Annotated in this window: 57 protein-coding genes, 1 other RNA gene, 1 pseudogene and 1 riboswitch (2 of these 60 only partly in view); of the genes and pseudogenes, 45 read left to right on the top strand and 14 right to left on the bottom strand. The window is 71.6% G+C overall.

All coding sequences use genetic code 11. The features are described from left to right. The 3 genes and pseudogenes from QQZ14_RS11130 to QQZ14_RS11120 all read left to right on the top strand — a co-directional run. Nucleotides 1–147: the final stretch of a hypothetical protein gene (locus QQZ14_RS11130; RefSeq protein ID WP_284534342.1), read on the top strand. 894 nt of this gene lie to the left of the window's left edge; 147 of the gene's 1,041 nt are visible here — the last part of the coding sequence; its start codon lies off the left edge, out of view; the stop codon is at nt 145–147. Nucleotides 148–276: 129 nt separating this feature from the next. After that, nucleotides 277–1,686, top strand: coding sequence for an amidase (locus tag QQZ14_RS11125; protein ID WP_284534341.1), 1,410 nt, complete (start codon nt 277–279; stop codon nt 1,684–1,686). Then, nucleotides 1,686–2,288 (top strand): annotated as a pseudogene (locus tag QQZ14_RS11120) (SDR family NAD(P)-dependent oxidoreductase); the annotation flags it as partial. The gene QQZ14_RS11125 and the pseudogene QQZ14_RS11120, both read left to right, overlap by 1 nt. A gap of 254 nt (nt 2,289–2,542) precedes the next feature. On the opposite strand, the gene QQZ14_RS11115 reads toward QQZ14_RS11120, so the two are convergent. From QQZ14_RS11115 to QQZ14_RS11085, 7 genes are all read right to left on the bottom strand, one after another. Beyond that, nucleotides 2,543–3,301, bottom strand: coding sequence for a VOC family protein (locus tag QQZ14_RS11115; protein WP_284534340.1), 759 nt, complete (start codon nt 3,299–3,301; stop codon nt 2,543–2,545). Continuing rightward, entirely contained in the window at nt 3,298–4,611 is a 1,314-nt protein-coding gene (locus QQZ14_RS11110; protein WP_284534339.1) for an RNA polymerase sigma factor, read from the bottom strand. Before QQZ14_RS11110 ends, QQZ14_RS11115 begins: the two co-directional genes overlap by 4 nt. A gap of 7 nt (nt 4,612–4,618) precedes the next feature. After that, nucleotides 4,619–4,981 (bottom strand): YciI family protein, encoded by a 363-nt coding sequence (locus tag QQZ14_RS11105; protein WP_284534338.1) that lies wholly within the window; start codon nt 4,979–4,981, stop codon nt 4,619–4,621. Nucleotides 4,982–5,063: 82 nt separating this feature from the next. Next, the gene (gene ku, locus QQZ14_RS11100) at nt 5,064–6,026 is read right to left on the bottom strand and encodes a non-homologous end joining protein Ku (protein ID WP_284534337.1); all 963 of its coding nucleotides are present in this window, start codon (nt 6,024–6,026) and stop codon (nt 5,064–5,066) included. Nucleotides 6,027–6,114: 88 nt separating this feature from the next. After that, nucleotides 6,115–7,095: an SDR family oxidoreductase gene (locus QQZ14_RS11095; RefSeq protein WP_284534336.1), complete on the bottom strand. Its 981-nt coding sequence runs from the start codon at nt 7,093–7,095 to the stop codon at nt 6,115–6,117. Further along, the gene (locus QQZ14_RS11090; protein WP_284534335.1) at nt 7,092–8,060 is read right to left on the bottom strand and encodes a bile acid:sodium symporter family protein; all 969 of its coding nucleotides are present in this window, start codon (nt 8,058–8,060) and stop codon (nt 7,092–7,094) included. Before QQZ14_RS11090 ends, QQZ14_RS11095 begins: the two co-directional genes overlap by 4 nt. Then, a complete protein-coding gene (locus QQZ14_RS11085; protein ID WP_284534334.1) occupies nt 8,057–9,382 on the bottom strand; it encodes a flavin-containing monooxygenase in 1,326 nt (441 codons plus the stop codon). The genes QQZ14_RS11090 and QQZ14_RS11085 overlap by 4 nt, the downstream gene beginning before the upstream one ends. A 17-nt stretch (nt 9,383–9,399) precedes the next feature. On the opposite strand from QQZ14_RS11085, the gene QQZ14_RS11080 reads away from it, so the two are divergent. The 20 genes from QQZ14_RS11080 to QQZ14_RS10985 all read left to right on the top strand — a co-directional run bounded on the left by QQZ14_RS11080 (nt 9,400) and on the right by QQZ14_RS10985 (nt 31,767). Beyond that, nucleotides 9,400–10,317 carry an ATP-dependent DNA ligase gene (locus QQZ14_RS11080; RefSeq protein ID WP_284534333.1) on the top strand — a complete coding sequence of 306 codons (918 nt, stop codon included), beginning with the start codon at nt 9,400–9,402 and terminating at the stop codon, nt 10,315–10,317. Beyond that, entirely contained in the window at nt 10,314–11,024 is a 711-nt protein-coding gene (locus tag QQZ14_RS11075; RefSeq protein WP_284534332.1) for a L,D-transpeptidase family protein, read from the top strand. Before QQZ14_RS11080 ends, QQZ14_RS11075 begins: the two co-directional genes overlap by 4 nt. Then, on the top strand, nt 11,024–11,935 hold the full coding sequence (gene ligD, locus QQZ14_RS11070; RefSeq protein ID WP_284534330.1) for a non-homologous end-joining DNA ligase: 912 nt from the start codon (nt 11,024–11,026) through the stop codon (nt 11,933–11,935). Before QQZ14_RS11075 ends, ligD begins: the two co-directional genes overlap by 1 nt. 119 nt (nt 11,936–12,054) lie before the next feature. Continuing rightward, on the top strand, nt 12,055–12,576 hold the full coding sequence (locus QQZ14_RS11065) for a hypothetical protein (protein ID WP_284534329.1): 522 nt from the start codon (nt 12,055–12,057) through the stop codon (nt 12,574–12,576). Nucleotides 12,577–12,800: 224 nt separating this feature from the next. Next, entirely contained in the window at nt 12,801–13,412 is a 612-nt protein-coding gene (locus tag QQZ14_RS11060) for a hypothetical protein (protein ID WP_284534328.1), read from the top strand. A 44-nt stretch (nt 13,413–13,456) separates the two neighbouring features. Further along, complete coding sequence (locus QQZ14_RS11055; RefSeq protein ID WP_284534327.1) at nt 13,457–14,149, top strand: response regulator transcription factor; 693 nt, start codon at nt 13,457–13,459, stop codon at nt 14,147–14,149. After that, a complete protein-coding gene (locus QQZ14_RS11050; RefSeq protein ID WP_284534326.1) occupies nt 14,142–15,353 on the top strand; it encodes a hypothetical protein in 1,212 nt (403 codons plus the stop codon). Before QQZ14_RS11055 ends, QQZ14_RS11050 begins: the two co-directional genes overlap by 8 nt. A 26-nt stretch (nt 15,354–15,379) precedes the next feature. After that, nucleotides 15,380–16,174: an HAD-IIA family hydrolase gene (locus QQZ14_RS11045; RefSeq protein ID WP_446740487.1), complete on the top strand. Its 795-nt coding sequence runs from the start codon at nt 15,380–15,382 to the stop codon at nt 16,172–16,174. A gap of 84 nt (nt 16,175–16,258) precedes the next feature. Next, complete coding sequence (locus tag QQZ14_RS11040; RefSeq protein ID WP_284534323.1) at nt 16,259–18,994, top strand: hypothetical protein; 2,736 nt, start codon at nt 16,259–16,261, stop codon at nt 18,992–18,994. Beyond that, on the top strand, nt 18,981–19,817 hold the full coding sequence (locus tag QQZ14_RS11035) for an ABC transporter ATP-binding protein (RefSeq protein WP_284534322.1): 837 nt from the start codon (nt 18,981–18,983) through the stop codon (nt 19,815–19,817). Before QQZ14_RS11040 ends, QQZ14_RS11035 begins: the two co-directional genes overlap by 14 nt. After that, on the top strand, nt 19,814–20,455 hold the full coding sequence (locus tag QQZ14_RS11030) for an ABC transporter ATP-binding protein (protein ID WP_284534321.1): 642 nt from the start codon (nt 19,814–19,816) through the stop codon (nt 20,453–20,455). The genes QQZ14_RS11035 and QQZ14_RS11030 overlap by 4 nt, the downstream gene beginning before the upstream one ends. Nucleotides 20,456–20,594: 139 nt before the next feature. Next, a riboswitch (cyclic di-AMP (ydaO/yuaA leader) is annotated at nt 20,595–20,766 on the top strand. A 10-nt stretch (nt 20,767–20,776) separates the two neighbouring features. Then, a complete protein-coding gene (locus QQZ14_RS11025; protein ID WP_284534320.1) occupies nt 20,777–21,298 on the top strand; it encodes a C40 family peptidase in 522 nt (173 codons plus the stop codon). 148 nt (nt 21,299–21,446) lie between these two features. Continuing rightward, nucleotides 21,447–23,003: a methylmalonyl-CoA carboxytransferase subunit 5S gene (locus QQZ14_RS11020; RefSeq protein WP_284534319.1), complete on the top strand. Its 1,557-nt coding sequence runs from the start codon at nt 21,447–21,449 to the stop codon at nt 23,001–23,003. 10 nt (nt 23,004–23,013) lie between these two features. Next, nucleotides 23,014–24,582, top strand: coding sequence for an acyl-CoA carboxylase subunit beta (locus QQZ14_RS11015; RefSeq protein WP_284534318.1), 1,569 nt, complete (start codon nt 23,014–23,016; stop codon nt 24,580–24,582). Next, nucleotides 24,579–24,842 carry a hypothetical protein gene (locus tag QQZ14_RS11010; RefSeq protein ID WP_284534317.1) on the top strand — a complete coding sequence of 88 codons (264 nt, stop codon included), beginning with the start codon at nt 24,579–24,581 and terminating at the stop codon, nt 24,840–24,842. The genes QQZ14_RS11015 and QQZ14_RS11010 overlap by 4 nt, the downstream gene beginning before the upstream one ends. A gap of 28 nt (nt 24,843–24,870) precedes the next feature. Continuing rightward, nucleotides 24,871–25,239 (top strand): biotin/lipoyl-containing protein, encoded by a 369-nt coding sequence (locus QQZ14_RS11005; protein WP_284534316.1) that lies wholly within the window; start codon nt 24,871–24,873, stop codon nt 25,237–25,239. A gap of 380 nt (nt 25,240–25,619) precedes the next feature. Continuing rightward, entirely contained in the window at nt 25,620–26,939 is a 1,320-nt protein-coding gene (locus QQZ14_RS11000) for a CpaF family protein (protein WP_284534315.1), read from the top strand. Continuing rightward, nucleotides 26,939–27,793 (top strand): type II secretion system F family protein, encoded by an 855-nt coding sequence (locus QQZ14_RS10995; protein WP_284534314.1) that lies wholly within the window; start codon nt 26,939–26,941, stop codon nt 27,791–27,793. Before QQZ14_RS11000 ends, QQZ14_RS10995 begins: the two co-directional genes overlap by 1 nt. After that, the gene (locus QQZ14_RS10990; protein WP_284534313.1) at nt 27,790–28,719 is read left to right on the top strand and encodes a type II secretion system F family protein; all 930 of its coding nucleotides are present in this window, start codon (nt 27,790–27,792) and stop codon (nt 28,717–28,719) included. The genes QQZ14_RS10995 and QQZ14_RS10990 overlap by 4 nt, the downstream gene beginning before the upstream one ends. Before the next feature lie 381 nt (nt 28,720–29,100). Next, nucleotides 29,101–31,767 (top strand): tetratricopeptide repeat protein, encoded by a 2,667-nt coding sequence (locus tag QQZ14_RS10985; protein ID WP_284534312.1) that lies wholly within the window; start codon nt 29,101–29,103, stop codon nt 31,765–31,767. A 520-nt stretch (nt 31,768–32,287) separates the two neighbouring features. Here the strand turns inward: QQZ14_RS10985 and QQZ14_RS10980 are convergent. Continuing rightward, nucleotides 32,288–32,686: a helix-turn-helix domain-containing protein gene (locus tag QQZ14_RS10980; protein ID WP_284534311.1), complete on the bottom strand. Its 399-nt coding sequence runs from the start codon at nt 32,684–32,686 to the stop codon at nt 32,288–32,290. A 3-nt stretch (nt 32,687–32,689) separates the two neighbouring features. Next, nucleotides 32,690–34,207: a recombinase family protein gene (locus tag QQZ14_RS10975; protein WP_284534310.1), complete on the bottom strand. Its 1,518-nt coding sequence runs from the start codon at nt 34,205–34,207 to the stop codon at nt 32,690–32,692. Nucleotides 34,208–34,316: 109 nt separating this feature from the next. On the opposite strand from QQZ14_RS10975, the gene QQZ14_RS10970 reads away from it, so the two are divergent. From QQZ14_RS10970 to QQZ14_RS10955, 4 genes are read left to right on the top strand one after another with little or no spacing between them, the layout of a single operon-like run. Continuing rightward, a complete protein-coding gene (locus QQZ14_RS10970) occupies nt 34,317–34,511 on the top strand; it encodes a hypothetical protein (protein WP_284534309.1) in 195 nt (64 codons plus the stop codon). Between the two features lie 4 nt (nt 34,512–34,515). Continuing rightward, complete coding sequence (locus QQZ14_RS10965) at nt 34,516–34,905, top strand: TadE/TadG family type IV pilus assembly protein (protein WP_284534308.1); 390 nt, start codon at nt 34,516–34,518, stop codon at nt 34,903–34,905. Further along, nucleotides 34,902–35,366 (top strand): hypothetical protein, encoded by a 465-nt coding sequence (locus QQZ14_RS10960; RefSeq protein ID WP_284534307.1) that lies wholly within the window; start codon nt 34,902–34,904, stop codon nt 35,364–35,366. The genes QQZ14_RS10965 and QQZ14_RS10960 overlap by 4 nt, the downstream gene beginning before the upstream one ends. Next, nucleotides 35,353–35,814: a pilus assembly protein TadG-related protein gene (locus QQZ14_RS10955; protein WP_284534306.1), complete on the top strand. Its 462-nt coding sequence runs from the start codon at nt 35,353–35,355 to the stop codon at nt 35,812–35,814. Before QQZ14_RS10960 ends, QQZ14_RS10955 begins: the two co-directional genes overlap by 14 nt. 62 nt (nt 35,815–35,876) lie before the next feature. Here QQZ14_RS10955 and QQZ14_RS10950 read toward each other — a convergent pair whose 3' ends face one another. Next, on the bottom strand, nt 35,877–38,084 hold the full coding sequence (locus QQZ14_RS10950) for an outer membrane protein assembly factor BamB family protein (protein WP_284534305.1): 2,208 nt from the start codon (nt 38,082–38,084) through the stop codon (nt 35,877–35,879). Between the two features lie 240 nt (nt 38,085–38,324). Between QQZ14_RS10950 and QQZ14_RS10945 the strand changes: the two genes are divergently transcribed. Further along, the gene (locus QQZ14_RS10945) at nt 38,325–38,852 is read left to right on the top strand and encodes a CAP domain-containing protein (protein WP_284534304.1); all 528 of its coding nucleotides are present in this window, start codon (nt 38,325–38,327) and stop codon (nt 38,850–38,852) included. Nucleotides 38,853–38,877: 25 nt separating this feature from the next. On the opposite strand, the gene QQZ14_RS10940 is transcribed toward QQZ14_RS10945, so the two are convergent. Then, on the bottom strand, nt 38,878–39,093 hold the full coding sequence (locus QQZ14_RS10940) for a hypothetical protein (RefSeq protein WP_284534303.1): 216 nt from the start codon (nt 39,091–39,093) through the stop codon (nt 38,878–38,880). A 154-nt stretch (nt 39,094–39,247) separates the two neighbouring features. Here QQZ14_RS10940 and QQZ14_RS10935 point away from each other — a divergent pair, with 154 nt between their 5' ends. From QQZ14_RS10935 to QQZ14_RS10920, 4 genes are all read left to right on the top strand, one after another. Beyond that, a complete protein-coding gene (locus QQZ14_RS10935; RefSeq protein ID WP_284534302.1) occupies nt 39,248–41,206 on the top strand; it encodes a PAS domain S-box protein in 1,959 nt (652 codons plus the stop codon). A gap of 61 nt (nt 41,207–41,267) precedes the next feature. Further along, nucleotides 41,268–42,020 carry a response regulator gene (locus tag QQZ14_RS10930; RefSeq protein WP_284534301.1) on the top strand — a complete coding sequence of 251 codons (753 nt, stop codon included), beginning with the start codon at nt 41,268–41,270 and terminating at the stop codon, nt 42,018–42,020. Between the two features lie 57 nt (nt 42,021–42,077). After that, the gene (gene prfB, locus QQZ14_RS10925) at nt 42,078–43,196 is read left to right on the top strand and encodes a peptide chain release factor 2 (protein WP_284534300.1); all 1,119 of its coding nucleotides are present in this window, start codon (nt 42,078–42,080) and stop codon (nt 43,194–43,196) included. A 23-nt stretch (nt 43,197–43,219) separates the two neighbouring features. Beyond that, nucleotides 43,220–44,116, top strand: a complete 897-nt coding sequence (locus tag QQZ14_RS10920; protein ID WP_284534299.1) for an oxygenase MpaB family protein — start codon at nt 43,220–43,222, stop codon at nt 44,114–44,116. A 5-nt stretch (nt 44,117–44,121) separates the two neighbouring features. On the opposite strand, the gene QQZ14_RS10915 is transcribed toward QQZ14_RS10920, so the two are convergent. Next, on the bottom strand, nt 44,122–44,754 hold the full coding sequence (locus tag QQZ14_RS10915) for a hypothetical protein (protein ID WP_284534298.1): 633 nt from the start codon (nt 44,752–44,754) through the stop codon (nt 44,122–44,124). Between the two features lie 62 nt (nt 44,755–44,816). Between QQZ14_RS10915 and ftsE the strand changes: the two genes are divergently transcribed. From ftsE to smpB, 5 genes are all read left to right on the top strand, one after another. Next, a complete protein-coding gene (gene ftsE, locus QQZ14_RS10910) occupies nt 44,817–45,506 on the top strand; it encodes a cell division ATP-binding protein FtsE (protein ID WP_284534297.1) in 690 nt (229 codons plus the stop codon). 55 nt (nt 45,507–45,561) lie between these two features. Then, the gene (gene ftsX / locus QQZ14_RS10905; protein ID WP_284534296.1) at nt 45,562–46,473 is read left to right on the top strand and encodes a permease-like cell division protein FtsX; all 912 of its coding nucleotides are present in this window, start codon (nt 45,562–45,564) and stop codon (nt 46,471–46,473) included. Nucleotides 46,474–46,528: 55 nt separating this feature from the next. Continuing rightward, the gene (locus QQZ14_RS10900; RefSeq protein WP_284534295.1) at nt 46,529–47,788 is read left to right on the top strand and encodes a peptidoglycan DD-metalloendopeptidase family protein; all 1,260 of its coding nucleotides are present in this window, start codon (nt 46,529–46,531) and stop codon (nt 47,786–47,788) included. An 87-nt stretch (nt 47,789–47,875) separates the two neighbouring features. Beyond that, complete coding sequence (locus QQZ14_RS10895) at nt 47,876–48,718, top strand: trypsin-like serine protease (RefSeq protein WP_284534294.1); 843 nt, start codon at nt 47,876–47,878, stop codon at nt 48,716–48,718. 98 nt (nt 48,719–48,816) lie between these two features. After that, nucleotides 48,817–49,293, top strand: a complete 477-nt coding sequence (smpB, locus tag QQZ14_RS10890) for an SsrA-binding protein SmpB (protein ID WP_284534293.1) — start codon at nt 48,817–48,819, stop codon at nt 49,291–49,293. 21 nt (nt 49,294–49,314) lie between these two features. Here smpB and QQZ14_RS10885 read toward each other — a convergent pair whose 3' ends face one another. Then, on the bottom strand, nt 49,315–49,722 hold the full coding sequence (locus QQZ14_RS10885) for a MarR family winged helix-turn-helix transcriptional regulator (protein WP_284534292.1): 408 nt from the start codon (nt 49,720–49,722) through the stop codon (nt 49,315–49,317). Nucleotides 49,723–49,808: 86 nt separating this feature from the next. Here QQZ14_RS10885 and QQZ14_RS10880 point away from each other — a divergent pair, with 86 nt between their 5' ends. The 4 genes from QQZ14_RS10880 (at nt 49,809) to ssrA (ending at nt 53,174) form a co-directional block, all read left to right on the top strand. Continuing rightward, nucleotides 49,809–51,338 (top strand): MFS transporter, encoded by a 1,530-nt coding sequence (locus QQZ14_RS10880; RefSeq protein WP_284534291.1) that lies wholly within the window; start codon nt 49,809–49,811, stop codon nt 51,336–51,338. 43 nt (nt 51,339–51,381) lie between these two features. Then, nucleotides 51,382–52,293 (top strand): amidohydrolase family protein, encoded by a 912-nt coding sequence (locus QQZ14_RS10875; RefSeq protein ID WP_284534289.1) that lies wholly within the window; start codon nt 51,382–51,384, stop codon nt 52,291–52,293. Between the two features lie 2 nt (nt 52,294–52,295). Beyond that, nucleotides 52,296–52,601, top strand: coding sequence for a hypothetical protein (locus QQZ14_RS10870; protein ID WP_284534288.1), 306 nt, complete (start codon nt 52,296–52,298; stop codon nt 52,599–52,601). A gap of 202 nt (nt 52,602–52,803) precedes the next feature. After that, nucleotides 52,804–53,174: a transfer-messenger RNA gene (gene ssrA, locus QQZ14_RS10865) on the top strand. A gap of 138 nt (nt 53,175–53,312) precedes the next feature. Here the strand turns inward: ssrA and QQZ14_RS10860 are convergent. Then, nucleotides 53,313–53,702, bottom strand: coding sequence for a hypothetical protein (locus tag QQZ14_RS10860; RefSeq protein ID WP_284534287.1), 390 nt, complete (start codon nt 53,700–53,702; stop codon nt 53,313–53,315). 247 nt (nt 53,703–53,949) lie between these two features. Here QQZ14_RS10860 and QQZ14_RS10855 point away from each other — a divergent pair, with 247 nt between their 5' ends. The 4 genes in view from QQZ14_RS10855 to QQZ14_RS10840 are tightly spaced (at most 9 nt apart) and all read left to right on the top strand, a layout consistent with a single transcriptional unit that may run on beyond the window. Beyond that, the gene (locus QQZ14_RS10855) at nt 53,950–54,720 is read left to right on the top strand and encodes an alpha/beta hydrolase (RefSeq protein WP_284534286.1); all 771 of its coding nucleotides are present in this window, start codon (nt 53,950–53,952) and stop codon (nt 54,718–54,720) included. Nucleotides 54,721–54,724: 4 nt separating this feature from the next. Beyond that, nucleotides 54,725–55,063, top strand: coding sequence for an ArsR/SmtB family transcription factor (locus tag QQZ14_RS10850; protein WP_284534285.1), 339 nt, complete (start codon nt 54,725–54,727; stop codon nt 55,061–55,063). A gap of 1 nt (nt 55,064) precedes the next feature. Continuing rightward, nucleotides 55,065–55,709, top strand: a complete 645-nt coding sequence (locus QQZ14_RS10845; RefSeq protein WP_284534284.1) for a dihydrofolate reductase family protein — start codon at nt 55,065–55,067, stop codon at nt 55,707–55,709. Between the two features lie 9 nt (nt 55,710–55,718). Continuing rightward, on the top strand, nt 55,719–55,873 hold the beginning of the coding sequence (locus QQZ14_RS10840) for an SRPBCC domain-containing protein (RefSeq protein ID WP_284534283.1). It continues 307 nt past the right edge of the window; only the first 155 of its 462 coding nucleotides appear in the window; the start codon lies at nt 55,719–55,721; the stop codon falls past the right edge of the window.

Below are 55,873 nucleotides of genomic sequence, written 5' to 3'. Positions count from 1 at the left end.
ATCGACACCGACGGCTCGGTCCTGGCGGCCGTCTACGGGCACCCCGCCCGGGTGTACGACTGCGAGGTGCCCTCCGGGCACTGCGCGCTGCTGGGTCCGCTGACCACGAAGGGCGGCGACCCGGTGTTCATCGGCGTCGACATGTAGCCGATCGCGCTGACCCGTCGCCGGGTGCCGGCAGGCCGGGGATGGCGCACCGGCCCACGACGTCAGACGGACGGTGTGTCCGCTTGCTCCCACCGCCTCGCGTCCCGGGAGCCGCTAGCCTCCGGTGCTGTGACGGACCTTGCGCGCGCCGGAGTGGCCGAGACAGCACGACTGGTGACCGAGGGAGAGATCTCCGCCCGGGGCGTGGTCGAGCAGGCGCTGGGCCGCATCGACCAGCGCGACCGCGCGCTCAACGCGATCTCCCGGCTGCTCGTCGACGAGGCGATCGCCGAGGCGCAGGAGCGCGACGCGGCGCTCGCGGCCGGCGAACCCGCCGGGCCGCTGCACGGCGTACCCCTCGTGATCAAGGAGGAGATCGACGTCGCCGGCACGGTCACGACGTTCGGTGGCGACGCCAACTCGACCCCGGCCGCCGCCGACGCCGAGGTCGTACGCCGCCTCCGCGCGGCCGGTGCGGTGATCGTCGCGAAGACGACCATGCCGGAGTTCGGCGCGTTCCCGTTCACCGAGTCCTCCTCGCGCGGCGTGACCCGCAACCCCTGGGACCCGTCCCGCACGCCCGGCGGCTCCAGTGGTGGCACCGCGGCCGCGGTCGCGGCCGGGATGGTCCCGGCCGGCCTGGGCGGCGACGGCGGCGGCTCGATCCGGATCCCGAGCGCGAGCTGCGGGCTCTTCGGGCTCAAGCCGCAGCGAGGCCGGGTGACCACGGCGCCGCACCCGCACCTGTGGTGGGCGCTCGGCACCGCCGGACCGCTCACCCGCAGCGTGGTGGACAGCGCGCTGGTGTACGACGCGATCCGCGGCAACGTCGAGGGCGACCTCTACACCGCCGGCGGCGACGAGCCGTTCGTGGCCGCCGCCCGGCGCGAGCCGGGGCGCCTGCGCCTCGGCTGGTCGACCAAGCCGGTGACCCTCGGGGTGCGCCCAGACCCGGTGCACGTGCGCGCGGTCGAGGACACCGCCCGGCTGCTCGCCGACCTCGGCCACGACGTCCGCGAGGTCGACCCGCGCTACCCCGATCCGACGGCGGCGTTCGTGCCCCAGTTCTTCGCCGGCATCCGCGCCGAGGCCGACCAGGTCGAGCACTTCGAGCGGCTCGAGCGGCGCACCCGCGAGACCTACCGGCTCGGCTCCTGGGTGACGCCCAAGGTCATCGACCGGGCCCTGCGCGTCACCGAGCAGGTCTCCGCCAAGGCCAACCGGGTCTTCCAGGGCCCCCAAGGACTCGACGTGCTGCTCACCCCCGCGATCGCGCACCGGCCGCCACCGGTCGGCCGGCTCGATGGCGTCGGCACCGTGCGGGCGTCGCTGCGCTCGATGCCGGCGATCAGCTACGCCGCGATCTGGAACGTCGCGGGCAACCCCGCCGCGTCGGTGCCCTGCGGTGTCGCGGCCGACGGGCTGCCGGTCGCGGTGCAGCTGGTCGGGCGGACCGACGACGAGGTCACGCTGTTCTCGCTGTCCGCCCAGCTCGAGGCGGCCCGGCCCTGGCCGCTGCTCGCCGGGGACGCACGCTGATGGCCCTGCTCCTCCAGTCACCCGTCGCGCGGATACGCCGGATCGTCGGCCGCCCGCTCGGCCTGCCCAGCCCGCTGGCCGGCCGGACCGTGCTGGTCACCGGCGCGTCCTCGGGCATCGGCGAGGCCACGGCGCTCGCGGTCGGCCGTGCCGGCGCGACCGTGCTGCTGGTCGCGCGCCGCGCCGACGAGCTCGACCGGGTCCGTCGCGCGATCGAGGACGCGGGCGGCCGTGCGGCGGCGTACTCCTGCGACCTGACCGACGGCGACGCCGTCGACGCGCTCGTCGCCCGGGCGCTCGAGGAGCACGGTGCGGTCGACTACCTGGTCAACAACGCGGGCCGGTCGATCCGCCGCTCGTTGGAGCTGACCCAGGACCGGTTCCACGACTTCGAGCGCACGATGGCGATCAACTACTTCGGCCCGGTGCGGCTGACGATGGGCCTGCTGCCCGCGATGCGCGCGCAGGGCTTCGGGCACGTCGTCAACGTGCTGAGCTGGGGCGTGCAGATGAAGGCGCCGAAGTTCAGCGCCTACCTCGCCTCCAAGTCCGCGCTGGACACGTGGAGCCGGATCGCCGGCCGCGAGACCTACGGCGACGGCGTCACGTTCACCAACATCCGGTTCTCGCTGATCCGCACCGCGATGTCGGCGCCGACCGAGGCGTACGCCGGTCGCGGCGCCAGCCCGGAGCGGGCGGCCGCCCGCGTGCTGCGCGCGCTCGAGGACCGCCCGGTGACCGTCAAACACCCGCGCCGGCGACGTCGGCGAGCTGGTCAACATCCTGGCGCCGCGCGTCAGCGACTGGCTGTTCCACCGCTTCGACAAGATGTTCCCCGACTCCGAGGCGGCCCGGGTCAGCTCGACCTCGGACCCATCACGAGGAACGTGATCCCGCTCGGGTCGGCGATCGAGGCCAGCCGCCCGAAGGGCGAGTCGTCGGCGGGGATCACCTGCGAGCCGCCGAGCTCGACCGCGGTCGCGATCGCGGCGTCGGTGTCGGGGACCTGGACGTAGAACTGCCAGTGGGAGGGACTGCCGGCGAGCAGCTCACGGGCGTCCATGACCCCGGCGCGGGCGCCGTCGTCCTTGCCGAGCGTGGTGTAGCGGAAGCCGGGGGTGTCGCTCATCGTGTGGGTGGTCCAGCCGAAGACGTTCTCGTAGAACGGGATCACCGCGTCGTAGTCGTCGCTGAGCACCTCGAACCACGCGGGCGCCCCGACCTCGCCACGCACCGCGAAGCCGGGCATGTCGAGCGGCTGCCAGACCCCGACCGGCGCGCCGGCCGGGTCGGTCACCATCGCCATGTGGCCGAGGTCGCCGACCTGCATGGCGTCCACGAGCACCTGTCCGCCGTTGGCCCGGGCCATCGCGACGGTGTCGGCGGCGTCGTTGCTCTCGAGGTAGACGTTCCAGGCGCTGACGCCGCCGCGGTCGTTGCGCATGCACCCGGCGACCTGCTCGCCGTCGCGCTCGAACGTCACGTAGCCGCCGTACTCGGGGCCGGAGTCGCGGGCGGTCCAGCCGAACAGGCCGGGGTAGAACGCCTTCGCGCCCTCGACGTCGGGGGTGAAGAGCTCGATCCAGATCGGCTCGCCGGGGATGTGCTGGCTCATCGGGCTGCTCCTTCGGTGGGGGACGGTGTCGGGTCGGATCGGTGGGCGTTCTCATCGGCGCGGCGGCGCAGCAGCCGCCGCTCGTCGGCGTTGTGGCTGCGCGTCGCGGCCTCGCGGAAGGCCGCCGCGGCGGCGTCGTGCCGGCCGGCCAGCTCGAGGAGGTCACCCCGGACGGCGCCGGGCACGGGTGAGCCGGCGAACGCCGGAGCGTCCGCCACCGCGTCGAGCACGGCGAGCCCGACGTCGGGCCCGAAGGCGCGCCCGTGGGCGACCGCGCGGTTCACCTCGACCACGGGGCCGGGTGCGGCGTAGGCGAGCACGTCGTACAGCCGCGCGATCTCGGTCCAGTCGGTGTCCTCGGCCCGGGACGCGCGGGCGTGGCAGGCCGCGATCGACGCCTGCAGGACGTAGCCGCCGACCGGCCGCCCGCCCCGTGCGAGCGTCTCGGCCCGGTCGAGCGCCCGGAGCCCGCGGCGGACCAGCAGTCGGTCCCAGCGGCTCCGGTCCTGGGCCTCGAGCAGCACCGTGGTGCCGTCGTCGGCCCGGCGGGCGGCCAACCGCGACCCCTGGAGCTCCAGCAGCGCCTGCAGCCCGAGCACCTCCGGGTCGTCGGGCACCAGCGCGCTGAGCATCCGGGCCAGCCGCATCGCCTCCAGGCACAGCTCCGGGCGGGTCCAGTCCGCGCCCGCGGTGGCGACGTACCCCTCGTTGAAGATCAGGTAGACGACCGCCATCACGTCGGCCAGCCGCTCCTCGCGCTCGCGTCCGGTCGGCGGGTCCATCGACGCCCCGCTCTGCGCGAGCAGCCGCTTGGCCCGCGAGATCCGCTGACCCATGGTCGTCTCCCTGACCAGGTAGGCGCGGGCGATCTCGGCGGTCGTGAGGCCACCGACCAGCCGCAGCGTCAGCGCCGTCCGCGACTCCGGCGGCAGCGCCGAGTGGCAGCAGAGGAACGCCAGCCGCAGCACGTCGTCCTCGATGTGGTCGACGGCGCCGTCGAGGTCGGGCATCACCGTCTCCTCGAGTCCGTGCGCGAGCTCGGCGGTACGCCGGCGCAGGGTGTCGTTGCGCCGGAACTGGTCGATCGCCCGGCGCTTCGCGACCGCCGTCAGCCAGGCGCCGGGGTTGCCGGGGACGCCCCGGTCGGGCCACTGCTCGAGGGCCGCGACCAGGGCGTCCTGGGCGAGGTCCTCGGCCAGGTCGACGTCGCGTGTCATCCGGGCCAGGGCCGCCACGAGCCGCACGGACTCCTGCCGCCAGACGGCGGTGATCGCCGCGCTGGTGGGAGGGTCCGCCGGCGGACGGGTCACTGGCCCGTCACTGGCCCGGTGCGGTGAACATCTGCCGGATCTCGACCGAGCCCTCCCAGCCGGGCCAGTACTGCTGGTGCAGCTCGAGCACCCGGCGGGCTCCCTCGACGGCCTCGTCGTGGCTGCGCACCTCGGTGATCGCGTAGCCGCCGGCGACCTCCTTGCCCTCCGCGTAGGGCCCGTCGACCTGGGTGATGGAGCCACCGCGGAGGTGGATCTCGGTGCTGTCGCGCATGCCCGACAGGCCGCCGGCCTCGAGCAGGGTGCCGGCGGCGAGGGCCTGGCCCATCTCCTTGCCCATCGCCTCGGCGAGCTCGGGCGGCGGGTCGCCGATGTCCTCGGCCATCTTCACGAACGTGATGTAGCGCATCGTCGTCTCCTGTGATCGGGTGGTGTGGTCACCCGGACGTCGGACGAGCGCCCCCGATCTCGACACGACGGCCGAGATCCGTTCAGCTGGCCTTGCGGGCCGCGGTCTTCTTGCTCGCGGTCTTCTTCGCGGCGGCCTTCTTCGCGGGTGCCTTCTTGGCCGGGGTCTTCTTGGCCGTGGTGCTCTTGCGCGCCGCCTTCTTGGCGGGCGCCTTCTTCGCGGGCTCGGCCTCGTCCTCACCCTCGTCGGCCGGTGCCTCGCCGCGCGCGGACTTCGCGGCGTCGACGGAGCGCTGGAGCGCGGCGAGCAGGTCGACGACCTCGCCGGAGGACTTGGTCGACGTGGCGGTGCGCTTGACCTCGCCGCCCTCGATCTTGGCCTTGACCACGGCCTCGACGGCCTCGGCGTAGTCGTCGGCGAAGTCCGACGGCTCGAAGTCGCCGGCCAGCGTCTCGACCAGCATGTTGGCCATCTTGACCTCGGCCGGCTTGACCTCGCCGGTCTCGACGGAGAAGTCGGGGGTGCGGATCTCGTCGGGCCACATCATCGTCTGCAGCACGATCACCTGGCCGTTTGCGGAGTCGCGCACGCGCAGCACCGCCACCGTGGTGCGCTGGCGCAGCGCCACGGTCACGACCGCCATCCGGTCGGCGTCGAGCAGCGCCTGGCGCAGCAGGGCGTAGGGCTTGGCGCCGGACTTCTCGGGCTCGAGGTAGTAGGACTTCTCGAACAGCATCGGGTCGATCTGGTCGGAGGGGACGAACTTCTCCACCGCGATCTCGCGCGAGGACGTCGAGGGCAGCTCAGCGAGGTCGTCGTCGGTGAGGATCACCATCTCGCCGTCCTCGGTCTCGTAGCCCTTGGCGATGTCGGCGTACGGCACCTCCTCGCCGTCGAGCGAGCACACCCGCTGGTACTTGATCCGCCCGCCGTCCTTCGCGTGCACCTGCCGGAACGACACGTCGTGGGACTCGGTGGCGGCGTACAGCTTCACGGGCACACTGACCAGCCCGAAGGACACCGCGCCCTTCCAGATCGCACGCATGGGGGCTCCTCTCCTGGCGCGAGCGTGTCGCCTACGGCGCCACGCTGCCGCGCGCTCTCTGGTTGCACCGACAACAGTCCAGTAACGGTCAGTATGACCGGCGAGCGCCCCGCCAATCATCGAACGCCTGGCGGGACGTACGGGTGGGGATGTACCCGAAAACGGTCTTCAGACGCGTGTTGTCGAGCACCGGGCGGTACTGCAGGAACCTCGTCTGCTCCGGTCCGTACGCCGTCAGACCGAGCCGCGAGCCGATCGCCAGGGCGGCCCGCAGCACGGGCTCGGGGACCGTCAGCACCGGCTTCTCCAGCAGCGCCGCGACCTCATCGATCGTGACGGCGCCGTCGCCGGCCACGTTGAACACGCCGGTCACGGGGCCGGTCACCGCCTGCTCGATGATCGCGACGACGTCGGTGTCCCAGATGAACACGAACGGCGACTCCGAGCCGCGGATCCGCAGCAGGCGCTTGCGCTCGAACAGTGCGGTGATCTGGTTGTCCACGGTCGCGCCGAGGATCGTGCCGATCCGCAGCACCACCTGCTCGAGCTCGGGGTACGCCCCTCTGAGCTCGGTCAGCATCTCCTCGACCAGCCGCTTGTGGTGGCTGTAGGCGAACTCCTCGTTGCCGCGCAGCGGCTGGTCCTCGGTGATCCAGGCGGGGTTGTCGGGGTGGTAGCCGTACGCCGCTCCGCTCGACGACACGACCACGCGGCGCACGCCGTGCTCGATGCAGGCGTCGAGCACGTGCCGCGACCCGTCGACGTCGACGGCCCGCTGGAGCTCGCGGGTCGAGCCGGGTCCGGGCGTGACGATCGAGGCGAGGTGCACGACGACCTCGGGCCGCGCCTCGCCGATCACCTCGCCGACCCTGGCCGCGTCGGTGACGTCCATGACCACGTGTCGGACGCCGGGCGTCGGGGCGGCCGGCTCGCGCAGGTCCGCGCTGACGACGTCGTGTCCGGCGGCGGCGAGGCCGGCGACCACGGAGCGGCCGAGGAAGCCGCTGCCCCCGGTGACCAGGACCCTTCGAGACGGTTGCTGCGCAACCTCCTCAGGGACCGCCCTCATGCCACCACCCGCTCCCGGTCCCGGTCGGCGGTACGCCGCCGCCACAGCTGCGCGACGACCAGCCCGACGATGATGTCGTAGATGCCCCACCACGCGGCAACGAGCGCCATGCCGCCCAGCCCGTCGAAGTAGTCGAACACGAGCAGCAGGCCCAGGCCGGTGTTCCGCACGCCCACCTCGAACGTCATCGCCTTGCGGCTGCGCGACGGCAGCCGGGCGCCGCGCGCGACGGCGTACCCGAGCGCGAGCGCCATCGCGTTCTGCAGGAACACGGCGAGCAGGATCAGCGTGATGTAGCCCTTGAAGACGTCGACGTTGGCGCTGAAGCCGAGCGCGATGATCGCGAATAGCAGCACGAAAGACACCGGCCCGACCACCCGGTGGGCCCGGTCGCCGACCCGCGGCCAGAGCCGGGTGATCGCCAGCCCCGCGACGAACGGCAGCCCGATCACGAGGGCGACCTCGGCGAACGTCTTCAGCGGGTCGAGGTCGACCGAGTGCAGCAGGTCGTCGCCGGCGGGGGACAGCCCGCCCCAGAACGCCACGCTCAGCGGCAGCATCACGATCGTCAGCACGTTGCTGACCGCGGTGATCGACACCGAGAGCGCGACGTCGCCGCCGGCGCGGTGGGTGAGGATGTTGGAGATGTTGCCGGGCGGGCAGCAGGCGACCAGGATCATGCCGAGCGCCACCGAGCCGCGCACGTCGAGGACGATCGTCAGCAGCAGCGTGAGCGCCGGGAGGCAGACGAACTGGGCGACCACGCCGATCAGCACCGGTACCGGCCGGCGGCCGACCGCGACGAAGTCGTCGACCTTCGTGTCGAGCGCGACGCCGAACAGGATCAGCGCGATCACGATCTTGAGGAACGTCAGCGAGCTCGCGTCGAAGTCGAGGTGGATGTCGTCGAGGTCGGCGGCGAGCGGGGTGACCAGTGCGGTCACGCCGGCGAGGAGCGTGGTCACGAGGGGCCTCCCGGGGTCTGCCCGAGGCGCTCGATCTCGGTCCGCACAGCATGCCGGTAGGCGTCCTTGTTGACGTAGTACGACATGCGCTCGAGCCCGAGGTAGTGGTAGCCGCCGGTGAGGTCCGGCCGCGGACCCGCGACCCGCTCCTCCAGCGCGCGGGCGGCGTCCGGTGCGGTCGTGCGCGCCCGGAGGTACGCCGCCACCAGCTCGGCCTGCTCGTAGCGGCCCTGCCAGCCGATGCCGGACGCCTCGATCATGCCGAGCACGAACAGGTTCGGGTCCTCCTGGGTGAACACGTTGAGGTAGAGGTCCGGCGCGCTGCCGCGCCCGGCCCACCGCAGCAGCGCCGGGTCGAGGAACGGGTAGTGCAGGTGGTAGCCGGTGGCCAGCACCACGACGTCGTACGGCGAGCGCGAGCCGTCCCGGAACACCACGCCGTCCCCGTCCAGCCGCGCGACGTCCGGCCGGACCGCGAGGTCGCCGTGGCCGAGGTGGTGCAGGACCAGCGAGTTCACGATCGGGTGCGACTCGTAGATCCTGTAGTCGGGCTTCGGGAACCCGAACCGCACCGGGTCGCCGGTGAACAGCCGCAGGACCCGTGAGTCGATCGCCTGCTTGATCCGGGGCGGCAGCGGCCGGCCCTGGTCGAGGGTGTCGGCGGGCTTGCCGAACAGGTACTTCGGGACGAAGTAGTAGCCGCGGCGCACGGAGATGTCGACGGACGCGGCGTGGTGCACGGCGTCGACCGCGATGTCGCAGCCGGAGTTGCCGGCACCGATGATCAGCACCCGCTTGCCGGCGAACACCGTCGGCGACTTGTAGGCACTGGTGTGGAACAGCTCGCCGTCGAAGCCGCCCTCGAACGACGGCACCGACGGCTCGCTCAGCGTGCCGTTGGCGACCAGGACGCCGGCGTGCCGCTGCTCGCGCAGCCCGGCCGGGCCCTGGCTGACGACGACCCACCCGCCGGCACCCGACGGGCGGGCCTCGACGACCTCGGTGCCGAAGGAGTACCCCGAGGCCAGGTCGTGCGCGGCCGCGAAGTCGCGGAAGTAGGCGAGCAGCTCGCGGTGGGAGGGGTAGTCGGCGACGTCCTCGCGCATCGGGAACTCCGCGAACTCCGTGGTCCGCTTCGACGAGATCAGGTGCGCGGACTCGTACACGGTGCTCCGCGGGCCGTCGATGTCCCACAGGCCGCCGACCCCGGACGCCAGCTCGTAGCCGGCCCAGGGGAGGCCGAAGCGCTGGAGGTTGCGGGCCGCGGCGAGCCCGGAGGGCCCCGCTCCGATCACGGCGTAGGTCTCGGGTGGCGACAGCATCCGGGCATGATGTCGGCATGCGCCCCATGCTCGCCACCCCCGGCCGGCACGTGCCGACCGGTGAGGCCTGGACGCACGAGGTGAAGTGGGACGGCGTCCGGGCCCTGACCGAGGTCGCCGACGGGGTGCTGCGGATGACCAGCCGCAACGAGAACGCGATCACGATCGCCTGGCCGGAGCTCTCGACCAGCCCGCTCGGCGGCCGGGACCTGCTGGTCGACGGCGAGATCATCGCGCTCAACGGGCGGGGACTGCCCGACTTCCGCACGCTCCAGGAGCGCATGCACGTGCGCAAGGCGGCCACCGCGGCCCGGCTCTCGCGTGAGGTGCCGGCGACCTACATGGTCTTCGACCTCCTGAGGCTTGATGGGCGTGACCTGACCGGTGAGCCGCTCGACGTACGCCGCGAGCTGCTCGTGGGGCTCGGCCTCGACGGGACCTGGCAGGTCCCGGCCGCGTATGACGACGGGCCGATGCTGTTCGACGCGACCCTTCAGCAGGGCTTCGAGGGCATCGTGAGCAAGCGCCGGAGCTCCCGCTACGGGTTCGGCGAGCGCTCGCCGCACTGGCAGAAGTTCGCCCACCGGCACCGGCTCTCGTACGTCGTGGGCGGCTGGCGGCCCCAGGAGGGCACCACCGACCGGCTCGCGGCGCTGCTCGTCGGCGAGCCGGGCCCCGGCGGGCTGCTCTACCGGGGCCGGGTGGGCAGCGGCATCGGCCCCAAGCAGGGCCGGGCGCTGGCCGAGCTCGTGGCCGGCCTCGGCCGCGCCGACAGCCCGTTCGCCGACGAGGTGCCCGCCGTCGACGCGCGCGGGACGCACTGGCTCGAGCCGGTGCTCGTGGTGGACATCGACACCCACGGACGCGGGTACGAGCGGCTGCGTCAGCCCTCGTTCCAGGGCGTCCGCTCCGACCTGACCCCGGAGGACCTGTGAAGAAGCCGCTGCTCGTCCTGGCCGCGACCCTCCTCGCCGCGCCCCTCGGCCCCGCACCCGCCCAGGCGGCCGCGCGGGCCGCGCGGGCCGAGGTCCGGCTCGACGGCGTCGACGTACGCCTGCGGGACGGCACCACCCAGGTGGTCACCGTGAACCACACGAGGGGGCACCGGGCCCGCGTCATCTGGTGGGTCCAGCGCGACGGGCGCTGGGAGCGGCGCCTGCAGGCGGCCGACGGCCGGATCGGGTACGGCGGCCTGGTCGCCGGGCAGCGCCGCCGGCAGGGGACCGGGACCACGCCGCTGGGCACCTACGACCTGCCCTGGGCCTTCGGCACCCACCGCGCGAGGCCCGACCGGGACCTGCCCTACCGCAGGATCCGCGCCGGGGACTTCTGGGTGCAGGACAACGCCAGCGACTACTACAACCGCTACCGCAACAAGAGCCAGGGCGGGTTCCGCTGGCGGCTCCCGGCGAGCGACCCCAACTCCTCCGAGCGGCTCACCGACTACCCGGTGCAGTACGAGTGGTCGATCGTCACCGGCTTCAACGCCGGCCAGGTCCGCCACCGCGGCTCGGGGATCTTCCTGCACGTCAACGGCTCCGGTGCGACCGCCGGCTGCGTCAGCGCCCCGCGATGGTTCATCAAGGCGCTGATGGCCCGGCTCGACCCGGACCGCCGGCCCGTGATCGCGATCGGCCGCTGATGGCCGCGGACAAGGACGTCGTCCGGGTCGAGGTCGACGGCCGCACCCTGACGATCAGCAACCTGCACAAGGTGCTCTACCCGCGCACCGGCACCACCAAGGGTGAGGTGCTCAACTACTACGCCCAGGTCGCGCCGGTGCTGCTGCCGCACCTCAAGGACCGGTGCGTGACCCGGATCCGGTGGCCGCACGGGGTGCAGGAGGGCAGCTTCTTCGAGAAGAACGTGCCCGCGCGGACGCCGTCGTGGGTGCGGACGGCGACGGTGCCGACGACCGGGTCGCGGGCGCAGTCGAGCAGTGACACGCTGGTCTTCCCGATCGTCGACGACCTGGCGACGCTCACCTGGCTGGTCAACCTCGCCGCGCTCGAGCTGCACGTCCACCAGTGGACCGTCGACCGGGACGGGCACCTCCGCGGCGCGGACCGCCTCGTCATCGACCTCGACCCCGGCGAGCCGGCCGGCCTCCACGAGTGCTGCCAGGTGGCGCTGATGGTGCGCGAGCACCTCGCCGATCGGGGGGTGGCCGCCAAGCCGGTCACCAGCGGCAGCAAGGGCCTGCACCTGTACGCCGACCTGCCGGACCCGCTGCCCCCCGACGAGTCCACCGCGCTGGCCAAGGAGGTCGCCGAGGACCTCCAGCGGGAGCACCCCACGCTGGTCACCGCGACCATGACCAAGGCGCGGCGCTCGGGCAAGGTCTTCCTCGACTGGTCCCAGAACTCCGGGTCGAAGACCACGATCTCGCCGTACTCCCTGCGCGGGCGCGAGCTGCCGACGGTCGCGACCCCCGTCTCGTGGGCCGAGGTCGAGGCCGGCGCGGACGACCCGATGGAGCTGCGGCAGCTGCGCTTCGAGGAGGTCCTCGAGCGGGTCGCAGAGCACGGCGACCTCTTCGCCGAGCCGTCCTGATCCTGCGCCGGGGCGGCTTCTGTTACCGAACGGTGGATCTTCCGTGGGGATCACGTGCACCGGGCGTGGAGCGCGCCTGCCTACCTTGAGGGTGAAGCACTGGAGCACCAGGGGATGACATGACCACGACGACAGTCGCCACCACGGCCAGGAAGCTCATGCTCCCTGTCGGCAGTGTCGTCGGCGCCGGCTTGCTGGCCATGTTGATGGGGGTCCCGTGGACGAGCGCCAGCGCAGGAGCCTCCGGGATCCGGCTGCTGGCCGACGACCACCAGGGCGCGACGCTGACCATCAGTGAGATCGAGCCCGGTGAGTCCGTGTCCCGCAGCGTGACCATCCGCAACGCGGGTGGGACGCCGTCGAGGCTCTCCTTCCAGGAGAGCGGAGACCCCGCGCCGTTCGCGGACGGGAGGCTGCACCTGGTCATCGACCAGGACGGCCGCACGCTGTACGACGGCGACTTCGCCGCCATGAGCGACCTCGCGCAGGACGTCGGCACGGTCGAGCCCGCCGGGTCCAGCACGTTCACGTTCACGGTGTCGCTGCCCGACGACGCCCCGTTCGCCAACCAGGGCGAGCCGGCGTCGGCGTCGTACACGTGGGTGAACTCCGCACCTGGCTCGTCAGGATCCTTCGGCTGAGGAGGCCATACCGGCACTGATCGACCCGTCGGGGACGACATCCGGCACCGCGCGCCTGGGGGGAGCGCGGTGTCGGCGTCCGACCCTCATCTGGACGACTCGTCCGGCGCGCCTGGGGGGAGCGCCGACCGATCGCCCGTCACGGAAGTGCGTCTGTCCGGCGCTGTTGGGGGGAGCGCCGGGCGGACGGCCTTTCCCGACCCGCTCTCGGAAAGCACTCGGCCATGGAGATCACGACCTCCCCGCACCGCCCGGCGTCGACGCCGTGGGGGCGCCTTGTCTTGCTCGTGGTCATCCTCGGACCGGTCTCGATCCTGGTGCTGCTGCCCATCGGGCTGGGCCTGGATCGCTACGTCATGTCCGGTGACTCCATGGACTCCGGTGCCGAGGGCGGCATCTCGCGGGGCTCGGTGGTCTTCGAGCGCGACGTTCCCGTGAGCGACCTGCGCCGCGGCGACGTCATCACCTACCGTCCGCCGGCCTCATCGGGCGTCGAGGGGCTGGTCACACACCGGATCGTCCGGATCGGACCGCAGGGCATCGTCACCCGCGGCGACGCCGAACCGGCCCGTGATCCGTGGATGCTCGACCCACCCGGCGCGACGCTGCCGCGGGTCGTCTACACGCTGCCGTGGGTCGGCTACCTCTACCTCGCGATCTTCCACCCGGTCACCCGGGTGCTGCTGGCCGGCGCCGTCGCGGTTCTCGTGCTGCTCGTCGGCGCCGAGATCCGGCGCCGACGGGAGGCCGCGGCGGCGCCGCGGGAGCAGCCCGACGGGCCGGAGGCCGCCTCGTGCGCGTCGACTGCGGGCCAGACGAAGGGGGACGAACGTTGAGTACCGTCCTCGGGGCGGGTGCCTCGGGCCCTATGCTCGCTCCCATGGCGCACCGAGTTCTAGTGGTGGAGGACGAGGAGGACATCGCGTTCCCCCTCGTCCGGACGCTGGAGCGCGAGGGTTACGACGTCTCGTGGGTGGACAGCGGCCAGAAGGCCCTCGACACCCTGGCGACCTCCCCGGAGGTCGTGATCCTCGATCTCGGCCTCCCGGACATCGACGGCCTCGAGGTGTGCCGCCGTGCCCGTGAGGCGGGGTTCGAGGGGGCGATCATGATCGTCACCGCCCGCGCGGGCGAGCTGGACCGGGTGGTGGGCCTCGACTACGGGGCCGACGACTATCTGGCCAAGCCGTTCGGGCTGGCTGAGCTGCAGGCGCGCGTGCGTGCCCTGCTGCGCCGTACCTCCTCCAGCTCGGCCGCGGCCGAGGATGCCAAGTCCGACGGGCTGCGCATCGACGTGGACGCCCGGCGGGTGTACGCCGGCGAGGAGGAGGTCCCGCTGACGGGCAAGGAGTTCGAGGTGCTGAACATCCTCGCCGCCAACCGGGACAAGGTGGTCTCCCGCGGCCGGCTGATGGCCGACGTGTGGGACGAGAACTGGTACGGCTCGACGAAGACGCTGGACGTCACCATCGGACGGCTGCGCCAGAAGCTCGAGAGCGTGGGCGTGACCGACCGAGTGGTGGCCGTTCGAGGCGTGGGGTTCCGCCTCGAGGGCGGCACCACCGATGCGTGAACGCCTGACCATCGCGTTCGTCGTCCTCACCATCGTGCTGCTCCTCGGCGCGGGGGTGATCCGCTCCTACGTGCTCCGCGACCTGATCCAGGAGCAGGAGGCCGCCCACCTGCGCCAGGAGCTCGAGCTGATCGGGGCGATCGTCGACGACCGGTCGGCGGCGGGCGGCGCGATCGACACCGAGTTCCTCTCCGGCCTGGTCAGCCCGGACAGCCGTCTGGAGTACGACCCGGACGGGGAGAAGCCACTGGTGGTCCGCGGCGCCGACTACGCCGGCCACGACGACCCCGACGAGGACCTGTCCACGACGATCGCGCTCGACGACGCCCAGGTCACCCTCAGCCAGTCCCCGCAGGTCATCCGCGACATCGTCGGCCGTGACACCGGCTCGATCGCCGCCCTGTTCGTCCTGATCGCGGTGGTCGCCGGCATCGCGGGCTTCCTGATCGCCTCGGCACTCTCCTCGCCCTTCCAGCGGCTGGCCGTGGCCGCCGCGGCGCTCGGCCGCGGGCGCTTCGACCTCGAGCTGCCCCGCACCCGCATCCCGGAGGCGCGGGCCATCTCGACCGCGCTGCGTGCCAGCGCCAACCAGCTCGAGGACCGGGTGCACCGTGAGCGCGACTTCGCCGAGCACGCGTCGCACGTGCTGCGCACCCCGCTGACCGGCCTGCGTCTCGAGCTGGAGGACCTCACGCTGCGCGACGACGTGCCGGCCGACGTCCAGGCCTCGGCGGCGCGCAGCCTCGCCGCGGTCGAGGAGGTCGGGGCGGTCGCCGCCGAGCTCGTCGACATGACCCGGCGTGGCAGCCTGGTCGCCGGCTCGGAGCTGCCGCTGGTCGACCTGGCGACCCAGCTCGCGCAGCGCTGGGCCGACCGGCTCGGGGTCCGCAACCGGTCGCTCACCGCCGCCGCCGAGGGCGACCTGTCGCTCACCTACACGCCCGGCCCGGTCGAGCACGTCACCGACCTGCTGCTCGCCGACGTCGTACGCCGCGGGGCCGGCGCGGTCCGCATCGTGTTCCACGGCGAGGAGGGCGGTCACCTGCGCATCCACGTCGAGTGCGAGGGCCGCGGCAAGGAGCCGGCCGGCACCGAGCCGGTGGACCGGATCGCGCAGGTGACCTCGGTGGTCGGCGCCCTGGGCGGGCGGGTGACCGGTGGCCACCCCGCCGACGGCATCGAGGTGCTGCTGCCCCGGCGGTGAACGTCGCGACGCCCCGGTCGGGGACAATGGCGCCCATGAGCACCCGCCCGATCGAGACCTGGCTGACCGACATGGACGGAGTGCTCGTCCACGAGGAGGTGCCGATCCCGGGCGCCCAGGAGTTCATCTCGGCGCTGCAGGCCTCCGGGCGGCGGTTCCTGGTGCTGACGAACAACTCGATCTTCACCCCGCGCGACCTGCGCGCGCGGCTGCTCGGCAGCGGCATCGACGTGCCCGAGGACGCGATCTGGACCTCGGCGCTGGCGACCGCGCAGTTCCTCGACGACCAGCGCCCGCACGGCACGGCGTACGTCGTCGGCGAGGCCGGCCTGACCACGGCGCTGCACGACATCGGCTACGTGATGACCGACCGCGACCCCGACTACGTGGTGCTGGGGGAGACCCGCACCTACTCCTTCGAGGCGATCACCCGGGCGATCCGGCTGGTCGACGGCGGCGCCCGCTTCATCGCCACCAACCCCGACGTCAGCGGCCCCAGCCAGCAGGGCATGCTGCCCGCGACCGGCTCGGTCGCCGCGCTGATCAGCACCGCGACCGGACGGCAGCCGTACTTCATCGGCAAGCCCAACCCGCTGATGATGCGCAGCGCGCTCAACCGGCTCGAGGCCCACTCCGAGACCACCGTGATGGTGGGCGACCGGATGGACACCGACATCATCAGCGGCCTCGAGGCCGGGCTGCGCACGATCCTGGTGACCACCGGCTCCACCCGCCCCGAGCAGGTCGCGACCTTCCCCTACCGCCCGACCCGGGTGGTCGACTCCGTCGCCGACCTGTTGGAGCTCGTCGAACCACGTTGACCCGCCCGAAACTTTCGGGCGGGTCAACGTGGTCGAGGGCGAAATGCGGAGGTGGAAGCGCTCCCATGCCCCTACTCTGGCCGGGTGAACCGGCCCGCCGCCCATCCGCTGTGGTGGGCAGCACCGACCCGGCTGGCGCGGACCCCGGGCTGGCTGCTGCTGGTGGTGGTGGCGACGACGCTGCTGGTCGCCTCGGTGGCGGCTCCGCCGCTGTTCGTTGCCACCGCCCGCACCAGCGCCCTCGACACCGGCCTGCGCGCGGCCGCCGGCAGCCCGTTCGGCCCGGGCTCCGCCGATCTCCGGGTGGTGTGGGACGCATTCCTGCCGCCTCGGGACCTGCAGACGGTGCTCGACCGGCTCGACGCGCTGCCGGCGTACGGCGAGCCCGATCTCGGCGCGAGCGGATTCGGCCAGAGCCGGATGCGGCGCGCGTACGCCGTCGCCGGCGACCGGCGCAGCCCGGCCTCGATGTTCTTCCACGAGGGCGCGATCGAACGGCTCGGCGGCGACCCCGACGCCGAGGGCGTCTGGCTGAGTGAGACCACGGCCGCCGAGCTCGGCGTCGAGCCGGGCGACCGGGTCTCGCTCGCGATGATCGACACGTTCTTCGACGGCCGGCCGACGCTGGCCCGCACCACGCTGCTCGGCACCTACCCCACGCCCCCGGGGTCGGTGCTGCCGACCGTGCTCGCCGACCTGCCCGCCTCCGACCGGTGGCTGGTGCCGTTCCAGCCCGACAGCCCCGGCGTCGGCGCACCGCTCGCGATCGTCAGCCTGCCGACCCTGCAGAAGATGTCGATGAGGATCTTCGAGACCGTCGTCTTCACCGCCGACCTGGTCCTCGACCACGACCTGACCCCGGCGCAGGCGACGGCCGCCGCTCGCGGGGTGGAGGCGGTCGGCCGGGAGTCGGTCGACCTGGCGACCGACCTGGGCTCCGCGCTGCGGAGCGGCGAGCCGGATCCGGCCCGGCTCGACATCGCGACCGGGCTCCCGGGCATCGTGGCCGGCGCGGAGACCACCGCCGACACCGCGCGGGTGCAGGTGCGCCCGTACGCCGTGGGCGGGCAGCTGCTCGCCGCGCTGCTCCTGGCCGCGGCCTGGGTGCTCCTCGGCCTGAGTCGCCGCCGCGAGCAGCTGCTCTCCTCGGGGCTGGGCCTGCGGCCCTGGGAGCTGGCGCTGCTGGGCGCCCTGGAGGTGGTCCCGGTGTGCCTGGTCGCGGTGCCCGCCGGGCTCGGCCTCGGTGTCGCCGGGGTGCTGACGGCGGGACCGCCGAGCGGCGTCGGCGTCGACGTCGGCGGGGCCGACCTGGTGGGCGCCGCGGCCGCGTCGGCGGTCGGGCTGGTGCTCGTCGCGGCGGTCGCGGGCGCCACCGGCCTCGCCGCCGACCGCCAGGCCCGACTGTCCCGGCTGGGTGGACGCCGGATCACGGTCCCGTGGGGCTCGGCCGTGCTGGTCGCGACCGTCGTCCTCGGCATCGCCGTCCTCACGCTCGAGCCCCAGGAACGGAGTCGCACCCCGCTCGCGATCGTGCTGCCCCTGCTGGTCGCGACCACGGTCGCGATCCTGGTGACCCGGGCCGCCGCCCTCCTGGCCGGCCGGTGGCGGTTGCGCTCGCGGGCGGGCAGCGCGCGCTGGCTGGCGGCCCGGCGCAGCGGCACCGTGCTGCGCGAGGTGAGCGCGCTCGCGGCCGTCGTCGCCGTCGCGCTCGGGATGTTCGCCTACACCCTCGCGGTGCAGCGCGGCATCGACGACGGCGTGGCCGACAAGACCGCGGCGCTCGCCGGGGCCAGCTCCTCGATGGAGGTCGCCGAGGACTTCCGGGGGCAGGGCCGGCGGGTGGCCGTCACCGCGCCGGCGCCCGGCACCTCGGTCGTGTGGCGTCATGGCGTCGTGGTCCCGCCGAGGTTCGGCGACCAGCCGCTGCTGGCGATCGACCCCGAGACGTTCGCCGACGTCGCCGACTGGGGCGCGTCGGGGGAGCTCGACGCCGGGCGCGCCCTGGTGCCGCGGCTCGCCGAGGAGGCCGAGGGCGTGCCGGTGATCATCGCGGGGGAGACCGAGCTCGAGCCCGGCGACCAGGCGGCGCTCGACTTCAACTCCGAGGGCGTGCAGGTGCCGATCCAGGTGGTCGGCGTGGTCGACGCCTTCCCGGGGTCGGAGAGCCAGCCGAACGACTACACCGTGGTGATCAGCTCCCGGCGGATCTTCCCGCTCGTCCCCCAGACCATCGACCCCCGCCGCAAGGGCGCGACGAGTGGCGAGGCCGGTGCCTTCACCTCCTGGGTGTGGTCCGACGGGTCCTCCGCGGAGCTGCGGGACACCCTGCGGGCCGCGCACGTCGCCGGGGACGGCGAGCTGGTCACCGCCGACGGCCGGCGTGTCGCGAACGGGCTCGTCGCCTCGACGTGGGCGGCGGCGTACGTCGCGGCGCTCGGCGGCGTCGTGCTCGTCCTCGGCTTCGCCGCAGCCCTGGTGCTCGCGCTGCGGCTGGCCGACCGCGACGCGGTCTCCGACGTGCTGCTGCGGCGCGTCGGGTTCTCGAACGGCGAGCTGGCCCGGTCGCGGGCCTGGGAGATCGGGCGCGCCGTCGGGGTGGCGCTGGTCGCGGCCGGGCTGAGCGTCGCGGTGCTGGTGGCCGCCCCCACGATGATCGACGCGACCACGAGCATCGCGCCGCTGGCGCGACCCCGGCCCGGGGTCCGCGACGCGGTCACGCTGGCCGCCGTGCTCGTCGCGATCGTCCTGGTCGCCTGGCTGGTCGGCGCCCGGCGCGCCGCCCGTCGGCGTACGGCGGAGGTGCTCCGTGCCGGCGGCTGAGCCCACGAGCGTCGCGGCCGTGGCCTGCGAGGACCTGGTCAAGGTGTTCCGCTCTGCGACCGGGGAGACCCACGCGCTGCGCGGCCTCGGCCTCGAGCTGCACCCCGGTGCGCTCACCGTGGTCGCCGGACCGTCGGGGAGCGGCAAGAGCAGCCTGCTGACGCTCCTGGGCGCCCGCGACCGCCCGAGCGCGGGCCGGCTCGAGGTGCTCGGGCGTGACGTCGGCGAGGCGTCCACCCGCGAGCTGCGCGGGCTGCGGCGCCGCGGCATCGGCTTCGTGCCCCAGCGCTCCGCGCTCGGGATCTTCCCGCACCTGCGGGCCGTCGACCAGCTGCGCCAGGTCGCGGCCTGGCGCGGCGGCGAGACCGCGGACCCGCACGACACCCTCGCCGCCGTCGGGCTCGCCGACCGGGCCGAGCACCTGCCGAACGCGCTGTCCGGCGGCGAGCAGCAGCGGCTGGCGGTCTCGCTGGCCCTCGTCGGGGCGCCGGCCCTGGTGGTGGCGGACGAGCCCACCGCCGAGCTCGACCACGCCAACGCCGACCTCGTGATGGACGCGCTGCTCGCCGCCGCGGCGGCCGGGTCGGCCGTGGTGATCAGCAGCCACGACGACCGGGTCACCCACCGCGCCGACCGGCTGCTGCACCTGCGCCACGGCGTGCTCTCGAGCGAGACCGCGGGCACCAACGCGGCGGCCGCGGTCATCGACTCCACCGGCCGGCTGCAGCTCCCGCCGGCGGTCCTCGAGCTGTTCCCCTCGCGCCGGGTGGTCGTCGAGACCGTGGGCGACGAGGTCCGGCTGCGGCGCCCGGAGGAGAGATGACGAGCGTGCTGGAGGTGCTCTCGGTCAGCCACGGCTACGGCGCCGGCACCGGACGCGTGGAGGTCCTGCACGACGTGTCGCTCGTGGTCGCGCCGGGGGAGCTCGTGGCGCTCGCCGGCCCGTCCGGCTCCGGCAAGTCCACGCTCTGCCACCTCGCCGCCGGGCTCGAGACCCCCGAGCGCGGCGTGGTCACCGTCGCCGGGCGCCCCGCCGCCGAGGTCGCCGACTGGGCGGTGGTCGCGGTCGTGCCCCAGCAGCACGGCCTCCTGGCCGGGCTCACGGTCGAGGACAACGTCTGCCTGCCGGCGTACCGCGCCGGCACCGACCCCGGCCCGGCGTTCGCCGCGCTCGCCGAGGCGCTCGACCTCTCGTCGTTCACCCGGCGCGGGATGCTGGAGACCTCGCTCGGCGAGCAGCAGCGCACCGCCGTGGCCCGCGCGCTCGTCCTGGGCCCGCGGCTCGCGGTGCTCGACGAGCCGACGGGGCACCAGGACGACGACCACGTCGAGCAGGTGGTCGCCGCGCTCGCGGCCGCCGCGCGAGGCGGTACGGCGGTGCTCGTCGCCACCCACGACCGGCGCGTGTGGGAGGTCGCCGACCGGGTCGTCCGGCTCGACGAGGGCCGCGTCGCGGTGTGACCTTCGTCCAACCGGGCGCCGGATCCACGCGGGGAGCGTGACCCGCGCCACGCGTCCGGGCCGTCGTCGAGTCGTGATCGGGCGGGTCGTCTGGCTAGCCTCCTCGACCGTTTGCACCATGCACAACCGGTCGCGGGTACGCCGAGTCCTGCCCGTCCGTGACCGGTCGACAACATCCGGGGCAGGAGTGGGGGACCCACCTTCGCGGTCCCGTCCCAGAACCAGGGACCGCTCGGGGTGAAGCCACCAGCCGGTGGCCGGGCACCTTCCACGCCCGAACCCGACAGCTCACCTCACAGGCGTGGGAAGGACACCACACCTATGTACCGCCACACGACACTCATCCTGCGCGCCCTCGCCAGCGGCGCGCTCGCCATCGGGCTGCTCACCACGGCGCCGGTCGGCCTCGACCGGGCCCACGGCGCCACCGCCCAGGAGACCCAGCAGCGTGCCGCCCGGAGGGCCACCCTCCAGAAGGTCGGCGAGGCGGTCCGCATCGCGGTCCGCCAGAAGGGCGACCCGTACGCCGCCGGAGCCGCCGGGCCCAACCGGTTCGACTGCTCCGGGCTCACCTTCTACAGCTACCGCAAGGCGGGGTTCAAGCACCTGCCGCGGACGTCCTCGGCCCAGGCGCACTTCGCGAAGCGGATCAAGCGCAGCGCCATGCGCCGCGGCGACCTGATCTTCTTCACCAACGGCGGCGGGGTCTACCACGTCGGGGTGTACGCCGGCCTGATCCACGGGCACCGCTGGGTGCTGCACTCGCCGTACTCCGGCACCCGGGTGCGCACCGAGCGGCTGTGGACCGACCACTGGTTCGCCGGCACGCTGCGGTTCCGCTGACCCGCCGCTGACCGACCTCCTGCGCGACGACTGACCGGACGTCCCGGGACTCCGTTCCCGGGACGTCCCGGGACGGACGAGCAACGACCCGGGGACGAGGGACCAAGGACCCGGGGCACCGCTCCCACGGTTCTGCGACAGTGAAGCCATGACCAACGGCGACACCGAGACAGGGGGCGTCGGCGCCACCGCCGCGGCCTCGGCACGACGAGAGATCGGGGTCACCGAGCTGATCCTGCGCGACGCCCATCAGAGCCTGATGGCGACCCGCATGGCGCTCGAGGACATGGTCGACGCGTGCGCGGACATCGACGCGGCGGGCTACTGGTCCGTCGAGTGCTGGGGCGGGGCGACGTACGACGCCTGCATCCGCTTCCTCAACGAGGACCCGTGGGAGCGGCTGCGCACCTTCCGCCGGCTGATGCCCAACAGCAGGCTGCAGATGCTGCTGCGCGGCCAGAACCTCCTCGGCTACCGCCACTACGAGGACACGGTCGTCAACAAGTTCGTCGAGAAGTCCGCCGAGAACGGCATGGACGTCTACCGGACCTTCGACGCCCTCAACGACGTGCGCAACGTGCGCGAGGCCATCAAGGCCGTCCGCCGCGTGGGCAAGCACGCCCAGGGCACGATCTGCTACACCGAGAGCCCGCTGCACACCGTGCAGGGCTACGTCGACATGGCCAACGAGCTGATGGAGCTGGGCTGCGACTCGCTCTGCCTCAAGGACATGGCGGCGCTGTTGCGGCCCCAGCCGGCCTTCGACATCGTCGGGGCGATCAAGGAGTCGCTCGGCCAGGACGTGCGCGTCCACGTGCACTGCCACGCGACCACCGGCGTGACGCTGGTCAGCCTGATGAAGGCGATCGAGGCCGGCGCCGACGTGGTCGACACCGCGATCTCCTCGGTCTCGATGGGCCCGGGCCACAACCCGACCGAGTCGCTGGTCGAGATGCTGCACGGCACGCCGTACGAGACCAGCCTCGACGACGAGCGGCTGCTCAAGATCAAGGACCACTTCGCGGTGATCCGCCCGAAGTACACCGAGTTCATGTCGGCGATCACCGGCGTGGAGACCGAGATCTTCAAGAGCCAGATCCCCGGCGGCATGATCTCGAACATGGAGTCGCAGCTGCGCCAGCAGGGCGCGGGCGACCGCCTCAAGGAGGTCCTCGAGGAGGTGCCGCGGGTCCGCAAGGCCGCCGGCTACCCGCCGCTGGTGACGCCGTCGAGCCAGATCGTCGGCACCCAGGCCGTGTTCAACGTGCTGATGGGCCCCTACAAGGTCCTCACCGCCGAGTTCGCCGACCTGATGCTCGGCTACTACGGCGAGGCCATCGGCCCCCGTGACCCCGAGATCATCGAGGCCGCCCGGGAGCAGACCAAGAAGGACGTGATCACGGTGCGGCCGGCCGACCTGCTCGAGCCCGAGTGGCAGAAGCTCTGCGACGAGGCCAACGCCCTCGAGGGCGCCGACGGCACCGACGAGGACGTGCTGACCTACGCGATGTTCCCGGGCGTCGCGCCGAAGTTCTTCCTCGAGCGGCCCGAGGGCCCGAAGAACGTCGGCAAGGACCCCGCGGAGCAGGCGGCCGAGAAGCTCGCCGCCGCGGCCTCCCCCGGCACCGGGCCGGTCAAGGGACCCATCCACTACGCCGTCTCGATGAACGGCCACAAACACGACGTGACCGTCGAGCGAGCCTGAAGGGATTGCGGTGAGCAAGCACAAGCACCACCACGCCACCATCGACGATCGGATCGACGAGCTCAACGAGCGCCGCGCGAAGGTCAAGCTGGGCGGCGGTGAGTCCCGGCTGCAGAAGCAGCACGACGCGGGCAAGCTGACCGCCCGCGAGCGGATCGACGCGCTGCTCGACGCCGGGACGTTCCAGGAGACGGGCATGTTCGCCCGGCATCAGTCGACGTACTTCGGTCTCGACAAGGTCGACTACCCCGCGGACGGCGTCGTCACCGGCGAGGGCGCCGTGCTCGGCCGCCCGATCCACGTGGCCAGCCAGGACTTCACGGTCGCCGGCGGCTCCGCGGGCGAGGTCCACAGCGACAAGGTCGTCGCGATGATGAAGGCCAGCCTGACGACCGGCACGCCGTTTGTGTTCATCAACGACTCCGGCGGGGCTCGGGTCCAGGAGGGCATCGGCTCGCTTGCCGGCTACGGCCGGGTGTTCTACCACAACGTGCTGCTGTCCGGCGTCGTCCCGCAGGTCGCGATCATCGCCGGCCCGTGTGCCGGCGGCGCGGCGTACTCCCCGGCGCTGACCGACTTCATCATCCAGACCCGCAAGGCTCACATGTTCATCACCGGGCCGAACGTGATCGCCCAGGTCACCGGTGAGCAGGTGACCTCCGACGCGCTCGGCGGGGCTGACGCCCACATGGCGCGCTCCGGCGTGGTGCACTTCGTGGCCGACGACGACGAGCAGGCGATCCTGATCGCCAAGAAGCTGCTCAGCTTCCTGCCGCAGAACAACACCGAGGACCCGCCGATCGTCGACCCCGACGACACGATCGAGCGCGACAACGACCTGCCGAAGATCGTGCCGGTCTCGGACAAGAAGGGCTACGACGTCCGCGAGGTCATCTCGCACATCGTCGACCGCTCCGACTTCCTCGAGGTGCAGGCCGGCTACGCGCAGAACATCGTGATCGGCTTCGGCCGGATCACCGGCCGGACCGTCGGCATCGTCGCGAACCAGCCGAGCGTCATGTCGGGCGTGCTCGACATCAACGCCTCCGACAAGGGCTCCTGGTTCGTGCGGTTCTGCAACGCGTTCAACATCCCGCTGGTGACGCTGGTCGACGTGCCGGGCTTCCTGCCGGGCGTCGCCCAGGAGCACGGCGGCATCATCCGCCACGGCGCGAAGCTGCTCTACGCCTACTCCGCGGCCACGGTCCCGAAGCTCACGGTCGTGCTGCGCAAGGCCTACGGCGGCGCGTACGTCGCGATGTGCTCCAAGGACCTGGGCGCCGACAAGGTGTTCGCCTGGCCGACCGCCGAGATCGCGGTGATGGGCGCCGAGGGTGCCGCCGAGATCGTCTTCCGGCGCGAGATCGCCGAGGCCGACGACCCCGAGGCCAAGCGCGCTGAGCTGGTCGAGGAGTACCGCTCGACGTTCTCCACGCCGTACGTCGCCGCCGGCCGTGGCCTGGTCGACGACATCATCGACCCGTGCTGCACGCGGGCCGAGTTGTCGCGGGCGCTGGAGATGCTGGCCAGCAAGCGGGACGTGCGGCCGGCCAAGAAGCACGGGCTGGGCCCGACGTGAGCACCGAGCAGGAGCTGCTCGCGGCGGTCCGCGAGCTCACCGAGCGGGTGGCGGCCCTCGAGGCCGAGGTCGCCGCCGTACGCGCGCGGCAAGAGCAGGACATCCCCGAGGAGGTCGTGATCGCGATCTCCGCCGCGGTGGCGTCGTTCCTGGGCCATCGCGCCAAGGTCAAGCAGGTGCACTACCGGACCGGTCAGGCGTGGGCTCAGCAGGGCCGCGTGGCCGTCCAGGGTCACCGGATCATCCACGGTGCCCGGTGAAGTGCCAGGTGAAGGTGAAGGTGAGGACATGCAGCTCAAGGTGACCGTGAACGGCCAGGTCTACGAGGTCGAGGTCGAGGTCGAGGAGGAGCAGCCGCCCACGCTCGGCATCTTCATGGCCGGTGGCAACTTCGCGCCGCCCGTGGCGGCCAGCAACGGCGCGCCCGCCGGTGGCGCGTCGGACGGCGAGGGTGTGCGCGCCCCGCTCGCCGGCACCGTCGCCCGGATCCTGGTCGAGGAGGGCGAGGCCATCGAGGCCGGCGCCGTCCTGGTGGTGCTCGAGGCAATGAAGATGGAGACCGAGATCACCGCGCCTGCCGCCGGCACCGTCGGCCAGGTCTTGGTGAAGCCCGGAGAGGCCGTCACCGGCGGCCAACTGCTCGTCGAGCTGTCCTGAGGGGTTCGGCTCGGTCGAAAGCGGAGGACCCCCGGCTTGCCCGGGGGTCCTCCCGCTTGTCCGGGGGTCCTCCCGCTTGTCCGAGGCTGCCTTCGGGACGTCATACGGCTGGAGCAACCGCTTGCTCCGTCCGTATGACGTCCTCCGGCCAGCCGCCGCGTGACCTGTTGTCGTTTGGTCACCAACGGCATCTTCTGGGCGCTATCTCCTGCGGTTGGTGACCAAACGACAGAGGTCGAGGTGGGCCGGCTCCGGTGCCGGCACGAACGGTCGGAACCACCCGCCGCCCGGCTCGTTGTCCACAGGCATCGACCGACGCGGGTTTGGCGTGGCCGTTCCGCTGGAAGACTGCCGCTCAAGGAACCATCTCGGGGGACTTGATGTCACTGACGCACCCATCGACCCACCCGTCGACCAACATCTCGACCACACCTGCCGGGCACCCCGCGCCACGGCGTACGGCGAACGCGCACGAGGAGCTCGTCGAGCAGCTCGACCAGCACGTGCGCGAGGTGGTGCGCCGCGAGGCGGTGGACCCGCAGCGTGAGGCCGACCTGGTCCGCCGGATCGCCGAGAGCGTGGTCCGCGACCACGACAACCGCAGCCTGACCGGCGCGGTCGCGCCCGTGCCCGACGTCGACTCGATGGTGGGCGAGCTCGTCGCCCGGGTCTCCGGGTTCGGGCCGCTCCAGCCGTTCCTCGACGACCCCGCGGTCGAGGAGGTGTGGATCAACGACCCGAGCCGGGTCTTCGTCGCCCGCCACGGCCGGCACGAGCTGACCACGCTGGTGCTCACCTCCGCGCAGGTGCAGGAGCTGGTCGAGCGGATGCTCAAGAGCAGCGGGCGGCGCATCGACATCAGCCAGCCGTTCGTGGACGCGATGCTCCCCGAGGGGCACCGGCTGCACGTGGTGCTCGAGGGCATCAGCCGCGGCTTCTCAGCCGTCAACATCCGCAAGTTCGTGCTGCGCGCCGCGCGCCTCCACGACCTCGTCGAGCTCGGCAGCCTGACGCCGGGCGCCGCGGCGTTCCTCGAGGCGTCGGTGCGGGCCGGGCTCAACGTGCTGGTGGCGGGCGGCACCCAGGCCGGCAAGACCACGATGCTCAACTGCCTCGCCGCCGCGATCCCGGGTGGAGACCGCGTGGTGTCCGCCGAGGAGGTCTTCGAGCTGCGGTTCCCGCACCCCGACTGGGTGCCCCTGCAGACCCGGCAGTCCGGGCTCGAGGGCACCGGCGAGATCCGGCTGCGCGACCTGGTCAAGGAGAGCCTCCGGATGCGGCCCAGCCGCATCATCGTGGGGGAGGTCCGCGCCGAGGAGTGCCTCGACCTGCTGCTCGCGCTGAACGCCGGGCTGCCCGGCATGTGCACGATCCACGCCAACAGCGCCCGCGAGGCGCTGGTGAAGATGTGCACGTTGCCGCTGCTGGCTGGTGAGAACATCTCGGCCCGGTTCGTGGTGCCCACGGTCGCGGCCAGCGTGGACCTGGTGGTGCACCTGGGCATCGACCAGCACGGCGTACGCCGCGTCAACGAGATCGTCGGGGTCCCCGGCCGGGTCGAGAACGACATCATCGAGACCGAGCCGCTCTTCGAGCGTCGCGGCGGCGAGCTTCGCCGCACCGGCGGGATGCCGCCGCACGCGGAGCGCTACGAGCGGATCGGGATCGACGTCCTCGGGCTGCTGAGCGAGGAGTCCTGATGGGCGCGCTGGTCGGGCTCGGGGTCGGCGTCGGGCTGATGCTGGTGTGGACCGCGTTCGCCCTGCCGCGCAGCCCACGGTCCGAGCCGGCCGGCCGCGGACGGATCCACGAGCTGCTGGCGCGGGCCGGGCTCGGGTCGGTCTCGGTGACCGGGTTCGTGGTCCTGTGCATCGTCAGCGGCGTGCTCACCACCGTGGTGCTCCAGGCCGTCTCGGGCACCCCGCCGGTGGCACTGGCCTTCGGGCTGATGGGCGCCTGGATGCCGGTGGCGGTGGTCTCGGGACGCGCCCGCCGGCGCCAGCGCGAGCTCGCCGAGGTCTGGCCCGAGGCCGTCGACAACCTCACCTCCGCCGTGCGAGCCGGCATGTCGCTGCCCGACGCGCTGGCCGCGCTCGGCACTCGCGGGCCCGAGCCGCTGCGCCACGCGTTCGACCAGTTCGCGCTGGACTACCAGGTGACCGGCCGCTTCGGTGAGTCCCTCGACCGGCTCAAGGAGCGGCTCGCCGACCCGGTGGGCGACCGCGTCGTCGAGGGGCTCCGGATCGCCCGCGAGGTCGGCGGGGGCGAGCTCGGCCGGCTGTTGCGCAACCTCTCGTCGTACCTCCGAGACGACGCGCGCACCCGCTCCGAGCTGGAGGCCCGCCAGGCCTGGACTGTCAACGGGGCCAGGCTGGCCGTGGCGTCCCCGTGGCTGGTGCTGCTGTTCATGTCCTTCCAGTCCGACGTCATCCACCGGTATGCCTCACCCGGCGGCGTGGTCGTGCTCGCCGTCGGTGCCGGCGCCTGTGTCGTCGCCTACCGGCTGATGATGCGGATCGGCCGGCTCCCCACCGAACGCCGGATCCTCTCGTGACTCCCGCCGTCTGGGGTGGGTTCCTCGGCGCCGTCGCCGGCGGCGGTGTGCTGCTGGTCGCCGCCCGGGTGCGGGCTGTCCGCCGGCCGCAGCTGGCGGTCCGGGTGCTGCCCTATGTCCGCGACCTGCCGCAGGTCGGTCGCTCACCCGAGCTGCGGGTCGTGTCGACCTCGCCGACCTCCGCGGCGGCGGGCGTGTTCGGCCCGTTGTTGCGCTCGGCCGCCGACGCGGTCGAACGCGTGCTGGGTGGGGCGACCTCCGTCCAGCGACGCCTGCAGCGGGCCGGGCTCGACAAGACCGTGCACGAGTTCCGCGTCGAGCAGGTCCTGTGGGGCGTGGTCGGCTTCGCGCTCGCCGCGGCCTGGGGTGTGCTGCGGATGCTCACCGCGCCCGGCTCCGCGGCGACGTCAGTGCTGCTCTGCGTGATCGCGTTCGTCGTCGGCGTCCTCGCCCGCGACACCCACCTCACCAGCCAGGTCCGCAGCCGAGAGCGGCGGATCCTCGCGGAGTTCCCGACGGTCGCCGAGCTGCTCGCGCTCGCGGTCGCGGCCGGAGAGGGCCCGGTCGCGGCACTGGACCGCGTCGTACGCCGCAGCGGCGGCGAGCTGTCCGCCGACCTCGGCCGGGTGCTGGCCGAGATCCGCACCGGCGAGCCGGTGGCGGGAGCGTTCGACGCGATGGCGGCGGCGACCGGACTGCCACTGCTCGCGCGCTTCGCCCAGGGCGTGGCGGTCGCGGTCGAGCGCGGCACGCCGCTCGCCGACGTGCTGCACGCGCAGGCCGCCGACGTCCGCGAGGCCGGCCGGCGCGAGCTGATCGAGACGGCCGCCCGCAAGGAGGTCTTCATGATGGTGCCGGTCGTGTTCCTGGTCCTGCCCATCACCGTGCTGTTCACCTTGTTACCTTTCGAGGCACGAAGGCGCTAGTTGGGTCGGCGTCGGCTGGCCGAAGATCTTGCGGCATCGCACCAACGGCCCGTAATGGCCTTTTCTAGCGAGGTTCTCCCCGAAGTGGACTCGAGGTCCCTCGCGACCTGCAAGGCGCTCAGATGGGCCATTCCGTGCGCCTGAGGGCTATCTCAGCCTTGGAACGACCCGTCTCGTCCGTAATCGCATGGGTTCAGGTCCGTTCGGCTCTTGATCATGGGACGGGAGGGCGTGGGGGTATGACCCCCTCGACCCCGGTTGACCTCACCGGGGGGTCATAGCAGCCCCAAAGTTGCCACGGTTTCCAAGTCATCGCCGTGAGATGTTGCTTGACTGGGTGAAACGCCTAGCAAGCGAACCTGCCAGCAGGAAGGTCGACCTGTGTTGCGGAGCGGCTTCAAGCGTGCTGACATCGCAAGATCGGGGGCGTCCACGTCCATAGCGGTCGGCATCGCGGTCGTCATAGGCGTCGTGGTGGTCACACGCTGGAAGGATGCTCCTGCTTGGCTGATCGTGGTGGCGCTGGTTGCTAGCCCTGCGGTCCCATTCGTCGTGCAGGCTTTCATGGATGCCGCGGCAGCACGCGCCACGGGCCGGTCGGCGATGCGTGAACTCGCGCCGCACAGTTTAGATCGAAAGCTCCCATACGCTCGCGATTTCACGCTGGCGGAAGCATCAGTCCATCCGTCAATTAAAGACGTTCGGTATGTCCAGCGTGACGTACACGATGAGGCGCTCGCCCGGCTTCGCAAGAATAAGCGGTTGCTGATCGTCGGACCGGCGATGGCGGGGAAGACTCGATTGGGACTGGAGTTGGCAAGGACGGGCCTTCCAAAGTATCGGGTGTGGAAGCCACCTAATGCAGAGGCACTATTCAGAGCCGTATCTGCCGGTATCGCCATTCAGAAGACTGTCATCTGGCTCGACGACCTAGAGAATTTCAGCCGGATTGGGTCAGTGTCGTACCTCGACGGCATCGTTTCGGACAACTTCTGTATCGCGACGATCCGGAGTGCTGAACTTGACCGCCTGACTGCTTCGGATGAGGGCAAGCCTGACGGCTTCGACCTTGTTCCTTGGTTCGGTGATCCCATTTGGATCGGAAGGTGGTCTGTCGACGAACTGGAACGAGCGACCGAGCAATTAACGGAATCGGAGACGGATCGTGCAAAGGAGTATGGACTTGGCGCCATGCTTGGCGGTGGACCTCTCTTGGAGAGAAGGCTCCGTGTTGCCCAATCCGATCGGCCACTGGAGTACCAGATTGTCCGCTTGACCGCGGATTGGCAATCTCTGGGAATGCGATCCGGTCCGCCGCGACCCCTACTTGCGCAAGCACTCTCCCTCTATCTGAAGAGTACGCCGACCGAGCCGGAAATTGACGAAGCAATGGCCTGGCTAACGAAGAAGATCAGTCGTACGGTGGCGCTGGTCGAGGAAGTTAGCGACGAATCGGGAACCGTCCTATTGGCGAATGAGTATGTTGAGGAGCTGCTTGGGGAGTGGGATGAATTGAGGCAAGTTCCTGAAGTTTGGGACGTTGCCTTCGAGATAGCTGATAGCGAAGAACTAGCTAGTCTTGGAACCGCGGCGATCCTCGACGGCTCCGATACTGCGGAGGACCGAGCGCGACGTGCATGGCAAGCATCGTCTCACCCCCTCGCCAAGTCCGGCCTAGCCAGTCTCCTCTGGTCAGAGGGAAGACTCGACGAGGCCGAGGCTCTGCTTCGACCGCTCGCAGAATCGGAACCTATAGCCGCCCACCACCTGGCAATTACTCTTGAGAAGAAGGCCGGCGGAACAGATTCATACAGCGAAGAGGCAGAACGCCTGTACCGGCAAGCTGCTGAACACAACCTCCCGGCCGCAGCGTTCAATGCCGCAAGGTCGACGCTCCGTTCTGGCCGACCGAACGTGGAGGCTGACGTTGAGCGCTACTTCAGACAAGCCATGCGGCTCGGCTATCCCGGCGCTGCAGGTGCCCTTGGGTCCTACTTGGTCGCCGTGGGTAGGCACGGCGAGGCATTGCCCCTCCTTGAGCAAGCCGCGGATTCGGGTGACGTAGATGCGCGCATGGACTTGGCGCAGTGGCATCTCAACTTCGGTGAAGTGGACGAGGCCGTCGAGGTCTTGGGCGACGCAAGCCTAGGTGGAATTCCGCGCGCGATTTCCCTATCAGCACTTGCTCTAGCGGTGCGTGGGGATCAAGCGTCCGTTGCGGAAGCGATCGAGCAAGTGCGTGCGCTATTGGATGATCCTGAGGCGGAATGGGAGGGCGAAGACAGCCGCGACCGTGTCGTCGAGCGCTTGGTGCAGCTTCACCTAATGGGCGACGATCTCGCCTCGGCCCTAGGAATTCTGACGGACCATCCTGATCTCCCGTATGCGAATTACTGGGTGGGGACGTACTTGGTCGAACACGAGAATGCGGATGGGGGACGGAAGTTCCTAGAATTAGCATTTGACCTTGGGGTGAAACGTGCCGCTAATCAACTCGGCGCTCTCGCGATGCTGGTTGATCGCGATGAAGTGCAAGCCGAGGCTTGGTTATGGAATGGTGCGCTTTCGGACGACCTGGGATCGATGTCGAGTCTGGCAAACTTAATATGGAATCGTGACGATGAATCGCTTTATCGCGAGGCGGAGTACTGGTGGGAACAGGCTCTTGCAAGAGCAAAGATCGAACATGATGCCGATGTTTCCGGGGCTTCTATGGCGAATCTCGCGGTCGTCGCTGAGGCCCTTGGCGACCCAGACAAGGCGATGTTCATGCATCTCGCGGCGGCGAAGGCTGGACGAGTAACGGCGATGAACAACCTAGCGGATATGCTAATGGAGACCGGAACCGTTCGCGGAAAGATCGAAGCGCGGCGTTGGCGTCGGCACGCGCGAAAGGCTCTGCGCACCCAGCCCAGTGCTGGGCATGTAATAAGTGCATCAAATTCGGCTGTTATCGTTATGCACGATGATCGCATTGAGATATTGCAGACTCATCAGTCGCCTGAAGGGCCAACGATAACCACGTTTGGGATAAATGTGGATCCCTAGGCGCTAGGCGTATACACGAAGCCGCGGGTCTATTGCACGGCCAGCGGCCGTTAAGTCATATCGGCGGAGATGTGAGGACAAGCCGGGAGTGGCCGCGTCAGCGGCCTGTGACCAGCCACGGCGGAGAGGTCAGGACCAAGCCGGGAGTGGCCGCGTCAGCGGCCTGTGACCAGCCACGGCGGAGAGGTCAGGACCAAGCCGGGAGTGGCCGCGTCAGCGGCCTGTGACCAGCCACGGCGGAGAGGTCAGGACCAAGCCGGGAGTGGCCGCGTCAGCGGCCTGTGACCAGCAACGGCGGAGAGGTCAGGACCAAGCCGGGAGTGGCCGCGTCAGCGGCCTGTGACCAGCAACGGCGGAGATCCAGTGATCCAGTTACACGGTCTTCCTGTATCCCGTAAAGCAGTCTTCCCCTCTTACTGGTTAACCCAGTAGAGAGGTAGAGATGTAAAGAGGTAGAGAGGTAAGGACGTAAACCTGTCTACCTGTTAACGGGATTACGGGTCTGGTGGTATCCCCGAGATCAGACCCTTGGGACGGTCAACTGGTACTCGCTCGACTTGCCCGAGCCGCCAGATCCCTGGCTCACCTGGTGCAGCCAGCCGCCCGTGCGCAGCCAGCGCAGCGCAGTGTGGACCGTGTCCTTGCTACGCCCCGAGGACTCCACCAAGGTCGCCACGCTCGGGTAGGCGTTCCCCCCAGTCTGGGCGTCACAGTAGGTGGCGATCAGCAAGCCGATGTGTTGTGCGGTCGGCGGCATCTTCACGCCACGGGCGCGCTGCTTGACCGTGCGCTCCCATGTCCAGCGGTCGACTGCCCTCGGGTCGGCTGGTTCGGTGATGGTGCGGTCGGTGTCGGAGTCGTCGTCTCGGCGGGGCTGTGGCTTCGCAAAGGGCATCGGGGTCTGGTCCGTCCGGGTCATCGGTCAGGCGTCCTCGTAGTCGGATGGCAGTGACGCTAGGAGTTCGGCCTCGCGCGCCTCGACGATCTCATCCCGACGCTTGAGCGACTCGGGGTGCCTGCCCGCGACAAGGGGGCTCAGGCGTTTGGTGCCCCTCGCCCACACCGTCACCTGCTCGTCGACGGGCACATTCCGACGTCGGTTGCGAGGATGCAGTTGCACCTCCGCGATCGACGCGAGGGTCGTCCGCTTGTCCGCGAGTGATAGCGCGAGGAAGCTCGTAACCCTCGCCCTGGATAGTGCGACCTGGGTTCGATCGCGTCCGTCCACGACAGCCATGCGCTCCCGGATCTCATCGCGCTGGTCCTTGATCGCAGCGACGGCGCGAGTCCATGACTCCTGCTCGATCGCACCGCGACTGAACTGCTCTGTGATGGCTGCCTCGCGGCGGTCGAGTGAGGCAAGGTCTGCCATCAGGCTGTCCTGTCCGTCGGTCTCAGCGGCTTCCGGCAGGACCCGATGGCTTGCGAACACATCCCCCTTCGTCAGCGCGTCCAGCACGAACTCGTCGGCTTCCGCTCGCGGGGTGGTCAGGTGATCGCCTTGGGGGCTTGAGCACTTGTAGACCTTCCGGCCCCCGCTGCTCCCACCGACGACCGGAGATCCACATGACGCGCACCGCCCGATCCCAGAGAGGAGCGTCTCGGGGCGACGGCCGTTACCCGAGTAACTGCGACGACTTGGGTCGCCTAGCAGAGCTTGAAGTTGCCGCAGGGTGGACTCCGTGATGATCGGCTCCCACGCTCCCTTGCCGATCTCCTCGCCCTTGTAGGTGTTGATCCCGGCATTCACCGGGTTGAGAAGGATCGTCTTCACCCCGTTGTGAGTCCAGCCTTCGGCGCCCTTCCGGCTTCGGGGGGTAGTTACACCGGAGTCTCGCCACCGTCGAGCGATCGACTTCAGAGATGCTCCGTCGAGTACGTCTTGCGCAGCAGCTCGGATCATCTCTGCCTGCTCCGGGATCACGTTCTTGTCCCGGTCGTAACCGAAGGACGCCCAGCCACTTCGCCACGGCTGTCCCTCGGCCCGTCTCTGAGCGTTGGCGGACCGCTGACGCTCACCCTTGCGCTCGACCTCCATCTGCGAGATGGACCCGAGGATCGTGGCGACCGCTCTGCCCTGAGGCGATGAGAGGTCGAGGTCTCCATCAACCGTGACCACGCTGACGTTCGCCTCCTGGCAGACGTCCACGATCGAGACGAGTTCACGAACTGTCCGCGTGATCCGATCGACCTTCCAGGCCAGCACGATGTCCACCTCGCCTGACCTCACCATGTCGAGCACGCGGTTCCACCCGGGTCGTGCCTTGCCCGAGTAGGCCGACATAGAGATGTCGGACAGGACGTCCACCACGTCGTACTCCCGCGAGGCCGCGAACATGCGGCAGTCCTGCTCCTGGCGCTGGTTGCTACGCCCCTCACCCGAGTCGTCCCGAGAGACCCGCGTGTAGATCACGGCGCGCTTGCCCTTGAGGTCGTTCATGGCTCGACATTAACACCTAAAAAGGTATGAGAGTGTTCGCGTTCTGGCCCGGCGTCGTCGGGCTGCACCTGACCACCTCGTGAGGTGCTGGGGGAGAAAGGAGAGAGCAATGGAACACATCGCACTGGCGCTCACCCGCCTCTACGTCGCGCTCGTCGCACCGCGGCCCCGAGACGAGCGCGGAGACGTGCCGGGCTGGGTGATGATCACCGTGATGACGGCCGGCCTGGTCGTGGTGATCACGGGGGTCGCGAAGACCCAGCTGACCGGGATGCTCAGCTCGGCCCTCAACCAGGTGAAGTAGCCCGATGGCACGCCGGCGCCGCGGCGCGCGCGGGTCCGCGGTCGTGGACTTCGTGTTGGTGCTCGTCGTGCTCGTGCCGCTCTTCCTGGGCATCCTCCAGGTGGCCCTGGTGCTGCTGGTGCGCAACACGCTCGCCTCCGCAGCCTCGGAGGGCGCCCGCTACGCCGCCACCCTCGAACGCGACCCGGCCGACGGTGCGGCCCGCACCCGCAGCCAGATCGACGGGGCGATCTCGGGCCGGTTCGCCCAGGACATCGAGGCGCACCCGGCCACGGTGGCCGGTGCCCCGGGGGTCGAGGTGGTCGTCCACGCCACCGTGCCCGCGCTCGGCCTCGGCGGTCCCGGCATCTCACTGACCGTCACCGGCCACGCGGTCAAGGAGCAGCGGCCGTGACGCTCCGACCGAGACGGCGACCGGACGAGCGTGGCAGCGCGCTGGTCGAGCTGGTCTGGCTCGGCCTCCTGCTGCTGGTGCCGATGCTGTGGATCGTGATGTCGGTGTTCGAGGTGCAGCGCGGCGCGTTCGGGGTGAGCGGCGCCGCCCGGGCCGCGGCCCGCGCCTACGCCCTGGCCCCGACCGACGCCGAGGGCAGGGCGCGGGCGCAGGCGGCGGCCCGGCAGGCGCTCGACGACCAGGGCGTGCACGGCGTCCCGGTCGACGTTCATGTGAGGTGTACGCCGTACCCCCACGACTGCCACGCCGGCACGTCGGTGATCACCGTCGTCGTGTCCTCCCACGTCGACCTGCCGCTGCTGCCGAGCTTCTTCGGCGGCGGGGCACCGAGCTTCGCGCTCGACGCGACCCACACCGTCCCCATCGGGCAGTTCCAGGAGGTCCACCGTGCCGGCCCGTGACCGCAGCCGGGACCGCGACCAGCGCGGGCAGGCGACGCTGATGATCATCGGCTTCGCGTTCGTGCTCGCGATGGCGGTGGCGATGGTGGTCGACGCCTCGGCGGCCTACCTGCAGCGCCAGCAGCTCGACACGGTCGCCGACGGCGCCGCCCTGCGCGGGGCCGACCTCGGGGCGGCGGGCCGCCCGGTCTACACCCAGGGCGTCCCCGACGACCGGCTCGGGCTCGCCGCAGCGTCCATCCGGGCGTCGGTGCACGACTACCTGGTCTCCACGGGTGCCTACGCGGCGTACCCCGGCCTGAGCTTCACCGTCGACGTCGACCGGGACGTCACCAACGTGACCGTGCACGTCCGCGCGCCGCTGGACCTGCCGCTGACGGTGCCGGGGTCGCCCGAGGTCGCCACGATCGGCGCGACCGGCTCGGCGGTCGTGGCCGTCGAGCGCTGACCCGGGACGTCATCCCTTTCGAGGGTCCAAGGCCACGCATGGGATGACGTCCCGCGGAGGGCTCAGCCGGCCGGAGCGACGAAGCCCAGCCGGTAGACGTCACGCCCGCCGAGGTTGGGCTCGATCCACGAGGTGAACGCCAGGCCGGTGTCGGTGCTGCCGGTGATCGACCACAGCCGGTCGCCCCAGCCGCCGGTCGGGTCGGCGACCTCCGCGCCGGTGGCGGCGTCGAGGAACCGGCGCGAGCTGCCGTCGACCCACACCAGGCTGCCGAGCGGGCTGACGCGCAGTAGCACCCGCTTGCCGGTGAACGCGGCCGGGGCGAACGTCGACCTCTCGTGCGACCGCCCGTCGAGCAGCGCGAGACCGGGGCTGTAGGTGTCCCGACCGCTGTAGACCCGGGTGAAGATGCCCGCGGCGTACAGCGACGACCCGGCGGTCGCGACGTCGTACACCGGCCCCTCGATCTTCGGGTTGAACCAGCCCCGGAGCCTCCCGGTGCGGGCGTCGACCCGGATCATCGCGGTGTCGGAGACCGGCTGCTTCTTGAAGCTGCCCGCGACGATGAGGTCGCCGCCGACGCTGGCCAGCTCCGTGACGTAGCCACGTAGCGGCAGCCGGTACGACGCCACCACCCTGTGCGACGACCCGTAGACGTCGACCTGGTTGCGCGGGAAGCGCACGTCGTCCTGCAGACGCCGCGCCACGTAGAGCCGGTTGCCGATCGTGGTGATCCCGGTCAGGTCGGGCACCTGCATCGACCGCCCCGGCAGCGCCGCGCCGGTGTCGGCGTCGAACGCGCGGACCGGCCAGCTCTCGGTCTCGTAGAAGTGGTGGGTCGCGGCGGCCCGCTTCGACGGGTCGTAGCCCATGAAGTGGGTGTTGGCCACGAACAGCACGCCGTCCCCGGGGATCAGGTCGCCGTACGCCGGCCGGGTGACCTTGAAGCCCGGCACCGGCTCCATCGTCACGGCGTCGAGCGCGGCGATGCCGGCCGTGCGCACCGCGCCGCTCAGGTAGAAGTGCCCGCCGACGTACGCCCGGCCGCCGGAGAGCTCGACCGCGTTCACCTGCAGGTCGTACGACGGCACCGCGGGACCGGCCGGCGCTCCGGTGGCGGCGTCGAGCACGGCGAGCCCGCCCGCGGGCCTGCCGGCCACGGAGGTGAAGCTGCCCGCGGCCCAGAGCCGGTCGCCGTCGAGCGCCAGGTCATAGACGCCCGCGGGCACGTCGACCGCGTTGCGACCGGCCGCGATGTCCGGTGCGAACGTGCGGTCGGCCGCGCCGGTGGCGGGGTCGAGCGCCAGCAGCCGGCCGCCGGCCTGGTCGCCACCGACGTAGAGCCGGTCGCGGGTGTAGAGCAGGGCGTGGACCTGGCGGTCGGAGGCCGGTCCGGCCGGCGCGACGAAGCCACGGTCGGCGGCTCCCGTCGTCGCGTCGAGCGCGACGACCCCGGACTCGCCCAGGTAGAGCCGGTCGCCGCCGCGCGCCAGCGCCCGCACGGGCGCGTGGACGGCGGCGGCGAAGCCGGCCACCGGGTCGCCGGTGGCCGGGTCGAGGGCGAGCAGCCGGTCGGCCGCGACGAACAGGCGCGCCGAGCGGCCGGCGGCGGACGGTGCGTACGCCAGCTCGGTGACCTGGGAGGACTGCGGTGCGTCGAAGGGTCGCAGCCCCCCGTCGCCGGTCGCCAGGGCGGCCAGGTGCCGCCGCGGGGTCCCGCCGACGGACTCGAAGGCGCCGCCGGCGTAGAGCGTCCCGTCCGCCAGCGCGAGCGCGCTGACCAGCCCGTCGGCGACCGGGAGGAAGGCGGTGTCCAGCGTGCCGTCGGCGCGCACGTGGGCCAGGCCGCCGGCCGCGTGGCCGCCGATCCGGGTGAAGTCGCCGCCGAGGTACCAGCCGCCCGCGCCGTCGGCGACGACGGTGGAGACCTGGCCGTCCGCGATCTCCGGTCCGGCCGCCGGGGCGCCGGTCGCGCCGTCGAGCACGGCGCCGGGTCCGGCGTACCGCCCGACGATGCCGAACCAGCCGTGCGCGTAGACCCGGTCGCCGACCCGGACGAGCTCCTCGATCCGCTCGTCGGCGACCACGGACCCCGCCGGCAGGTCGTCGGCCGTCGGCCCGGAGGCCGCTCGCGCCGCGACCGGCACCTCCACGGCGCCGGCGCTCACGGGGCCGCTGCTCACGGGTCCCAGTGCGAGCGCGAGGCCCACCGAGAGTCCGGCGGGTACGGCGAGGGCGCTGAGACGTCGCGCGGGGCGCTGGAGGGGCATGGGTGGCGACGCTATGCGGGCCACGGTCTCGCGGTCGGGGAAGCGCGGAATCGCCCCGACGGGTCTAGCCCATGCCCGACCGGCCCCGCCGATGCCCCGCACCTGCCCGAATGGGCAGGTTCGGGGCGGATGGGTTCCGGTATTCCGCCGGTCCTCCTACCGTGGGGAGGGCATGGACCGATGCGGGGGACGACGGTCGTACCGACCGTGCGCTCTGACCCCCACAGGAAGTCCCCACCAGTGCTCTCTCTCGGATGCCGCAGCGACGCACCGAACGACCCCCGGCCGCGGAGGTTCGCCGTCGTCCTCTCGGCCGCCGCGCTGAGCCTCGCGACCGCCGCGTCCACGCTCGGCCTGGTGACCACGGCCGCTGCGCCGGCGCAGGCCGGCGCCGCCTCGGTGCTCTACGAGACCGAGGCGTTCACCGCCACCAACGTGCAGCGCGTCGCCCACGAGCGGGTGGTGCTCCGGCCCGGTGCCTGCCTGCACAAGTGGGCCGTGCGGCAGGCCCGCAAGATGGCCAACCAGCAGCGGATGTTCCACCAGGGCCTGCGGCGGGTGGCGACCGACTGCGGTCTCTCGTACGCCGGGGAGAACGTCGCCTACGGCTACGCCACCGGCACCGAGGTGGTGCGCGCCTGGATGAACTCCTCCGGCCACCGGGCGAACATCCTCAACCGCCGGTTCCGGACGATGGGCATCGGCGCCCGCAAGGCCGACGACGGCACCTGGTACGTCTCGCAGGTGTTCGGCCGCAAGGCCCGCTGAGTCCGGGGCCGACTCAGGGCGCTGCTCAGCGCTGGGCGGGGTCGCTGACCGTGACGTCGCTCGGGCCCAGGTCGGTCGCCCCGGCGAGCTCCGCGACCGAGACCAGCGTGATCGCGAGCAGTCCGACGCCCGCGACCGCGCCCACGATGCGCGCACGGTAGCGGCGCAGCGCGGGGGTCGGACGGACCTCGATGATCATGGCGGGCTCCCCGGAGAGCGGTCGGCGGTGGGGCTGGGACATGGTCGGCGCCGCCCGAGCAGCGCCTGAGAAAACGGTCGCACGCCGTCCGAGGACGCGGGCGGGATTGGTGCCTCACTTACGTGCGCTGCAGAAACCTGCAAAACAGGCTCTCGGACGCGCGACACCGGGTCACCTGCTGGGTTACGTTCCCCGGGTGTCTGGGGGTGCGGGTGGGGCGGGTGGGCGCCCGACGGTGGTGATCGTCGACGACGCCGCCGAGGTGCGGGCGCTGGTGCGGACCCGGCTGCGGCTGTCCGGCCGGCTCGAGGTGGTCGGCGAGGGCTCGAACGGCGTCGAGGCGGTCGCCGCCGTCCGCGAGCACCGGCCCGCGCTCCTGCTCCTCGACGTCTCGATGCCGGTCATGGACGGGCTCGAGGCGCTGCCGCGGGTGCTCGAGGCCTCGCCCGAGACGCGGGTCGCCATGTACAGCGGGTTCTCCGAGGAGGGCCTGGCCCAACGGGCCCGCGAGCTGGGCGCGGTGGCCTTCCTGGAGAAGTCGACGTCGCTGGACCAGCTCGCCGACCAGCTGGTCGCCCTGCTCGACGACCGCGGCGCGTCCCCGCAGCCGGCCGAGCCGCCGGTGCCGGCCCTCGACGAGGCTGACCGCACCGTGCTGCGCGAGCACCTCGAGCGCTTCCGGGAGGTGTTCGACGACGCCGCGATCGGGATGGCGACGGTGACGCTGGCCGGGCAGGTCGTCCGCGCGAACGCCGCCCTGGCCGCGCTCCTTGGCGTGCGTCTGGAGGACCTGGTCGGCACGGCGTACGGCGTGCTCGCCGGTGGTCGTGCCGACCTGGTGGAGGACGCACTCGACCAGATCCTCTCCGGCCGCAGCCGCGTGGTCCAGCTCGAGCACGACGTGACCGACGGGGCCCGCACCCGGCGCGTGATGGCCACGGTGGCGCCGGTGCTCGACAGCAACCAGCGGCCGCTGTACCTGTTCCTCCAGGTGCAGGACGTGACCGCCGAGCGCCGCGCGGAGGAGCAGCTGCGTCGGAGCGAGGCACGGTTCCGGCTGCTCGTCGAGAACGTCGAGGACTACGCGATCTTCATGCTCTCGCCCGAGGGACTGGTGGAGAGCTGGAACGCCGGGGCCCAGCGGATCAAGGGCTACGTCGAGAGCGAGATCGTCGGGCGCCACTTCCGCACGTTCTACCCGCCCGAGGTCCAGGCCGCCCGCCACCCCGAGCACGAGCTTGAGCTGGCGCTGCGCGACGGGCACTACGAGGAGGAGGGCTGGCGGGTCCGCAAGGACGGCAGCCGGTTCTGGGCGAGCGTGCTCATCACCACGGTCCACGACCAGACCGGCCGGCACATCGGCTTCGCCAAGATCACCCGCGACACCACCTCGCGCCGCGAGATATTGGAGGAGCGCGAGCGGGCGGCCACCGCGCTTGCCGAGGCCAACGCCCAGCTCCAGCAGGCCGCCGAGGACCAGGCGCACTTCCTCGCGGTCACCGCCCACGAGCTGCGCACCCCCGTCGGCGTCCTCGCGGGGACCGCCGAGATGCTCACCGCACACGGGCCGGAGCTCTCGGCGGAGGAGCGGCGCGAGCTGCTCGAGGGGATGAGCTCGAGTGCGACCCGCCTGCGCCGGCTGCTCACCGACCTGCTCACCGCCTCCCGCCTGCAGGCGAGCGCCCTCGAGCTCGAGCTCGAGGCTGTCGACGTCGACGACCTCGTCGAGACCGCCGCTCGGGCCGCCCGCCGGTCCCACCCGGACGTCGAGATCGAGGTCGGCGCCGAGCCCGGACTCGTCGTGCAGGGCGACCGCGACCGCCTCGCGCAGGCCGTGGACAACCTGGTCGCCAACGCGCTGCGCCACGGCGTCCCGCCGGTGCGGGTGAGCGCCCGCGCGTCGGGCGAGGACGGGGCCGTGGTCGAGATCGAGGTCCGCGACGGCGGGCAGGGGGTCCGTGCGGAGATGCGCGACCGGCTGTTCGACCGGTTCGCGACCGGTCGGTCCGGGGGTGGCACCGGTCTCGGTCTCTACATCGTCCGTCAACTGGCGCGCAGCCACCACGGGGACGCGACGTACCGCCCCGGCGACGCCGGCACCAGCGGCTCGTTCGTCGTCACCCTGCCCCGGATCGCCGCCGATGCCCGACGCTGACCGACCTCCGACGCGCTCCGGGATGCGTGCCCGTGGCCCGCAGAGCGCCTACGCTTCGTCCGTGCCCATCCGCGTCCTCCTGGTGGACGACGTCGTTGAGGTACGCCGGCTGGTCCGCACCTCGCTTCGTTTCCGGGGCGGATTCGAGGTCGTGGGTGAGGCGGCGGACGGTTCCGACGCCGTCCGGCTCGCCGCACAGTTGCGTCCCGACGTCGTCGTTCTCGACCTCGGCCTGCCCGACATCGCCGGCCGTGAGGTGCTGACACGGGTGCGCGAGGTCTCGCCGGAGTCGAAGGTCGTGGTGTTCTCCGGTCTCGAGACCACGGACCGCACCTGGATCCGCGACCACGTCGAGGGGTTCGTGGTCAAGGACGCCGACCTGGGCTACCTCGTCGACCTGCTCGAGTCGGTCGGGCGCCGCCACGAGACCCGGGCCGTCCTCGAGCTGCCCGACGACCTCCGCAGCGTGAGCACGGCCCGCCGCTTCGTGCGGGCCAAGCTGCTGGAGTGGGGGATCGGCGACCCGCTGGACGACGCGCTGCTGGTCACGAGCGAGCTCGCCGCCAACGCGCTCACCCACGCCCGCTCCTCCTACCGGCTGCTGCTCTCGGTCAGCGAGCAGGCGCTGCGCATCGAGGTCGCCGACGCCGGGGCCGGCACGCCCGAGCCGCAGCCGCTGACCGAGACCGAGGAGCACGGCCGCGGCCTGCACCTCGTCGGCGCGCTCGCCGCCTCATGGGGCATGGAGGCCGCCGAGAGCGGCGGCAAGCGGGTCTGGGCCGAGCTCGCGCTGCCCGTCGCGGTCGCGGAGTAGGCCCGGGGCAGGCGCGGAGTTAGGCGGGGTGCGCACCGCCCCGTAACCTTGGTCCTTGTGGCAGGACCGGACTACGACACCGAGATCAAGCAGCTCCAGGCGACGATGCACACCATCGAGCAGGTGCTCGACCTGGATGCGATGCGCACCGAGATCGCCGACCTCGGCGAGCAGGTCGCCGCGCCCGACCTCTGGGACGACCAGGACAACGCGACCCGCGTGACCGGCCGCCTCTCCGCGCTCCAGGGCGAGGTCGACCGCTTCACCGCCCTCCAGGGGCGCGTCGACGACCTCGCGATCATGGTCGAGATGGCCCAGGAGGAGGGCGACGCCGACGCGCTCGCGGACGCCGACGCCGAGCTGGCCCGGCTGAAGAAGTCGGTCGAGACCCTCGAGGTCCGCACCCTCCTCAACGGCGAGTACGACGCCCGCGAGGCCCTGGTCTCGATCCGCTCCGGGGCCGGCGGCGTCGACGCGGCCGACTTCGCGGAGACCCTGATGCGGATGTACCTCCGCTGGGCCGAGCAACACAAGTACCCGGTCGAGGTCTTCGAGACGTCCTACGCCGAGGAGGCCGGCCTCAAGTCGGCCACGTTCGCGATCCACGCGCCGTACGCCTACGGCACGCTCTCGGTCGAGGCCGGCACCCACCGGCTCGTCCGGATCAGCCCGTTCGACAACCAGGGCCGCCGCCAGACGTCGTTCGCCGCCGTCGAGGTCGTGCCGGTGCTCGAGCAGACCGACGAGATCGACATCCCCGACGAGGAGATCCGCGTCGACGTCTACCGCTCCGGAGGCCCCGGCGGCCAGTCGGTCAACACCACCGACTCCGCCGTCCGCCTGACGCACATCCCGACCGGCACCGTGGTCAGCTGCCAGAACGAGAAGAGCCAGCTGCAGAACAAGGCCAGCGCCATGGTCGTGCTCAAGGCCAAGCTGCTCGCGATGAAGAAGGCCGAGGAGAAGGCGCACCTCGACGAGATGCGCGGCGACGTGCAGGCCTCGTGGGGCGACCAGATGCGCAACTACGTGCTCAACCCCTACCAGATCGTCAAGGACCTGCGCACCGGCTACGAGGTGGGCAACCCGCAGGCGGTCTTCGACGGGGACATCGACGGCTTCCTCGAGGCCGGCATCCGCTGGCGCCGGGGCGCGGAGAAGGCTGCCGCCAACTAGCAACATGTTCTAGTCTCGCGGGCATGCGCCGCGACCACTGGAAGATGCGGAACGACTCCCTCGACCCGGAGACCGACTTCGTCGAGATCTACCGCAACGTCGTGATGTACGAGTTCCCCTGGGACATGAACCAGGCGCTGAGCTTCGCCCTGTTCCGCACCTACGCCGTGCCCGGCATCGGGCGGCTGCTCGACGAGACGGGCGCGTTCACCGGCCAGGTCCAGAAGCGGTACGACGACACCGCGCTGCTGCTCGAGCCCCCGACACGGGTGGGCTTCGAGCACCCGGAGGCCAAGGCGGCGATCCGCCGGATCAACGCCATGCACCGGGCCTACGACATCCCCGACCACGAGTTCCGCTACGTGCTCTCGACGTTCGTCGTGGTGCCCAAGCGCTGGCTGGACGCCTACGGCAAGCGCCCGCTGACGCCCACCGAGCTCGAGGCGTCGGTGAACTACTACCGCACGCTCGGCCGCCACATGAACATCAAGGACGTGCCGGAGACGTACGCCGGGTTCGAGGAGCTGATGGACTCCTACGAGGCCGAGCACTTCGGGTACGACGAGGGCGCCCGGCGGGTCGCCGACGCCACGCTCGAGCTGCTGCTGACCTTCCATCCCGCGTTCGCCGCCCGGGGCGTCGAGGTGTTCAGCCGGGCGTTGATGGACGACCCGCTGCTCGAGGCGTTCCGCTTCACCAAGCCGCCCGCGCCGGTCGTCGCCCTGTCGCGGGGGGCGCTGCGGGCCCGGGGTGCGCTGCTGCGCGCCTTCCCCGCCCGGCGCAACGGCAAGCGGGTGGAGGACCTGCCGTGGATCCGCAGCTACCCCGACGGCTACCGGATCGAGGAGCTCGGCACGTTCCCGGTGCCGGGCGTCGCCGGGTGCCCGGTGCGGCACGAGGAGAGCGCCGTCGGCAGCTGAGGGGGTCAGGCAGCGGCGGCCGCGAGCACCGACGCGCACCAGGACTCGGCCCGGTCGGGCAGGTCCTCGCCGGCGCCCGCCACCCGGATCGTGCACGAGAGCCACGCATCGCCGAACAGACCGTGGAACGCGACCGTCTCGTCGCCGCCGGTGGAGCACCGCAGCGCCACGTCGTGCGCCCCGAAGGCCGGTGCGCCCGGCAGCGGCTCGCAGCCCCGGGTGCGGGCGGCCGCGCGCCGGAGGTCGTCGGCCTGGTCGGGGGTCACCGGCGGAGCGAACACCCAGGCCCGGGCCGTCGTACCGCCCTTCGTGCCGCCGGCGGTCCACGAGCAGCCGTACTCGTGGGCGACGTCGGAGACCCCGGGCGCGAGCCGGGCCCGCTCGCCGTTGGCCCACGCGTCGGATGCGTCGGGCGCGGCCGCCAGCGCCGCCTCGATCGACGCCGGGGCGACCCGCTCGCAGAAGCCGTCGCGGGCCACGGCGACGGTGGCGGTCGCGACCTGACCGAGCGGCGTGGCGGTAGCGGAGGACGTGGGCCCGGCCGCGGGCTCGCTGCTGTCGCAGCCGGTGAGCCCGCCCGCGAGGAGCCCGGTGAGCGACACGGCCACGACAGCGTGCGCGAGGAGGGCTCGGGGCATGGCGCCAACATACGGGGGGCGGCGTCCCCGGTGCGCTGGAGGCACCGACTACCCTCGATCCGGTGATCCGGTTCGAGAAGGTGGTCAAGACCTACCCAGGCCAGGCGAGCCCCGCGCTCGACCAGGTCTCGGTGGACGTGGAGAAGGGCGAGTTCGTCTTCCTCGTCGGCACGTCGGGGTCCGGCAAGTCCACGTTCTTGCGGCTGGTGCTGCGCGAGTACCGCGCCACGTCTGGCCGGGTCTACGTCGCGGGCAAGGAGATCAACCGGCTCGCCAGCTGGAAGGTGCCGCGGATGCGCCGCCAGATCGGCACCGTGTTCCAGGACTTCCGGCTGCTGCCCAACAAGACCGTGAGCGAGAACGTCGCGTTCGCCCTGCAGGTGATCGGCCGCTCCCGCTCCGAGATCAACCGGCTGGTCCCCGAGACGCTCGAGCTGGTCGGCCTGGAGGGCAAGGGCGACCGGATGCCCGACGAGCTGTCCGGCGGCGAGCAGCAGCGGGTCGCGATCGCCCGGGCGTTCGTCAACCGGCCGATGATCCTGATCGCCGACGAGCCGACCGGCAACCTCGACCCGACCACCTCCGTCGGCATCATGAAGCTGCTCGACCGGATCAACCGCACCGGCACCACCGTGCTGATGGCCACCCACGACGCCGGGATCGTCGACCAGATGCGCAAGCGCGTCATCGAGCTCGACGGCGGCCGGGTCGTGCGTGACCAGGCCCAGGGCATCTACGGCTTCCAGCACTAGGCCCCGCCGCCCGAGCACCCGAGCACCCACCCCGAACGAGGACCCTCACTCCCACATGCAGCTCCGTTACGTCTTCTCCGAGCTCGGCCAGGGCCTGCGTCGCAACCTGTCGATGCACCTGGCCGTGATCCTGACCCTGTTCGTGTCACTGACGCTCGTCGGGCTCGGCGTCCTGCTCAACCAGCAGGCCACCAAGGCCGCCGACCAGTGGGGCTCCGAGCTGCAGATCACCGCGTTCCTGTGCAAGGCCCGCGACGACAACCCGGCCTGCACGAGCGAGGTGACCGACGCGCAGAAGGAGCGGATCACCAAGGTCGTCGAGGACAACCCGGAGGTCGCGAGCTTCCGCTTCGAGTCCCAGCAGGAGGCCTTCGACAAGATCAAGGACCTCCTCGGTGCCGACAAGTTCGAGGGTCCCAACCCGGCCGCGACCGCCGACGACATGCCCGAGTCGATCTGGATCACGCTGAAGGACGCGGACGAGTACGCCGGCATCGAGAGCGCCATCGTCGGGCTCGACGGCGTCTCCAACGTCCGCGACCAGCGCCAGATCGTCGGCCCGGTCCTGCAGGGGCTGAAGGTGATGCAGTGGGGCGCCTTCTGGATCGCCGCCTTCCTCGTGCTCGCCGCGCTGCTGCTGGTGGCCAACACGATCCGGCTCGCCGCCTTCGCTCGGCGCCGGGAGATCGGCATCATGCGCCTGGTCGGAGCGTCCACGCTCTACATCGCGCTCCCGTTCATCATGGAGTCGCTGGTGACCGCCGCGATCGCGGTCGCCGTGTCGGTCGGGGCGCTCGGCGGCTTCATGTGGTTCGCCGTGCACGGCCGCCTGGAGGACCTCGTCGGGTTCATCCCGTGGATCGGCGTCAACGAGTTCACGGTCGCCGCCTTGTGGGTCGCGATCCTCGGCCCGGTCCTCACGCTGCTTCCGACACTCGTGTTGACGCGCAAATACCTCAAAGTCTGACCCACGCACGTTACCGTCGAGGAGTTCTCTTCCCCGAACACGTGAAGGCAGACCGGTGCGTCTCTTCCCCCGTACCGCACGCCATCGCCTGGCAGCGGCCACTGCGGCCTGCTCGCTGGCGATCGGTGCGCTGGCCGTCCCTCTCGCCAACGCCGACCCCAAGGACCTCAAGCACCGGCAGCACCAGGCCGAGCAGCAGGTCAAGCACGCCCGGCACGACCTCGACGAGTCCAGCGACCGGCTGCGCCGCGCCCAGGGTGCGCTCGACAAGGCGGTCCGCGAGCTCTCGGCTGCCCGCTCCCAGCTGCACGCCGCGACCGCCCGGCTCGAGGCCGCGGAGCTGCGCGACCAGCAGATGCAGGACCGTCTCGAGGTCGCCGAGCAGCGGCTGACCGATGCGCAGACGGACCTCGCCCACGGCCAGGCCGCGCTCGACGACCAGCGCCTGCAGCTCACCGACACCGTCACCGGCATCTACGAGCAGGGCGACCCCCAGCTGCTGGCGTTCGCCACGCTCCTGGAGTCCCGGAGCACCGCCGACCTGACCCGCCAGTCCGCGCTCAACGACGTGATCGTCGGCCGGGAAGCCCGGGCGTACGACGACCTCCACGCCGCCGAGGTGCTGCTCCAGGTCCGCGAGAACGAGGTCCAGGCGGCCCACGACGACGTCGAGGTCCAGCGCCGGGCGGCCGCCGAGCACCTGGTCACGATGGAGCGGCTGCACCAGGACGCGCGCGACGCCCGCGACAAGGTGATGACGCTCGTCGAGACCCGCCGCGGCGCGCGCGCCGACGCGGTGCGCGCCCGGCAGCAGGACCGGCGCGAGCTGCAGGAGGCCCAGCGCCGCGAGAACCACATCAAGCAGCTGATCCTGGCCCAGGCCCGCCGCGCCAAGGGCGGCTACCGCGGCTCGACCAACGGCCTGCTCCTCCCGCCGGTCAACGGCGCGGTGACCTCGCCGTTCGGCTACCGCGAGCACCCGATCTACCACTACTGGGGACTGCACGACGGCACGGACTTCGGCGTCTCCTGCGGCGAGGGCATGCGCGCGGTCGCGTCCGGCACCGTGATCGCGAAGTACTACTCGGCCGTCTACGGCAACCGCCTCTACCTCAGCCTCGGCAACATCAACGGCAAGAACGTCACCGCGGTCTACAACCACGCGACCGGCTACCGGGTCGGGGTGGGGGAGCACGTCTCGCAGGGCGAGGTCGTCGGGTACGTCGGCTCCACCGGCTGGTCCACCGGCTGCCACCTGCACTTCACGATCCTGGTCAACGGCAACGCGGTGGACCCGATGAACTGGCTGTCCTGAGTTTTTCCTGGCCGCAGGGTCTCCCGCGCGACGTTCTTCTGTGGTGCACTGCTCCGGTCGGGGGTCTGACCCCAGGGAGCTCAACAGATGAAGAAGATGTTCTCCGCGGTGCTGGCTGCCGTCCTGCTGCCGGTGATGTTCTGGGCCCCGCCGGCCCAGGCGAGCACCGGCGGCACGTTCGACGCCGCCAACACCTACTCGAACGTCGGGCTGATCCTGTTCTACGACGCCACCGGGCGGTACCGGTGCAGCGCGACGCTGATCAGCCCGACCGTGCTGGTCACCGCCGCGCACTGCACCGACGGTGACGTCGGCAGCGTGCTCGTCGACTTCAGGAACCTCGTGGCCGAGACGGGGCCCTCGCCGTACGCGCCGGCCGCCGATCCGTCGGCGGGCTACACCGACGAGGAGATCGCGGCCATGGGGTTCGTGTCCGGCACGGCCTACACCCACCCGCAGTACTCCGACTTCACCGACATGGACAACTGGAACGACGTCGGCGTGGTCGTGCTGGACGAGCCGGTCGACATCGCCCCGGCGCAGCTCGCGGGGCTCGGCGTCCTGGACCAGATCGGGCCCAGCAACCTGCGCAAGACGCTGTTCCGCGCCGTCGGCTACGGCACCGAGGTCCGCAAGTCCGACACCGGCCCGCAGAACCCCACGCCGCAGAGCTACCCGCTCGAGCGGCGCTACGTCGACATGCCCGGCCAGAAGCTCACGCCGCAGATCCTGCAGACCAACGGCAACGAGCGCGACGTGTTCGGCACCGGCGGTACCTGCTTCGGCGACTCCGGTGGGCCTGTGTTCTACCAGGGCGCGATCGTGGCGGTGACCAGCTACGGCTACACCGAGAACTGCCGCTACCTCGGCGGCTACCAGCGTCTCGACATCGCGGTCACCCAGGACTGGGTCAACTCGTTCCTCGGCTGACCCATCCACGTTGACCCGCCCGCAACTTTCGGGCGGGTCAACGTGCTTTGTCGACATCGCGGAGCAATCGGTGTTGCGGTCCCTGCGAGAATGGGGGGATGGCCAAGGAGCAGGGGCACAAGCTGGTCGCGCAGAACAAGAAGGCGCGGCACGACTACCACATCGAGGACACCTACGAGGCCGGCCTGGTCCTCCAGGGCACCGAGGTGAAGTCGCTGCGGCAGGGTCGCGCGTCCCTGGTCGACGGGTTCGTCGACATCGACAACCACGAGGCCTGGCTGCACGGCGTGCACATCCCGGAGTACTCCCAGGGCACCTGGACCAACCACGCCGCCCGCCGCAAGCGCAAGCTGCTGCTCAACCGCGACGAGATCGACAAGATCGAGCGCCGGGTCAACGAGAAGGGGCTCACGGTCGTGCCGCTCTCGCTGTACTTCAAGGACGGCCGTGCCAAGGTCGAGATCGCGCTCGCCAAGGGCAAGAAGTCGTGGGACAAGCGCGCCGCGCTCGCCGAGCGGCAGGCCACGCGCGAGACCGAGCAGGCCCTCGGCCGGCGGCTCAAGGGCATGGACTGAGGACGGGCCCCCGACCGGCTGCTAGGAGTCGGAGGCGATCCGGTCGAAGCAGTCCGAGCCCTCGTCGCGCAGCACGCGGCGCTGGGTGGGCCGCGCGTCGGCGTACCGCACCCGGCCGGCCTCGGTCAGCGTGATGTACTGCGCGCGCCGATCCTGCTCGCAGGCCTTGCGGCCGACCAGGCCGTCGCGCTCGAGGCGGGTGACCAGCCGGGACAGCGCGCTCTGGGAGAGGTGGGCGCTCTCGGCGAGCGTGGTCATCCGCAGGCTGCACTCGTCGGCCTCGGAGAGCTGCTGGAGCACCTCGAACTCGCTCGCGGTGAGGTCGTGCGCACCGAGCTCGCGGTCGAGGGCGCACATGAGCCGCTGGTAGCGACCCATCAGCTGGTGCCACTCGGCGGCCAGCGCGTCGTCCTCGTCCGCCCGTGCCATGGGGGCAGGGTACCACATTCGTGCGCATAAGATGTTTCCGCAAATAATGCTTGTGCATTCAATGCACATGCATAAGCATGGTCGTCATGACTTCGACCGTGACGCCGGCGACCGCACTGCCGGCCCCCACCTCACCCCCCGACTCCCACACCGACTCGCACATCACCTCCGCGGACGGCTGGGCCGCCCGCACCTGGCTGCTGCTCGTCGTCCTGTGCGGCGCGCTGTTCCTCGACGGCCTCGACATCTCGATGGTCGGCGTCGCCCTGCCGTCCATCGGCACCGACCTCGGCATGTCCGCGAGCGCGCTCCAGTGGATCGTCAGCGGCTACGTCCTCGGGTACGGCGGCCTGCTGCTGCTCGGGGGCCGCTCGGCCGACCTGCTCGGCCGGCGCCAGGTCTTCCTGGCCGCCGTCGCGGTCTTCGGGCTCGCCTCCGTCGCGAGCGCGGCGCTCAGCAGCCCCGAGGCGATCATCGCGCTGCGCTTCGTCAAGGGCGTGGCGGCGGCGTTCACCGTCCCCGCCGGGCTCTCGATCATCACCACGACGTTCGCCGAGGGGCCGGCCCGCAACAAGGCGCTCAGCATCTACACGGTCGTCGGGGCGAGCGGCTTCTCGCTCGGCCTGGTGTTCGGCGGGCTCCTGACCGAGCTCGGCTGGCGGGCGACCTTCCTGCTGCCCGGCCCGGTCGCGATCGCGCTCGTGGTCGTCGGCTGGCGGGTCATCCCCGCCGCGACGCGCTCCCTGACCCGGCTCGCCGACTTCGACCTGTTCGGTGCGGTGGCCAGCACCTCGGCGATCCTGCTCTTCGTCGTCGCGGTCGTCGAGGCTCCGACCCGGGGCTGGGCCAGCGCGACCGTGATCGGCCTGGTGGCGGCCAGCGCGGTGCTGACCGCGGTGTTCGTGGTCTCCGAGCTGCGGCACCCCAAGCCCCTGGTCCGGCTCGGGATCCTGCGCTCCTGGCACCTCGTGCACGCGAACGTGTCCGGCGCGATCATGGCCGGCGGCTACTTCGCCTTCCAGTTCCTGGTCACGCTCTACCTGCAGAACTCCCTGGGCTGGTCGCCGCTGGCGATGGCGCTCGGCTTCCTGCCGGCGGGCCTGCTGGTGGTGGCCAGCTCCACCCGGATGGACCGGATCCTGGCGCGGGTCCGCACCCAGGTGCTGATCGCCGGCGGCATGGTCGCGTTCCTGGCGGCGTACCTGCTCTTCCTCCGGGTCGACCCCGACCTGGGCTACGTCCCGCTGCTGCTGCCGACGATGGTGCTGCTCGGCGTCGGGTTCGCGCTGTCGTTCCCCTCGATCAACGCCCAGGCGACGTCGGGGGTGGCCGACCACGAGCAGGGCCTCGCCTCGGGCCTGGTGAACACCAGCGTGCAGATCGGCGGGGCCGTCGTGCTCGCGGTGATCTCCGCGATCCTCGGCAACGCCGCCGAGTCCGAGGGTCCGGCCGTGACCGGCGAGCTGATCCCCGGGATGGTCACGGGCCTCCAGGTGATCGCCGTGCTCGCAGCCGTCGGGGTGGCCGCGTCGCTGGCGACCGTGTTCCTCGGCGGCCGGCGCACCGCCGACCCGACCGTGGAGATCGTGGCCGAGGCGGAGCCCACGCCGTTCTGAGCCGGACCGACAGCGGCCGCCCGCCGCCTGCGAGACTCGTCGCGTGGTCGATGACCCCCATGACACCGACGACTCGGAGGCGGCGGGCGTCCGCGCGTTCTGGCAGGCGCTCGGGCTGCCCGGGCTCTTCGACGCGCACGTGCACTTCCTGCCGCCCAACATCCAGCGCGCGGTCTACGCGGTGTTCGACGCCGCCGGGCCGAAGATCGGACGGGAGTGGCCGATCCGCTACCGGCAGTCGCACGAGGAGCGCGTCGGGCTGCTGCGGGCGATGGGCGTGCGCCGGTTCCCGACGCTTCCCTACGCCCACAAGCCCGGCGTGGCCACCTACCTCAACGACTGGGCCGCCGACTTCAAGCGGCACGTCCCCGAGTCGCTGTGGTCGGCGACGTTCTTCCCCGAGGAGCAGGCGGCGTCGTACGTCGGCGCGGCGCTCGGGGCCGGCGTCGAGGTGTTCAAGGTGCACCTGCAGGTGGGCGAGTTCCATCTCGACGACCCGCTCCTCGACGAGGTGTGGGGGCAGCTCGAGGACGCCGGCACACCCGTGGTCGTGCACGCGGGCTCGGGCCCGGTCGGCAACGAGTTCACCGGGCCGGAGTCCACGCGGCGTCTGCTCGCCAGGTTCCCGCGCCTCACGCTCGTGCTCGCCCACATGGGCGCTCCGGAGTGCGCTGAGTTCCTGGGGCTCGCGGAGGCGCACGAGCGGGTCTTCCTCGACACGACGATGGTGTTCACCGACTTCTTCCCTCCCTACCCGGCCGAGCTCGTGCCGCGGCTGCGCGACCTGTCGCACTGGGTGCTGCTCGGCAGCGACTTCCCGACGATCCCGTACCCGTACCTCCACCAGCTCGAGGGCCTGGCCCGCCTCGACCTGGGCGACGACTGGCTCCGGGCGGTGTGCTGGGAGAACGGTGCGCGAGTGTTCGGAGTGCCCGCGGACGGGGTAGGACACTGACCATGGGACGCGACGACAAGCCCGAGCGTGAGCGCGGGGTCCTCGGCGGACTGGGCACGCCGGCACAGCCGGTGCGGGACGGCGAGGTCCGGCTCCGGACCGGCACCACGCTCTCCTGCCTGGTGTGCGGCGGGGGGCGGTTCACCCGGAGGGAGATCAAGCTCAACACCACCGGCCTGACCTTCATGGACCTCGACTGGGCCAACCGATCCGGCGAGGGCGCGATCTGCCGAGCGTGCGGCTACGTCCACACGTTCCTCGACGGCGACCTGGCCTGGGGGGCTCCCGCATCGGACGCGCTGCTCTGAGCTGTTGCGCCCGGGCCGGGCGCGCCGTTCGCCAGACTGTGCCCATCGATCCTGGGGCCCGGATCGCCGTCGAGCGACGCGCGCTGGCCGCCCTGCTCGACAGCTGACCTGCCCCGGCGTACCTACCCCCCTGCAGGGGCGCCTCCGGAATCGATGCGGCTCCGCAGACGTTGTGCACCTAGACTGGACGCACAACTCAAGAGGGGCTGATCGGTTTCGACTTGGGACGTTAGTTCCAGGGGAAGCGGGTCGAGAAGCCAGCGTCATCTCGTAAACGATCGCTGGAAACCTATAACTGCCAACACCAATCGCAGTTCCTTCGCTCTCGCTGCCTGAGCAGTGATCGAAGCGTCAGTCCGGGCACCCGTCTCCGTCCCGGATCCTGGCGTCATCTAGGAGACTTGCTGCTCACTCCGGGTCACGGAGGGTGAGCGGGACTATTCCGTGACTGAGCCTGTCGGGGACGTGTCCGTGCGAGCCCCGGGGCCGAGAAAAGCGACATCACGGACTGCACCCGGAGAAGACCTGGTTCGACGCTCGAGGACGCGGGTTCGATTCCCGCCAGCTCCACACACGCGATGACCGCCCCCGACGACAGCGCTGCGCGCTGGCGCCGGGGGCGTCGTCACGTGTGAACCGAGCCGAGTCGGCGATCGCCGCCGACGGCGGCCGACCTCGGCGCACGCCGTGCGCGTGCATCGGCGCGAGAGCTCAGTCGCTCGTCGGGTCCACGAGTCCTGGCGGCTGCGCCTGGGAGACCGCCACGTCCGCGGCGTAGACGGTCGCGCCGACCACGGCGGCCCGTAACAGTGCGAGGAGCCGCGTCCTCCGGAGCCCGGCGTCGACCAGCAGGTTGAGCGCCGCCCAGGACGCCGCCCCGGTCGCGGTGGTCACGACGTCGGGCTTGACGCTGACCAGGAGCTCGATGTCCGCGCTCGGGCTGATCGCCAGCGGCTGCAGCCCGACCGGGTCGATCCGACGAGCCGCGAGGTCGGAGCCCGCGAGGAGGACTGCACGGAGGACGCGCGGCGCCCGGCCGTCGACGGCGGCCGCGAGGGCCGCTCCCGAGGCGCGAACCAAGGAACTCTGACGGATCTGCATGCCGCATCCCCCCTGCTCGTCGATCTGAACGGCGCGACCCAGCATGGCAGGACGTCGCCCGGGTGCGTCGTCATCGGCGCAAAACCTGTTGGTGTGCCGCCGGAGCGGCGCTAGCGTGCAGGCGCCGTACCGGAGAACGAGGAGGTGGTGCCCGTGAACGCACTGACAGTGGCGCTCCTCTTCAGGGTCACGGTCGGACGCTAGGTCGTCCGGGAGCGCTCGACGAGCACTCCCGAAAGGCACGACCATGCACTTCACCTCCGAACACTCCCTTGCAGGCGGGTTCGTCCAGCGCGAGTTCCTGCTGGCCGACGTCCCCGGCGTCCTGTGGACGCCTGAGGCTCCCGCTGGGCCCCACCCGCTCCTCCTGCTCGGCCACCCGGGCGGGCTCGGCCCGATGCGTCCCCGGCTCGTCGAGCGGGCCCGGCGCGCGGCGGCGAGCGGCTTCGCCTCGGCCACCATCGAGCTGCCCGGGAGCGGTGATCGTCCCCGCGTCTCCGCGTGGGAGCAGGCGAGGGCCGACCTCCGCCGGGTGCTGGCGGCCGGCGAGCCGGTCGACGGGATCGTCGACCGGCTTATCCTCCCGGTGGTCGAGGCGGCGGTGCCCGAGTGGCGGACCGCGCTCGACGAGCTCCTGGACGTGTCGGGGATCGGCGGCCCGGTGGGCTACTCCGGCGGCGTCCTCGCCGTCGGTGTCCGGCTGGCCGTCGTCGAGCCCCGCATCGTGGCTGCCGGCCTCTTCGCCGGGAGCTTCGTGCCGCGCGCGACGTACGCCGAGGCCCGCCAGGTCACGGTCCCGGTGCACATGCTGCTGCAGTGGGATGACGAGTGGAACGACCGTCAGGCGGCGCTGGACGTCTTCGACGCGCTCGGCGCGACCGAGAAGACGCTGCACGCCAACCTGGGCGGGCACGCCGGGGTCCCCGCGTTCGCCGGGGAGGACGCCGCCAGATTCTTCGAGCGGCACCTCGGCCGGCCGTCGCGGGTTGACGACCCGCCGCCGGTCGCCAATAGTTAGGTGTATGCCTAAGTATCACGACGACCTCGACGCCGTGCTCCGCGCCCTCGCGGATCCGACGCGCCGGGCCGTCGTGGAGCGGCTGGCGACGTCCCCGGCGGTCGTGTCGGAGCTCGCGGCGCCGTTCTCGATGGCGCTCCCGTCGCTGATGCAGCACCTGCGCGTCCTCGAGGACGCGGGCGTGGTCACGTCGGAGAAGCACGGACGCGTCCGGACCGTGAGCCTGCGGCCGGGGGCCCTCGACGTCCTGCACCTGTGGCTCGGCGAGCAGCGCACCCCCGCCGAGCACCAGGCCGACCGGCTCGCCGTCCACCTGACCCGCACCACCCCGAAGGAGACCTGACATGACCCGCGTCCGCATCGACCTGTTCAGCTCGTTGGACGGCTACACCGCTGCCAACCCGACCCCGGAGAGCCCCATGGGGGAGGACTGGGACCGCCTCACGGCGGCGTACGTCGCGACCCGCACGATGCGCGAGCGCGTCTTCGGCGACACCAGGGGCGCGGGCACGACCGGCGTCGACGACTCCTACGCCGCCGCGTTCTTCGAGGGCGTCGGCGCCGAGATCATGGGCGCGGCCATGTTCGGCCTGCACTCGTTCCCCGACGACCCCGACTGGAAGGGCTGGTGGGGTGAGGAGCCGCCGTTCGGCACCCCGGTCTACGTCCTCAGCCACACCGCGCCCCGGCCGTCGATCCCGATGCAGGGCGGGACGACCTTCCACTTCCGCAGCGGCGCCATCGAGGACGTGCTCGCCGAGGCGGCCGAGGCCGCGGGCGGCCGCGACGTGCGCGTCGGCGGCGGCATCAGCACCGCCCGCGAGTTCCTGCGCGCCGGCCTGGTCGACGAGCTGCATGTGGGGATCGCCCCGGTCCTGCTGGGCCGCGGCAACCGGGTGTGGGACGACCTGCGCGGCCTCGAGCTCACCCACAAGGTCACGTCGGAGGTCGCGGAGAGCGGCACCGTCCACGTCACCTTCACGCGGTAGGACGCGCGGATGACGATCGAGCGCCGGCTCGCCCGCGCCGGGTTCACGCTGACCCGTGACTACCCCGTCCCCGTCGAGCGCGTCTGGGCCGCCTTCGCCGAGGAGGACCAGAAGCTGGCCTGGTTCGGCGACGACGACGCCTTCGAGCGCGGCGAGTGGGCGTT

The sequence above is a fragment of the Nocardioides sp. T2.26MG-1 genome (assembly GCF_950101795.1).
Lineage (GTDB): Bacteria > Actinomycetota > Actinomycetes > Propionibacteriales > Nocardioidaceae > Nocardioides.
Note: the sequence above shows the minus strand (reverse complement) of the source record. Positions and strands in the feature narration are given on the sequence as shown.

Coding starts and splice junctions, on each gene's coding strand:
- QQZ14_RS11055 (WP_284534327.1), top strand. CDS start 13,457: ATGGCGCACCGAGTTCTAGTGGTGGAGGACGAGGAGGACATCGCGTTC.
- QQZ14_RS10845 (WP_284534284.1), top strand. CDS start 55,065: ATGACCCGCGTCCGCATCGACCTGTTCAGCTCGTTGGACGGCTACACC.
- QQZ14_RS10980 (WP_284534311.1), bottom strand. CDS start 32,686: ATGACCCGGACGGACCAGACCCCGATGCCCTTTGCGAAGCCACAGCCC.
- QQZ14_RS11080 (WP_284534333.1), top strand. CDS start 9,400: ATGCGCCCCATGCTCGCCACCCCCGGCCGGCACGTGCCGACCGGTGAG.
- QQZ14_RS11115 (WP_284534340.1), bottom strand. CDS start 3,301: ATGAGCCAGCACATCCCCGGCGAGCCGATCTGGATCGAGCTCTTCACC.
- QQZ14_RS10950 (WP_284534305.1), bottom strand. CDS start 38,084: ATGCCCCTCCAGCGCCCCGCGCGACGTCTCAGCGCCCTCGCCGTACCC.
- ftsX (WP_284534296.1), top strand. CDS start 45,562: ATGCAGCTCCGTTACGTCTTCTCCGAGCTCGGCCAGGGCCTGCGTCGC.
- QQZ14_RS11105 (WP_284534338.1), bottom strand. CDS start 4,981: ATGCGCTACATCACGTTCGTGAAGATGGCCGAGGACATCGGCGACCCG.
- QQZ14_RS10970 (WP_284534309.1), top strand. CDS start 34,317: ATGGAACACATCGCACTGGCGCTCACCCGCCTCTACGTCGCGCTCGTC.
- QQZ14_RS11050 (WP_284534326.1), top strand. CDS start 14,142: ATGCGTGAACGCCTGACCATCGCGTTCGTCGTCCTCACCATCGTGCTG.
- QQZ14_RS10965 (WP_284534308.1), top strand. CDS start 34,516: ATGGCACGCCGGCGCCGCGGCGCGCGCGGGTCCGCGGTCGTGGACTTC.
- QQZ14_RS10915 (WP_284534298.1), bottom strand. CDS start 44,754: ATGCCCCGAGCCCTCCTCGCGCACGCTGTCGTGGCCGTGTCGCTCACC.
- QQZ14_RS10995 (WP_284534314.1), top strand. CDS start 26,939: ATGGGCGCGCTGGTCGGGCTCGGGGTCGGCGTCGGGCTGATGCTGGTG.
- QQZ14_RS11000 (WP_284534315.1), top strand. CDS start 25,620: ATGTCACTGACGCACCCATCGACCCACCCGTCGACCAACATCTCGACC.
- QQZ14_RS10975 (WP_284534310.1), bottom strand. CDS start 34,207: ATGAACGACCTCAAGGGCAAGCGCGCCGTGATCTACACGCGGGTCTCT.
- QQZ14_RS10895 (WP_284534294.1), top strand. CDS start 47,876: ATGAAGAAGATGTTCTCCGCGGTGCTGGCTGCCGTCCTGCTGCCGGTG.
- QQZ14_RS11005 (WP_284534316.1), top strand. CDS start 24,871: ATGCAGCTCAAGGTGACCGTGAACGGCCAGGTCTACGAGGTCGAGGTC.
- smpB (WP_284534293.1), top strand. CDS start 48,817: ATGGCCAAGGAGCAGGGGCACAAGCTGGTCGCGCAGAACAAGAAGGCG.
- QQZ14_RS10850 (WP_284534285.1), top strand. CDS start 54,725: ATGCCTAAGTATCACGACGACCTCGACGCCGTGCTCCGCGCCCTCGCG.
- QQZ14_RS10940 (WP_284534303.1), bottom strand. CDS start 39,093: ATGTCCCAGCCCCACCGCCGACCGCTCTCCGGGGAGCCCGCCATGATC.
- QQZ14_RS11025 (WP_284534320.1), top strand. CDS start 20,777: ATGTACCGCCACACGACACTCATCCTGCGCGCCCTCGCCAGCGGCGCG.
- QQZ14_RS11065 (WP_284534329.1), top strand. CDS start 12,055: ATGACCACGACGACAGTCGCCACCACGGCCAGGAAGCTCATGCTCCCT.
- QQZ14_RS10885 (WP_284534292.1), bottom strand. CDS start 49,722: ATGGCACGGGCGGACGAGGACGACGCGCTGGCCGCCGAGTGGCACCAG.
- QQZ14_RS11045 (WP_446740487.1), top strand. CDS start 15,380: ATGGCGCCCATGAGCACCCGCCCGATCGAGACCTGGCTGACCGACATG.
- QQZ14_RS10855 (WP_284534286.1), top strand. CDS start 53,950: ATGCACTTCACCTCCGAACACTCCCTTGCAGGCGGGTTCGTCCAGCGC.
- QQZ14_RS11030 (WP_284534321.1), top strand. CDS start 19,814: ATGACGAGCGTGCTGGAGGTGCTCTCGGTCAGCCACGGCTACGGCGCC.
- QQZ14_RS10920 (WP_284534299.1), top strand. CDS start 43,220: ATGCGCCGCGACCACTGGAAGATGCGGAACGACTCCCTCGACCCGGAG.
- QQZ14_RS10860 (WP_284534287.1), bottom strand. CDS start 53,702: ATGCAGATCCGTCAGAGTTCCTTGGTTCGCGCCTCGGGAGCGGCCCTC.
- QQZ14_RS11095 (WP_284534336.1), bottom strand. CDS start 7,095: ATGAGGGCGGTCCCTGAGGAGGTTGCGCAGCAACCGTCTCGAAGGGTC.
- QQZ14_RS11020 (WP_284534319.1), top strand. CDS start 21,447: ATGACCAACGGCGACACCGAGACAGGGGGCGTCGGCGCCACCGCCGCG.
- QQZ14_RS11085 (WP_284534334.1), bottom strand. CDS start 9,382: ATGCTGTCGCCACCCGAGACCTACGCCGTGATCGGAGCGGGGCCCTCC.
- QQZ14_RS10880 (WP_284534291.1), top strand. CDS start 49,809: ATGACTTCGACCGTGACGCCGGCGACCGCACTGCCGGCCCCCACCTCA.
- ligD (WP_284534330.1), top strand. CDS start 11,024: ATGGCCGCGGACAAGGACGTCGTCCGGGTCGAGGTCGACGGCCGCACC.
- QQZ14_RS11060 (WP_284534328.1), top strand. CDS start 12,801: ATGGAGATCACGACCTCCCCGCACCGCCCGGCGTCGACGCCGTGGGGG.
- QQZ14_RS10870 (WP_284534288.1), top strand. CDS start 52,296: ATGGGACGCGACGACAAGCCCGAGCGTGAGCGCGGGGTCCTCGGCGGA.
- ku (WP_284534337.1), bottom strand. CDS start 6,026: ATGCGTGCGATCTGGAAGGGCGCGGTGTCCTTCGGGCTGGTCAGTGTG.